A 56480-nucleotide genomic window follows, 5' to 3' on the forward strand; every position below is an offset into this window, starting at 1 on the left:
GCGAGGACGAGCCGATGTGCATGTTGACGACCGTGCCGGTCTCCTGGCAGGCCGCGAAGAACGGGTCCCAGTAACCGGAGTGGATGGAGGGCAGTCCGAGGTGGGTGGGGATCTCGGAGAAGGTCACCGCCCGCACCCCGCGCTCGGCGTTGCGCCGGATCTCCGCGACGGCGAGGTCCACGTCCCACAGCGGGATCAGGCAGAGCGGGATGAGCCGGCCGCCGCTGCCGCCGCACCACTCCTCGACCATCCAGTCGTTGTAGGCACGCACGCAGGCAAGCGCGACCTCCTTGTCGTGGGCCTCGGCGAAGGTCTGTCCGCAAAAGCGGGGGAAGGTCGGGAAGCAGAGGCTGGCCTCGACGTGGTTGAGGTCCATGTCCCGCAGCCGTTCGGCGGGGTCCCAGCAGCCGGGCCGCATCTGCTCCCGGGTGATGCCCTCCAGGGTCATCTCGTCGCGGTCGAAGCCGACGGCGGCGATGTTGCGCTTGTAGGGGAACTTCAGGTCCTCGTAGATCCACCAGTCGGTGGCCGGGCCGTCCGGGTCCATGGTGATCCGGTACTTGCCGCCGATGTAGGCCAGCTCGCCGATCCCTGCGGTCAGCGCTTTGGGACCGCGGTCCCGGTACTTCGCCGGCAGCCAGGTCTCGAAGAGGTGGGCGGGCTCGATCACGTGGTCGTCGACGCTGATGATGCGGGGCAGTTCGGGCATGGTCCCCTCCGCCTGACGTGGTGATGACGGCCATCTCGTCCGATGGCTCATCCGATGGGTCGACCGACGGCCCATCCAATGACTCGTCCGATGCCTCATGAGTCATGGCTCGTGGCCCATGAGTCATGGCTCGTGACCCGTGGCTCGTGGCTCATGAGTCATGGCTCGTGGCCCATGGCTCGGGACTTATCTGATGGTCCGTCAGATCTTCTCCGGTCAGCAGGCTAGTCCCGCACCCCTGGACCGACAAGGCGCACGGCCCTACGCTCTCCGCACTATCTGACGCATCGTCAGCTCAAAGGGGGCCGGGATGCACACCGAAACGGACACCACCGCACACCGACTGGGCACGTCGCGCACGCTCTGGGAGCTGGTCGAGAACCGGGCCGCGCTCACCCCCGACCGCCCGGTGTTCCGCCAGGACGACCGGACGCTGACCTTCGGCGAGCTGCGCACGGGCGCCGAACGGGTGGCGGCGGGCCTGTACGGAATGGGCGTACGGCCCGGCACGGTGGTCGCCTGGCAGCTGCCCACCCGCGTCGAGACCGTCCTGCTGTCCTTCGCACTGGCCCGGCTGGGCGCGGTGCAGTCACCGGTCATCCCCTTCTACCGGGACCGGGAGGTCGGCTTCGCGCTCCGCGAGGCCAAGGCGGAGTTCTTCGCCGTACCGGGCGCCTGGCGCGGCTTCGACCACGCGGAGATGGCGCGGCGGCTGGGCGCGAAGGGGGTCTTCGAGGCGTACGACGCACTGCCCGAGGGCGATCCCGCGCGGCTGCCGCCGCCGCCCGCCGAGGGCACCTCGGTGCGCTGGATCTACTGGACTTCGGGCACCACCTCCACCCCGAAGGGCGTCCTGCACACGGACCGCTCGCTGATCGCGGGCGGCGCCTGCCTCGCCCACGCGCTGCGCCTCACCTCCGGCGACGTGGGCTCGATGGCCTTCCCGTACGCGCACATCGGCGGCCCGGACTACACGGTGATGCTGCTCCTGTACGGCATCCCGGCGGTGCTGTTCGAGCAGTTCGCGCTGCCTGCGGCACTGCCGGACTACCGCAGGCACGGGGTGACGGTGGCGGGCGGCTCGACGGCCTTCTACTCGATGTTCCTCGCCGAGCAGCGCAAACAGCCGGGCGAGAAGATCATCCCGACGCTGCGGCTGCTGGCCGGCGGCGGGGCGCCGAAGCCGCCCGAGGTGTACCACGCCGTGGTCCGCGAGATGGGCGTGCAACTCGCCCACGGCTACGGGATGACCGAGGTGCCGATGATCACCATGGGCGACCCGGAGGACACCGCCGAGAACCTGGCGACGACGGAGGGGCGACCGCCCGAGGGGATGGAGGTGCGGATCGTCGACGGCGAGGTGCGGCTGCGCGGGGAGGCCGTCTGCCGCGGCTACCTGGATCCGGCGCAGACGGCGGAGGTCTTCGACGAGGACGGTTTCCTGCGCACCGGCGACCTCGGGCACGTGACCGGCGGCGGGCATCTGGTGCTCACCGGCCGGCGCAAGGACGTGATCATCCGCAAGGGCGAGAACATCTCGGCGAAGGAGATCGAGGACCTGCTGCACGGGTACCCGGGCGTCGCGGACGCGGCGGTGATCGGACTGCCGGACGCGGAGCGCGGGGAGCGGGTGTGCGCGGTGGTCGAACCTGCCGTACCGCCGCCCGGGGACGGAGAGTTGACCCTGGAGGCGGTGACGGCGTACCTGCGCGCGGCGGGCCTGTCGGTGCACAAGCTGCCGGAACAGCTGGAGGTGGTGGACGCCCTGCCGCGGGGGGCCACGTTGCGGAAGGTGCTCAAGTACCAGCTGCGGGAGCGTTTCGCCGACGGGGGGCGGTGAGCGGGGGCGGGGGTGAGGTTCACCGGCGCATGCCGACGCCTGGACGAGCAACGCACCGAGGGCCCTGGGGGCGGGGCTCGGCGCCGGGCTCCGTCGGGGCTTACCAGCGGATGGTCTGGCCGTCCGGCGTGACCGTGACCTTGAACTCCGCCAGGGCAGGTGTGCCGGCGGCCCGCCAGTGGCCGAGATGTTCCTCGATCGCGTCCCAGAGGGCCATGGGGCCTTCCTGGCGCACCAGCCACCGCCCTCCGTCCTCGTACACGGCAGCCCAGGAGCCTGAGTCGACGTCGATCAGTACGTCCTCAGTGTGTCCGTCACGGTCCATCGTCAGCCGCTGTGCGGTCGGCGCGGCAAGTTGTACAACGAACCGGGCGGTCCAGTCGTGGAGCGCGTCGATGCCGATGACGGCCTCACGCTCCTCGCCTCCGTTCAGGTCAGGAAGGAGACCGAGGGGTGGTGCGGCGTGCGGTCGCGCGAGCATGAAGTTGGTCTGTCCGCCCAGCAACGGGCCGGACGCCGTGCCGTCGTCGTGCACCGTGAGCCGTGCGAGCTCCGATGATCCGAGCCAGCCGCCGACGGTCACCAGGACCAGACCGCCGGGCTTCGTCTGCTCGATCCACGGGACGGGTACGGTTCGGACCCCGCAGGTTGCCACAATCCTGTCGTACGGCTCGCCATCGGGGTGGCCGAGGAGACCATCGCCTGTGACAACGGTGGGGAACATGCCCTGTCGGGCCAGAGCGGTCCGTGCTCGTGCCGCCACGTCCGCGTCGTACTCGATCGAGGTGACGTTGTCCTCGCCGAGTCCTGCGCAGAGCAGGGCAGTCGAGTATCCGGTGCCTGTCCCGATCTCCAGGACTTGCGACTCAGGCTCGACGCGGAGGTCTTCCAGCATGCGCAGCACGAGGGACGGCAGCGTGCTGGAACTGGTCGGTGACCGCATGATCCGACCACGGATGTCCGCAGGCACGATCGTGCCTGCGATCTGGGTGATCAGCGACTCGTCCTGATAGCAGGCTTCGAGCCAGTCGGCGTCGCCTTCGAGGACGGGCGTCCAGGCAGTGGGCCCTGCACCCTCCACTCGGTGGAAGAACCCGCCTCGGAGGAATTCGTGCCGCGGGACCGCCTCGGCGGCACGCTTCCACGGCTCCGCGCGCAGGCTGCCGTTGGCGGTCAGGGTTTCGAGGAGTTGCTTGTGCAGCTGCGCTTGGTCGGTCACGTCTTCCGCTCCAGTAGGTCTGCCAGGGCTGCGCACATGGGCAGTCCCGTCTCGGATTCCAGCCAGTACCACTGACCGGACGGGTTGCACTCCAGGAACCACCATCGCCCGTCGTCGCCGACGCAGAAGTCGAATGCGCCGAAGACGAGTCCGAAGCGGTCCAGGTAGTGGTGAAGGGCCTGCTCGATGCCCGGAGGCAGGTCGACGGGCGTGTAGGCCAACCGGCTGTAATCGGTACGCCAGTCCAGAAGGCCGGAGTCGATCCGGACACAGAAGACGCGGGAACCAATGACCGTCACCCGCACATCGGCCGCCTTGGGCACGAGTTGCTGGAACAGGTGCGTCGTCCCGGCTACCCGTTCGTCGATGTCCTCGGATGCCACCTCGGCGACCTCGACAACGGATGAGACACCGTCGATCAGGTACACAGGGTTCCATAGCGGCTTGTAGATGACCGGGGTGTGCCGCTTGATGAACGCTCTGGCGGCGTGCGGGCTTGAGGTGATGAGGGTGGGGGGCACGTCGAAGCCGGCCTCGACAGCCACGGCCAGGCCGGACGGTTTGAACTCGGCGTCTCCGATGCGGTGCGGGTGGTTGACATAGAGACACCCGGGCAGTGAGGCCAGTAGCCCGCCGAGTCCGTACCGGGCCTGGGTGACGGCAAACCGCGCGTCCTGCTCGTCGAGGTGCGGGAAGGCGAAGCCGGAGGGGCGCCGGTAGTAGAGGGACCGTACGGTGGCAAGGACAGCCGTTCGGGACGGGGTGGAAATATGGCCCTGGATGCCGTGACTGGTGATCTGTGCCTCCACCGACAGTGACGCGGGGAAGTCCCCCGAGTCGAGCCGCACGACCGGGATGTCCCGGTCGTGCAACTCGCGGATCACCACGTCGGCGGTGGGGTCGTGCAGGCTGGTCACGACCAAAACCGGACGTGAACCATTCACTGGTCGCTGTCGCTGCCCTGGTCGCTGTCCGTGTTGCCCTGGCTCTGCCCGTCGGGGCTGGTTCCGGTCGACGGGGTCGTGCCGGTGCTGGTGCCGTGACCGGGCATCTCCATGATCCGGCCGGCGCGATCGCGGAACACGGCGGTCTGGGTTTCCGGATCCAGTGTGACGGTGGCGTACCCAGGCGCCATCGTGGGATAGAAGGCCATGCGGCTCAGACCCCAGGGGATCGGGGTGCTGACTCCCTGCGGGACCGCGGTGCCGGCGGGCATCCGGTCGGAGTGGACGAACATGCTTCTCCCTTGTCCTGATTCTGTAGTCATTCGCGCACGCTCTGCGACAGGCGACAAGGGTTCACCCGCTGCCCGTGGTCCCGCCATGACCTGCGACGTGACCTCTCCGACACTTCCGGGCGGCCAAAGTGGCCTCGGGACAGCTTTGAAGTAGCTTCCGTACGGACTGGATTGCCGCCTCCGGTGCTGGCGGTGTCCCCTGTCGGAGAAGGGATCGATTCGAACGCCGGGCGCGGCGCCGCAGGCTGGGGGCGGAGTGAGGAAAACAGAGCCGAAGACCCTGCTCGCGTTACTGTGCGAGCAGGACAAGCTGACCTACCGCCTGTTCGCGCAGAGGTTCGCCGTAGTCGGCGTGCAGCTCTACGGGGATAGTCCCCACAACCCCACATGCGGTGAGACACAGTTCCGAAGGTGGACAGGCGGGAAGCTGGTGACGCTGCCCGGACCCGCAACCTGCCGGATCCTTGAAACGATCTGGCCTGCGTACACGGCCGATCAGTTGTTCAGCCCACCACCGCAAGGCGATCCCCAGGCACCCGCGAATGACCTGGAAAAGCGAGTTCGAATGACAGCAGAAGATGCCCTTGAGGGCGCCGACTCCACTGCTTCGGCGTCCATCTCCGACAACACGATTGATGAACTACGCGACCAAGTAATGGCGTTGGCAGGGGATTACCACCTGGTGCCACCGGTGCAGGCTTATGAAACGGGGGACAAGCTTCGCCTGCTGATCGAGCGGCAGCGGGACCGGACGCAAGCCCCTGTCCAACAGCAAGAGTTGATGATCTTGAACGGGCAGACGGTTGCCCTACTGTCCGTCGCCGCGTTCGATCTCGGGTACTTCCCAAGCGCCCGCAGCTTCGCACGCACAGCCGCGGTGTTCGGCGAGGCCACCCGGTTCACCCCGCTCCAGGCATACGCCGACGGAACCTTGGCATACATCGCCTACCACACCGGGAACGCTACTGAAGCAGTCACCAAAGCTGCCCGCGGCTTGTCCTACGGGGGGCTCGGCGACGTGGCCCATCGACGCCTGCACGCCGTCAAGGCCCGCGCACACGCCCACCTCGGAGATGTGGTTTCCGCCCAGCAGGCGATCCAGCTATCGACGGAAGTGGTGCAGGGCCGTCGCGACGACCTGCATGACACGGTGGCCGGAGAGTTCGCGTTCTCCCTGGAGCGCCTGGCGATGTCGACCAGTACAACAGCACTGCTCATCGGCGACGCGGGGCAAGCGGAAGCCGACGCCCGGCGTGCCCTGGAACTCGTCGGACAACGGCCGCGACAGGAGCAGTCGACTCACGTGCGGGCCGGCGCAGCAGCCGACCTTGCGTATGCCCGCCTGCTGGCAGAGGACGTTGACGGAGCCGCGGAAGCGATGGCGCCCGTCTGGGTCGTCCCCACGGCCCAGCGGAAGACAGGAATCGTCATGCGGACCGCTCGCATCGGCCGGCACCTGACCCTGCCGGAGTACCACGGCGCGCAAGTCGCCACGACGTTGCGGGAACAGATCGAGGACTACAACCGCGTGTCCCCGCCGTACCGAATCGGCCCCCACGTGGGCATCCTCACGACCGAGGGCTGACTCACAGCGAGGCGAGGATCTTCGCCTCCTTCTCCGGGTCGATCCCGTGCTCCGCCCACCGAGGGTGGGCCACTGGGCGCCCATCGGCCGCCCGCCACATCCACGTGTCGCGGACGGTTTCGACGATCGGCCGGCACCGCAGCCCCGTTTCCGTCGCACGGGTGGAATCGACGGCCCACACCCCGGTGTGTGTGCGCCACAGGGGCAGTTCGGTCCACTGTTTGACGCCCTGCTCCACCAGCGTGTCAGGGTCGGCCCAGACCGGCACTCCGGCGCTGCCCGTCTCCCTCAGGCAGGCTTCCAAGAAGGCGCGGAAGGTGATGCCCTCGGGGTGGGTGACGTTGAAGCCGCCGCCCGCCGGGCCGGCGGCCTGATCGAGGGCGAAGTCCGCGACGTCGCGGACATCGACGGGTTGGATGCGCTGCTCGGCGGGCGCCGGGGCGAGGATACGACCGCCCCGCTGTGCCCGCTCCAGCCACCAGGGCAGCCGGCCGACGTACTCGCCCGGGCCCAGGATCACACCCGGGCGCAGCACCACACCGGCGTCACCGAACACTTCGGTGACGGCGCGCTCCCCACCGGCCTTCTGGAAGCCGTACTTGGTGGGTGAGCCGTCCTCACCGGTGTATCCGTACGTCTCATCAGCGTCCGGCGGGCAGTCGAGCAGCGGCGAGCTGTCGGTGAGCGACCGGTGCGGCCACCCCTGGTAGACGGACACGGTGGAGATGTGCACCCAACGCCGGGCGGCCCGGCGCAGTGCGGTGACGGCTGCCAGGACATCCCGGGGCGGGAGTTCGGAACTCGACGTGTCGATCACGGTGTCCCACGGGCCGTGCCCGGCAAGGCGTTCCAGATCCGCTGGGTTCGTACGGTCTCCACGGATCCGCTCCACACCCTCGGCGTCACGGCCGGAACGACCGCGGTTGAAGGTGGTGACCGCCCACCCCCGCCCCAGCGCACCGTGCGCGATGTGCTTGCCCAAGAACCAGCTTCCGCCCAGGACCAGAATCCTCATGCGAGCGATCCTGCCGCATGATGCGACCGGTCATCGGCGGAGGATGCCGACCGGCTTCGTGAGATCCGGGCGCGGCCCGGACGCCCAGCGCCGGATGACGCCAGGGCTCTTGGCCAGGCCGAGGTGAGGAGACGCGAAGCTGGGTGAGGTGCGGCAAGGCGAGAAACCGGCCCAGCCCTTTCGCCCTACTCCGGCACCGTGAAGTACCGCGCGACCGCCGGAACGATCTCCGCCTCCCCCAGCCTGCCGTCGCCGTCGGTGTCGAGCGCCGCGGCCACCTGTCCGGCGATGTCCTCCCGGACGCCGAGGGCCAGCAGGACGCGCACGATGTCGGCGACCGCGGCCGATCCGTCGCCGACGGGGGCCGTGAGGGCGAGGGCGGCGTGCAGGAAGGGGCGGGCGATCTCGGCGAACCGGTCCGGGTTGTCGCGCAGGCGCTTGACCGCGCCGGACACGAACTCCTGGCGGGTGATGCGCTGGTCGCCGTCCCGGTCCGCTATCCCGGCCATGCCCTGCCAGAACGCCTCCGCACCCGCGTACAGCGCCTGGCCCTTGTCGGAGCGGGCCGGCGTGGCGAACTCGGCGAGCAGTGCCTTGGCCGCGGCGTTGAAGTCCGCCCGGTCGATCCAGCCGTTGCCGTCCTGGTCGAAGGTGGCGAACCGGGCGGCGATCCTGCGCTCGTACTCCGTGCTGACCATGTCTGTTCGGGCCGCCTCACATCACGTCGGGTACCTCTCGCCCGGAGCGTACGACGCCTCGGCCGGCCATGGGGCAGGAAAGCGTCTTTTGTGCCAAGACCGGGGGAATTCCGCAACAACAGGGTCAAGCCGAGAGGGGACCGGCCTCGTCCTCGGTCGCCGAGGCGACGTCGGGGTGGATGTCGAAGAGCCGGCGCACGCCGAGCGCCCCGAGGACCCGGTTGACGTGCGAGCCGTCCTCGGCTCCCCGGGCGGGCAGGATCAGCCGGAGCCGGCCGCGACAGGAACGCATCAGGCGACGGCTGCCTATCAGTACGCCGACACCGCTGGAGTCGCAGAAGAAGACGTCGGAGAGGTCCACCACGAGTTGCCGCTGGCCTTCGGCCACCGCGTCGTGCACGCGTTGGCGAAGCACCGGCGAGGTCACCAGGTCCAGTTCGCCCGACACCCGGAGCACGGCCCAGCCACCGTGCTCGTCCTCGGTCACTTTGAACGCCACCACCACGCCTTTCGCTCGCCGGATCGTCCCGGAACCGTCGAGAAACGGAGGGTTTTACGCCGCTTCCTTGCAGCGCGGCTGCCCAGCGGCCGTTCCCTGAAACACGGCGCCAGAAACAGAAAACGGACAGAACAGGCTTGTTTTAGTCGCCTTCGATCCTGTTCGATCGATTGTGAACCGGGTATGCGACGGTCCATTACCACCTGTGGTCCGCCCGGGGCGAGCAATACGCAAAGGAGCATGCCCGGTCGGACCCGCCGACTACATTCGAGGAGACGGTGGACGCACTCCGGGCAGGGGGAGGGGGCCGCATGGCCAAGAAGGGCACACCGCCCCGCTGGGACCGCAAGATGCAGCAGCGGCTCGCGCGCGGCGAAGCCGCGGCCCTCGGCGAGCTGTACGACCGGTTCGCCTCCCTCGTACACGCCCTCGCCCACCGCGTGCTCGACGACGACGCGGCGGCCGACGGCGTCACCCGCGAGGTCTTCGTCCACGTCTGGGAACACCCCGACACCTACGACCCCAGGCAGGGCCCGCTGCGCTCCTGGATGGCCGAGCTGACCCGCCGCCTCGCCGTGCAGCGGCTGCGCGCCGCCGGGACCGCCGCGCTCGCCGACGGAGCCGGGACGGCCTACGCGGCCGAGGAGGCCGAGGAGCTCGAAGGCAGGGTGCGGCACGCCTCGGTCGCCGCCCGCGCCGACTACATCGTCCACTCGATGCCCGCCCCGCTGCGCACCGCCCTGGACCTGGCCTACTTCCAGCGCCGCGACTACCGGCAGACCGCCGCCGACCTCGGCGTCACCGAGGACGAGGCCCGCCGCCGGCTCCGCCTGGGCCTGCAACTGCTGTCCACCGCGCACGACGCCGGGACGCCCTCGGGATACGGGGGCTCGGCGTGAGCGGAGCGGAGCGGTTCGATGCACAGGACAGGTACGAGGCGAGCCGCCGCACGGGCCCCGGTGACGGGGCCGGCGGCCGGCCGCCGGGGCCGGGCGGTCACGACGACCCGCCGTACGGCACGGGACCCGGAGAAGAACCACCGGACAGCCCGCCGCGCATCCCGCTGCCCCGCGCCTCCGTCGAGGACACCGGACGGTGGCTGCCCGGCCTGCCCGGCCTTGACGACGTGATGCCCGTCCCGCCGGCGCTGCCGCACGGCGTGCTGAGGTCGCTGCTCGGGGCCTGGGCGCTGGCCGCCTGTTCGGCCGCCGAGACGGCCGCGGTGGAGGTGCACCTCGGCGAGTGCGGTGCGTGCGCGGACGAGGCACGGCGGCTGCGCGAGGCGGTCGGCCTGCTGCACCAGCCCGAGAACCTCGACCTGGACCCGGGGCTGCGCACCCGCGTCCTCACGCACTGCCTCGACCGGCGCCCGCCGCGCGTCCCGCTGCCCGAGTGGGCGACGCCGTACGACGCGGAGGCCGCCCGGCTGGACGCGCTGCTCCAGGACTTCGGGGACGCGGAGTGGCACGCGCCGGTGCGGCTGCGCTGGTTCGAGGGCGACGCGGCGACGAGCCGTCGTACCACCGTCGCCGGGGCGATCGCGCATCTGCTGTCGGTGGACGGGCTGGTCGCGGTGGCGCTCGGCCTCGCGGACCCGCTCGCCGAGGACGGCGTGACCGGCACGGGCCCGCGCACCGAGGCGTACTGGCGGACCTCGCGCTTCCCGCTGAGCCGGTCGGTGCGCGCACCGTGGCGTGAGCAGAGCCACAACCTGGTGCGGACGGTGTCCTTCACGGGCGGCAGCGCCGGCCGGCTGCCCGTCTCGTACGGCGACTTCACCCTGCCGCTGCACGACGCGATGCTGGACCGGGCGTTCGAGTGCTGGGTGCACGCGGAGGACATCGCGGAAGCGGTGGACTATCCGTACGCACCGCCCGCGCCGCGTCATCTGAACCGCATGATCGACCTGGCCGCCCGGATGCTGCCGCAGGCGCTGGCCGCCCGCCGCCAGGCGGGACTGTCCGCGAAGGGCGACAGCCCGCACCTGGTCGCGGCCGGCGAGCCGGGCCGCACCCTCCGGCTGGAGATCGAGGGCGACGGCGGCGGCGAGTGGCTGATCCCTCTCGACTCCCCGGGCGCGGTGGGCTCCGCCGAACTGGAGGTGGCCCGGCTCGCCCTGGACGGCGTGGAGTTCTGCCGTCTGGCCGCGGGCCACGTCCCGCCGCAGGAGGCCGCGGCGGGACAGCTCGGGGACCGGGAGGCGATCAGGGACGTCCTCTTCGCCACGGCGGGACTGAGCCGGATGTAGCCAGCCCGCGGGTGGGGGCGGGGTCGGGGTCGTTGCGTGGGGCCGGCCGGGGTTCGCAGGCGGCGGTGGGCGGGCCGGGGCGTGGGCAGCGGGCAACGCACGGACCCATTTACGGCGGTGCGGCTGCGCGACGTGGCCGCGTGGGCGCTGCCCGGACCGATCCCGCTACGCGAACACCACCGTGCGCCGCCCGTTGAGCAGAATCCGGCGCTCCGCATGCCACTGCACGGCCCGCGCCAGCGCCTGGCACTCCACGTCCCGTCCGATCGCGACCAGTTGGTCCGGAGTGACGTCGTGCCGCACCCGCTCCACCTCCTGCTCGATGATCGGGCCCTCGTCGAGGTCGGCCGTCACATAGTGCGCCGTGGCGCCGATCAGCTTCACGCCGCGGGCGTGCGCCTGGTGGTACGGCTTCGCGCCCTTGAAGCTCGGCAGGAAGGAGTGGTGGATGTTGATGATCCGGCCGCTGAGCTGCTTGCACAGTTCGTCCGAGAGGACCTGCATGTAGCGGGCGAGGACGACCAGCTCGACCTGCTGCTCGCGGACGATCTCCAGCAGCTGTTCCTCGGCCTGCGGCCTGGTGTCCTTCGTCACCGGGAGGTGGTGGAAGGGGATGTGGTACGACTCCACCAGCTCGGCGAAATCCCGGTGGTTGGAGACGACCGCCGCGATCTCCACCGGCAGCGCACCGGTCCGGGCGCGGAACAGCAGGTCGTTGAGGCAGTGGCCGAACTTGCTGACCATCAGGACGATGCGCATCTTCTCGTCCGCGCGGTTGATCTGCCAGTCCATCTGGAAGGAGTCGCCGACCGCCGCGAAGCTCGCCCGCAGCTTGTCCACGGTGACCGGCGCCTCCGCCGAGAAGTGGACCCGCATGAAGAACAGACCCGTGTCGTGGTCGCCGAACTGCTGACTGTCCTCGATGTTGCACCCGGTCATGAACAGATAGCTCGACACAGCGTGCACGATGCCCTTCTTGTCAGGGCACGAGAGCGTCAGCACATACTGGTCGGCCAGGGCCGCGGCTCGGGTGGGCTGGTCGTTCATGCGGAACAGCGTCCCATATCCGCCTCGGCATGCGGGGCACCGTCCGCTAGGCGGTCCGCGTGATGATGTGCAGCACCTCAAGGCTCCGCGGCGGCGTGTCGGGGTCGTCGCCGTCGCTCACCGACATCCGGACGTGGGCGTCCCGGGCCGCCCGCACCGCCTCCGGCCAGGCCTGGTTCTCCAGGTACGCGGCGACCGGTGCGTCCGGGCCGACCTGGTGCATGATCCGCAGCACCCGCAGGACGGCGGTGTCGACGAGCGCCGCCTCCTGGGAGTCCCGGAAGATCGTGCCGACGTACTTCTCCGCGGACCAGTTGTCCAGCCAGGTGTCCTCCACCAGCCGGTACACGGCGTCGGTCACGTCCCCGTACCCGTCGACGCCGACCAGCCAGACGTCCCGCTGGAACGCCGGGTCGGAGAGCATGTGCAGCGCGGAACGCACGTTGCTGCGCCAGCGCCACCACGGCATGTCATTGAGTGGCATGCCGCCCATGGTGGAGGAGCGACGGCCGCGACGGGAAGAGTTCTCCGAACCTTGCACGGTCACCGATCGTACGTTCTTCACCGACGGCGCCCCACCGGCCCCCCGCAATTCACCTCTAAGTCACCCCTGGTTGACCGTGAGGCATGCACGGGTTAGCCGCGCGGGTGAATCGTCCGTGTACATGACCGGCAGGCGACGTTTCCGCATGACCTCCCACCGCCCACGCACCCGCCCTGCCCGAGCCTCCGTGCTGTCAGCGGGTGCGCTCGTGGCCTGTGCCGCACTCGCCGCCGGATGCGGGGTCATTCCCGGAACGGGCGGTTCCGCGGATGACACGATCAAGGTGATGACCTGGGCACCGCAGGGCACCGACGCCGCCGACATGGACGGCATGCCGGCCATGGCCGAGGCGTACGCCCGCTGGCTCAACGCCGGCGGCAGCCTCGGCGACCGCAAACTGAAGATACTGACCTGCAACGACGGCAATGACGGCGTGGGCGCGGCGAAGTGCGCCCGGCGCGCGGTGGACGAACACGTGGTGGCGGTCGTCGGCTCGTACAGCGAGTTCGGCGACTCGTACTTCGCACCGCTGGAGAGCGCCGGCATCCCGTACATAGGCGGCTACGGCGTGACGACCGAGGAGTTCACCAGCGCGCTGTCCTACCCGGTCAACGGCGGCCAGGCCAGCCTGCTGGCCGGCCTCGGGAAGGCGCTCGCCGGCAACTGCGGTCCCGTCGCCCTGATCCGCCCCGACAGCATCGCCGGCGACCAACTGCCCGCCCTGCTCAACTCGGGGCTCGGCGCGGGCGGGCACGCCAAGGCGCGCGACCAACTGGCCCCCGAGGACGTCAGCGAGTACAGCGTCCAGGCCGACCAGGCGCTCCGGGAGGCGACGTCCGAGGCCCCGGCGGAGGGCTGTGTGGTGCCGGCGCTCGGCGGCTCCACCGCGACCTTCATGGACTCCTTCCGACGCACCCGCGAGAACTATCCGCGGGTGCACACCGCGACCGTGCTCGGCAGCGTCGACCAGAGCGTGATCAACGCGTCGGGCGGCGCGAGCGGGCCGTACGAGGGCTCGTACATCACCGGCTGGTACCCGGTGTCCACCGACAAGCGCTGGGCCCCGATGAAAGAGGTGGTCGACAAGAACGCCTTCGGCGACAACCGCATCGACGCCGCGGACGCCGGAGCGCAGACCACGTGGATCGCGTACACCGTGCTGCGGGCCGTCCTGCAGAAGATCGGCGGCGGCGAGGTGAGTGCCGACAGCGTGCGGGCCACCCTGGACTCCGGCATCAAGATCGCCACGGGCGGGCTCACCCCGACCCTGAGTTGGCCCGTCCGTGGCCAGGGCAAGCTCGCCGCCGTCGGTCTGCCCCGGCTGGTCAACGCGGACGTGACCCTTCAGACCGTGCGCGGCGGACAGCTGATGGCGGCCAGGGGCGGGGGCCTCACGGACGTCACCCACACGCTCCAGAACGCGGACCTCGGCTGAGCCTGGACCGGCGGGATCGGCTCGGCTGAGCCCCGGTCGGGTCCACCGAATCCGGGCCGGCCGGGTCAGCCCGCAGGCGCCCGCCCGGTCCGGTCGCGCCGGGCCCGTCGTTCCGGGCCCGGCGCCCGGGCTCACAGCTGGGTCGTCTGGCGCGCGGTCAGGTCGTACTTCTTGGCGATCGCGTTCCACAGCCGCGCCGCCTTGTTCTTCTCGGTGCTCGCGGTGCCGCTGTCCCGGTCGGCCGCCTGGGCCTGGGGGGTGATGCGGGCCTGGCCCTTCTTGCAGCCGTTCTTCTTGGCCGCCTGGTCGGCCCAGGCCGCGTAGTGGTTGTCGGCCGACGCCGACGCCTGCCACGCCTTGGTGAGGGCGGTGGTCAGCTCGGCGTTGCGGGGCAGTTGGTCCACGGCCAGCTGCGACAGGCGGGAGACCAGATCGCTGCGCTGTTTGGCCGCCGCCCGCAGGGCCGCCGCGGCCCCGCCCTGGTTCCGGCAGGCCTTCAGGTCGGCGACCGCCTTGATCACCGAGGCGCGGCTGCCGCCGCTGTCGGCGAGCAGCTTGTCCAGGGCCACGGCCTGCGGCCGGGCCGGATCGTCGGCCGCGGACGGCGACGCGCTGTCCGCGGGGGCCGAGGCGGCGACGTTCTTGTTGTGGTCGCCCTTGTCTCCGCCGTCCCCGCCGCCGCTGAGCAGCGCACCGGCGCCGATACCGAGGACGACGATGCCGACGCCCGCGGCCGCGATGACCGGCACCCGCGAGCCGCTGCGGCGTCCGCCGCGCCCGCCGCCGCCGTCCTGCGCGCCGCGCCGTCCGCCGCCCCCGCCCGGGCCCTGCGGGGTGTACGCGGGCGGCTGGCCGGGATAGGCGTTCTGCGGCTGCTGGAAGGGCGGCATCTGCTGGGTGGGCGGGGCCGCCGCGGGGCCGCCCGGGGCACTGCGGAAAAGGTTGTCGAACTCGGCGGGCGGCTGCCGGTCCCCGCCCTGGTCGCCGCCGTACGGCGCGGTCACCGGGGCGATGTACTGCGTGGCCTCGGCGTCCGAGCCGGGCTGCGGCTGCGCCGCCTGCCCCAGGAAGCGGGTGTCCGCCCCCGACGCCTCGGGCGGCAGCGGGCCGGGAGCCACCGGCGGTATGTACTGGGTGGCGCCCTCGTCCGCGGGAGCCGCGGGCGGGATGTACTGGGTGGCGGCGTGCTCCGCGGACGCGGCCGGCGCGATGTACTGGGTGGCGGGCTGGTCCCCGGGAGCGGGCGACGGGATGTACTGGGTGGCCTGCTCCGCGGCCGGAGGGAGCGGAGCGGCGTACGGCTGTTGCTGGGCGCCGCCGCCTCCGTACGACAGCTGCGTGGCGTCGCCGCCCTGGCCGTACGCCTGGTGCGCCGCGTCGGGCGTGCCGGAGCCGTAGGCCGCCATCGGGTCCTGCGGGGCCACACCGCCGTGCGACGGTGTCGCGGAGCCCTCCGGGGGCAGCGCGCCGGGGCCGTGCTGCACCTGGGGAGTCCACGGGGCGGGCTGGTTGGTGGTGCCCCACTCCAGCGCGGGAGCCTGAGGCCAGCCCTGGCCGGGCTCGGGGGCCGCCGCCGACTGCTCCGGGCCCCAGGGCTGCCCCCATGCCTGACCGCCGGGCGGGGCGGCCGACTGGGGGCCGCTCGGCTGCGGTCCGGACGGCTGCCCGGGGCCGGACGGCTGCGGGCGGGTCGGCTGGGGGGCTGATCCGCCCGTCATACCCGGCAGCAGCGGCTCGCCACCGTCGGAGGGCAGCACGATGCCTTCGCGCGCGGGCTCGCCCTGTCCACTCTGCGTCACCGGGACTCCTACGAATGGGGGACCTTCGGAATCGTCGGCTCACGCTACCGGGTCCCCCGAGCCGGGTGCCACGCAGCTCAGGGCGCGATCATCATCCCTGCGCCGGCGGTAACGGAACCGCCCCGTGAGGCGCTGTTATTGGTCCCCTCCCCGCGGCAACACGTCGATTTGCCGTGCGTTCACGCTCCGTCCTCCTCCATGTCCATCCGCGTCACGGACTGCTGTCTCACGCGGCCTGCTGCAGGTCGAGCCGCGCCCCGAACTCCCGCACCACCGGCTCGTCCCGGTACGGTTCCAGCCGCTGCTGGAAGTCCTCCAGGTACTCGGCGCCGCGGTTGGAGCGGAGGGTTTCCAGTAGTTCCACCGCTTTCAGACCGGTGTGGCAGCCCTGTTCGACCTCGCGCTGCTGCACCTGCGCTGTGGCGAGAAGCACATAACCGATGGCCCGCCTGCGCACCCGTCCCGCGGGGTGCCCGGCCAGCGACTGCTGCGCGTACCGCGCCGCCGCCTCGGACTGCCCGAGGTCGCGGTGGCAGTGCGCCAACTCGTCCGCCAGATACGCCTCGTCGAAGTGCGCGATCCACGCCGGGTCGTCCCCGGAGTCCGCGTCCGCCGACTCCATCGCCGTGGCCGCCCGCCCGGACGCCGTCTGCGCCGCCCGTACGTCGCCCAGCAGGGCGTGTCCGCGCGCCTCGGCCGCGTGGAACATCGCCTCCGCGCGCGGGGTGACCCGGCCCCGGGCCCCTTCCTGCGCGGCACGCGCCAACTGTGCGATCTCGCGCGGGTTTCCGAGCTGGGCGGCCAGGTGGCTCATGGACGAGGCGAGCACATAGCCGCCGTACCCGCGGTCGCCCGCCGCCTGGGCCAGCCTGAGCGACTGGATGTAGTAGCGCTGGGCGAGCCCGGGTTGGCCGGTGTCGACGGCCATGTACCCGGCCAGCTCGGTCAGTCGGGCCACCGCGGCGAACAGATCGCGGCCGACGGCCTCCCGGTAGGAGCCGGCCAGCAGCCCGGAGACGACGCTGTTGAGGTAGTGCACGACCACCGGGCGGACATGCCCGCTGCCGTATTGATGGTCGAGGTCCACCAGTGCCTGGGTCATCGCGAGCACGGCCGCCACGTCCGACTGCCCCACCCGCGGGCCCGCCTGGCGCGCGACCTGGCCGTCCGGCGCCGAGATCAGCCAGTCCCGGCTCGGCTCCACCAGCGCGGACGCGGCGACCGACGAACCGGACAGGAAGTCCCTGCGGCCCACGTCACTGCGCCACAGCTCGCAGACCTGCTCGATGGCCCCCAGCACCGTCGGCGAGAACTGGAGCCCGACGCCCGAGGCGAGGTTCTTGCCGTTGGCCATCCCGATCTCGTCGATGGTGACCGTGCGGCCCAGCTTGCGGCCCAGTGCCTCGGCGATGATGGCAGGCGCCCGGCCCCGCGGCTGCTGACCGCGCAGCCAACGGGCCACGGACGTCTTGTCGTAGCGCAGGTCGAGGCCGTGCTCGGCGCCGCACATGTTGACCCGGCGGGCGAGCCCGGCGTTCGAGCACCCCGCCTCCTGGATGAGCGCCTGCAGCCGTTCGTTCGGCTGCCGCGCGACGAGTGGCCTTGCGGCCATGGCGTACCCCCTGCCAACCCCTGAAGCGAAAAGATCCGGCCCTGAAGATCAATGCCCCGCTTCGTACCGAAAATGCGAGACATGCGAGGATTGCCGGAGTAAAAGCTGATCCCAACCCCCAACGGTGGCTACCCAAGCCATGACGGGCTTCCTCCCGCGCGCCCCCGGACATGCATCCATGCGCCCCAATTGCGGAACCGATGCTCCTCCCCCGCGCGCGGTCCTGTCATCGCACTGGCCGTAACCCGAGGTGGGCGCGGGAGTTGAGTGGGGCGTGGAAGAGACGATCGCTGGACCCGAAGCCGCCCAGATTCCGAAGCAGCGCGGGGAATCGCTGCTGGAGAACGCCGTTCGCTACGCCGAGGAGCGCCACTGGGACGTGGTACCCGGCACCTGGCTGGAAGCGGCCGACGGGGAGCAGCACTGCTCCTGCGGCGACGCCGTGTGCGCCGCCCCCGGCGCACACCCGGGGCGCGCGGACTGGGCGACCCTGGCGACCGGGAGCGCGACCGTCGTCCGCCGGATGTGGCAGAGGCAGCCGACGGCGTCCATCCTGCTGCCGACGGGCCGTACCTTCGACGCGTTGTCCGTACCGGAGTCGGCCGGGTTCCTGGCGCTGGCCCGGATGGAGCGGATGAAGCTGACGCTCGGGCCGGTGACGCGCACCCCCGACCGGCGCATGAACTTCTTCGTCCTGCCGGGTGCTTCCCTGAAGCTCGCGGAACTGGTCCGTAACCTGGGCTGGTCCCTGGGGTCGCTCGATCTCGTCGCGCTCGGCGAGGGGGCGTACGTGGCCGCGCCGCCCACGCGGTTCGGGCCGCAGGGGGCCGTGCAGTGGGCCTGCCGGCCGACCGCCGCCAACCGGTGGCTGCCGGACGTGGAGGAGTTGATCTCGCCGATGGCGTATGCGTGCGGGAGGGATCGGTAGGGACGGCCGGCGGGTCGGCCGTCGAATGCGGCCGATGGGGGTGGCCGCCGGGGGTGGCCAACGGTCTGCGGTGGTGGGGCGGGTACGGGTGCGGGACGGTCGGGGGTGTTCGCGCTGTTCCTCGCGCCCCTTCGGGGGCGGGACGTGCACCGTAGGGTTCTCGTATGACGGAGCAAACGGGAGTGGGCGGCGCGGCCGTGTCGGTGCGAGGGCTCTGGAAGCGGTTCGGGCAGCAGGTCGCTGTCGCCGGGATCGATCTGGAGTTGCCGGCGGGGAAGTTCATCGGGCTCGTGGGGCCCAACGGAGCCGGCAAGACCACCACCCTCTCCATGGTGACCGGGCTGCTCCGGCCCGATCAGGGGACCGTCGAGGTGGTCGGCCACGACGTGTGGCGGGACCCGGTGGCCGTCAAGGCCCGGATCGGTGTACTGCCGGAGGGGCTGCGGCTGTTCGAGCGGCTGTCGGGACGTGAACTGCTCGGATACACCGGACGGCTGCGGGGGCTGCCCGGGGCCGAGGTCGACAAGCGGGCCACCCAGCTGCTGGACGTACTCGATCTCGCCGGTGCCCAGCACAAGCTGGTCGTCGACTACTCCACCGGCATGCGCAAGAAGATCGGGCTGGCCGCGGCCCTCCTGCACAATCCCGAAGTCCCTCTTCCTCGACGAGCCGTTCGAGGGCGTCGACCCGGTGTCCGCGCACACCATCCGGGGCGTCCTGGAGCGGTACACGGGCTCCGGCGCCACCGTCGTCTTCTCCTCCCATGTCATGGAACTCGTCGAGTCGCTGTGCGACTGGGTGGCCGTGCTGGCGGCGGGCCGCATCCGCGCGACCGGTCCGCTGCCCGAAGTGCGCGGCGCGCACACCACCCTCCAGGGGGCCTTCCTGGAACTGGTCGGCGCGCAGGGCCGGGACGCCGGCCCCGACCTGGACTGGCTGGGCGGCGGGGCCCGATGACGGACGTCACCGCCACCGTCGTACGACTGAAGCTGTCCCTGCTGCGGGGCGGGCTCAGGCAGTCCGGCGGACGGCGGGCCGCGTTCGTCGCCTCGGCCGTCGTCGCGCTGCTGTTCGCCGCGCTGCAACTGCTCGGCCTGATCGCGCTGCGCGGGAACGCCCACGCCGACGCCGTCGCCCTGCTGGCGACGGCCGTGCTGGCACTGGGCTGGGCCGTGCTGCCGCTGTTCTTCCCGAGCGGCGACGAGACGCTGGACCCGACCCGGCTGGTGCTGCTGCCGCTGCGCCCGCGCCCGCTGGTACGGGCCCTGCTGGCGGCCTCGCTGGTCGGCATCGGCCCGGCGTTCACACTGCTTCTGCTGGTCGGCTGCACCCTGTCGGTCGCCCACGGCGTCGCGGCCCACGTCACCGCGGTCCTCGCGACCGTCCTCGGGGTGCTGGTCTGCGTGGCCCTCGCCCGGGCCGTGGCCGCCGCCAACGTACGGCTGCTGACCAGCCGCAAGGGCCGCGACCTCGCGGTGCTCAGCGGGCTGGTCGTCGCGGTCGGCGCGCAACTGGTCAACTTCGGCGCGCAGCGGCTCGGCTCGGCCGGGCTCGGCCGGCTGGCCCCGGCCGCCGACGTGCTGCGCTGGGTGCCGCCGGCCTCCGCGGTGGGCGCGGTGCACGCGGTGAGCGAGGGGGCGTACGGCAGGGCCGCCGCCCAACTGCTGCTGACCGCGGCGGCGCTGGCGCTGCTGCTCGCCGTGTGGGCGCGCAGCCTGACCCGGCTGATGACCGCACCCGACGGCTCCACCCTCCAGGCCGCCGACAGCGGCGCCCGCACGCGCACCTCCACCGGCCTCGGCCGGCTGCTGCCGACGGGCCGCACCGGTACGGTCATGGAACGCTCCCTGCGCTACGTCTGGCGCGACCCCAAGACCAAGGCCGCGTGGGTGACTTCGCTGGCCATCGGGCTGATCGTGCCGGTGTTCAACGCGTTGCAGGGCACGGGGACGGTCTACTTCGCGTGCTTCGCCGCCGGGATGCTCGGCATCCAGATGTACAACCAGTTCGGGCAGGACACGTCGGCGTTCTGGATGGTGGCGATGACCATCTCGTCCGCCCGGGACGCGTACGTCGAACTGCGCGGGCGGGCGCTGGCGCTGCTGGTGATCACCCTGCCGTACGCCGTCCTGGTGACCGTCCTGACGACGGCCCTGCTGGGCGACTGGCATCGGCTGCCCGAGACGCTGGGCCTGTCCTTCGCCCTGCTCGGCGCGATGCTGGCGACCGGCGCGTGGACCTCGGCCCGCTTCCCGTACTCCGTCCCGCAGGAGGGCTACAAGAACGTGGCGCCCGGGCAGGGCGCCCTGGCCGGGATCGCGATCTTCGGCGGCATGGTCTCGGCGGCCCTGCTGTGCGCGCCCGTCATCGCGCTCGCCATCGCGCTGAACGTGAGCGCGGGCGGCGACGCCTGGACCTGGCTGCTGCTGCCGGTCGGCGCCGCCTACGGCGCGGGCATCACCGTGCTGGGTCTGCGGCTGGCGGCACCGCGGACGGCGGCGTACCTGCCGGAGATACTGGCGGCGGTCAGCAAGGGGTGACGAGGGGAGGAGGGGGAGGAGGGGTACGAGAGCGGGCAGGGGGCGCGAGGCTTCGCCGGGCGGGAGGGCCCGCCGCCGGCGCGCACCTCCACCCGTACCCGCACCCGCCCCGCCCTCACGGGGTGAGGACCGTGTCCAGGAACGGTTCGATCACCGTGCGCCAGGCGGCCGGCTGGTCGTAGTGGACCAGGTGGCCGGCGTCGGCGACCTCCGCGTACTGGCCGCGGGGCAGGACCCGGACCATCTCCTGGGCCTCGGCGCGGCCCAGTTCGCCGTCGAGGCCGCGGACGACCAGGGCGGGGCAGCCGACGAGGGCCAGTTCCTCCCAGTGGGCGTCGTGCACCCAGTTCTCGCGGGACTTCAGCATCCGTTCGGGGTCGAAGACGGGCCGCCAGCCGTCCGGGGACTCGTGCATGATCTCGGCGTAGAACTCACCGCGGGCCGGACTCGGGCGGTCCACCCAGGGGTCGTCCTCGCCGAACCACTTGCGGACGTCGGCGAGGGTGGCGAACGGTACCGGCCAGGACTTGAACCAGTCGGCCCACTCCCGCTGCGAGGCCCCGCCGAGGGCGGAGGCCCGCATGTCGCAGATGATCAGGGCGCGCACCAGGTCGGGACGCTTGGCGGCGAGCTGCCAGGCGGTCAGCGCGCCCATGGCGTGGCCGATGATCACGGCCGGGGCGAGGCCGAGCTGTTCGACGGCCGCCTCGGCGTCCTCGACGTAGGCGTCACGGGTGTGCGCGGCCGGCGGGGGCTTCTCGCTCTGGCCGTGGCCGCGCTGGTCCAGCGCGACGGCGCGATGGCGCTCGGAGATCCAGCGGGCGGTGGCCGCCCAGTGCGAGCCCCGGCCCATCAGACCGTGCAGTAACAACACCCCGGGCCCGGTTTCCGGGTCCGTCTTGGGAGGGTCTGCGAACTCCCAGGCGGCCAGCCCCACACCGCCCGCTCCCCTCACGTCGATACGCCGTGCCATGCGCCGGCACCCCCCTAGCTCCGCTCGGACCGTACCGCTGTGTCCTGCCGTCGTACCGCTGCGTTGCGCAGATGCTGCCGTACTGTGCCGTAGTTTGCCGTAAATATTGCCCTAGATTATCGAACAGTTTTTCGAAACTGCTGCCTCTGCGGGCAACACCCCTCATTCGAGTGACCCCCACCGAGGAATGATCGTCGCCACCGAGGGGAGTTGTTACGCGGGAGGCGGACCGCTCGGGGAAAACGGTCCGCGGGGGATGACCCTGGGAGCTCGGGGCTCCGGGTCAGCACAGGGGAGGACAGGCCCCGGCGCCGCAAGGTGCCGGGGCCCTCCCCCTGTCTGCGGCACATCCTCCCCCGCCCCCTCCGGTCATATGCCTCTCGCGACAGCCTTGCACGAGATACGGCCGAGCGCTGCCATTCGGAGCGCCGAATCCAGGATTTCGGCGCCACTCGGTCCGGTGCCCCAACCGGCGCTCTGGCCACGGGAGTTGACGCCGGACCGGGTGCTGCACGGAGGTCGCGTGCTCCGGCGTCCGACGAGCCGCACGCGGTGCCCGGCCGCCCGCCTCGGCGCCCGGCTGCATGCTTCGACGCCCGGCTTCGCGCCTCCGCACCCCGCTTTACGCCTCAGCTCAACGCTTGGCCACGAACACATGGGAGGCGGTGTCCGCCTCCAGCTCGGCCGCCTCGCCGCTGCTGCCCACCAGCACGCCGCCCGCCGACTCGGTCACGCTCACCACCGAACCGGGCTGCACGCCCGCCCGGCGCAGCGTGTACATCAGCTGCGCATCGGTCTGGATCGGCTCGCCGATACGGCGCACCACGACCGTCTTGCCGTCCGCGCCCGGGTCGAGGTCCGCCAGCGACACCATGCCCTCGTCGAGGAACGGGTCGGCCCCGTCCTTCTCGCCCAGTTCCTCCAGGCCCGGGATGGGGTTGCCGTACGGCGACTCGGTCGGGTGGCGCAGCAGCTCCAGGACACGCCGCTCCACCGCCTCGCTCATCACGTGCTCCCAGCGGCACGCCTCGGCGTGCACCTGCTCCCACTCCAGGCCGATCACGTCGACCAGCAGACACTCCGCGAGCCGGTGCTTGCGCATCACGCGCGTGGCCAGCCGGCGGCCCTCGTCGGTCAGCTCCAGGTGCCGGTCGGTCGCCACCGAGACCAGGCCGTCGCGCTCCATCCGGGCGACGGTCTGGCTCACCGTCGGCCCGCTCTGGTCCAGCCGCTCGGCGATTCGGGCGCGCATGGGGACCACACCTTCCTCCTCCAGTTCGAGGATGGTGCGGAGGTACATCTCCGTGGTGTCGATCAGTCCGGACATATGTGCCCCTCGATTACCTCTGCCGGAAGCTCACCGCTCTCCGGCATGCGCTGGCCCTGGCCTCAATTCTGACGCATACCACCGACAACCGTCCCGCACCGCTGAAACGGCAGGGTTACCAGCACGTGTGTGCGGCGCGTCGGCAGCCGACCCCCTCCGTGCGGGACGGCGCCCGGGCCGTATTGACAGAGCGCTGGTCCAGACCGCACGGTGATCCGCGACACAGACGCTGCGACGACGCTGCGAAAGGGCACCGCATGAGCGACGGCACTCCGGCCGACCAGTTCTTCGACGCCGCCATCGGCCTGCTGCACCGGGTCCGTGAGGAGGAGTCCGCGGCCATCGCGGCGGCCGGGACGCTCCTCGCCGACACCGTCGAGGCCGGCGGCCGGCTGTTCGCCTTCGGCGCCGGGCACTCCTCCCTCGCCGCCCAGGACGTCGTCTACCGGGCCGGCGGTCTCGCCCTGATGAACCTGCTTCCGGTGCCCGGTGCCGTCGGCGTGGACGTCGTCCCGGCGACCCTCGGCTCCGCCCTGGAACGCGTCGACGGGCTGGCGAGCGCCGTCCTGGACACCTCGCCCGTCCGGGCCGGCGACGTCCTCGTGATCATCTCCCTGTCGGGTCGCAACGCCCTCCCGGTGGAGATGGCGATGGCCGCGCGCGGCCGGGGGGTCAGGGTCATCGGCGTGACGTCGGTGGCGTACGCCGCGCAGACCTCGTCCCGGCACGGCTCCGGCACGTATCTGCGGGACCACTGCGACATCGTCCTCGACTCGAAGATCGCGGTCGGCGACGCGGAACTCACCCTCGACACCATCCCGGCCCCCTTCGCCCCCGCCTCCACGGTCGTCACCACCGCACTCCTCCAGGCGGTCATGGCCACGACCGCGCAGACCCTCGCCGCCCGGGGCGTCGAGCCGCCGCTGCTGCGCTCCGGGAACGTCGACGGCGGACACGACTGGAACACCCGGATCATGGACGAGTACCGGGACCGGATCTTCTACCGGCGCTGACCCTCCGCCACGCGCACGGCTCCCCGCGCCCCTGCGCTCACGGCTCCCCCGTGCCTGGGCGGGCGCGGGCCGCGCGCTCAGCGGTCCGGTGCCGTCGCCGCCGCCAGGTCCAGGGCCGCCGCGATGCGGGCCGCCACGTCCTCCGCGTACGTCGCGTCGAAGCGTTCGAAGGCGCTGCGCGCGGCCCCGCGCAGGAACGTCACGACGCCCAGCGTGCGCCCCCGGCTGCGCAGCACCGCGCACAGCGCGTGCACGCTGTCCCCGGGCCACTGCCGCTCCAGCGCCCAGTCCCGGGCCCGCTCGGCGGACATGCCGCCGGCGTCGGCCCGCACCGTCCCGGACCGCTCGACGCACTGCAACGCCGGATGCCCGATCTCGTACCGCAGGGGCAGTCCGGCCGCGCCGGTGAGCAGGCTCGGTCCCGGCGCCCCGGAGGGGGTCGCGGCGATCCGCACCAGCCGCACGGCCGGCCGCCCGCCGCCGTCGGCCGGCGGCGGGCCCGCCACCCGGTCGATCAGCGCGTGGTCGGCGAACCCGGCCAGCGCGAAATCGAGGTGGACGGTGGCCGCCTCCGCCGGGTTCTCGCACTCGGCCGCGGCGCGGGCCGCCCGGTGCAGCTGGTTGGTACGGAAGCGCAGCAGCGACGCCTCCTGCTCGCTCTGCTTGGCCTCCGTCACGTCCCAGAACATCCAGCCGACGCCGAGCGGCACCGGCTCCTCGGCGAGCGGCGAGGCGAGCCGCAGGAAGCCGCTGCGCCAGCACCGCCGCTTCTCGCCCTCCGGGGTCCGCACGGCCACCCACATCTCGGCCGGCGCGGGCGGTGCGCCTTCGGCCAGCACGTGGGTGAGGGCGCTCTCCAGTTCCTCCACGCCCTGGGCGAGCAGTTCGCCGAGGGGCCGGCCGAGCACGGACGTGCGGCCTATGCCCAGGGCGCGGGCCGCGTACGCGTTGACCACCGCGGGCCGCAGATCGGCGTCGATGAGCACGACGCCCCACGCCGCGTCCTCGAACAGCGCCTCGCTCAGCGCGATGGACCGCTCCAGGTCCATCTGCGCGTGCACCTCGCTGAAGGCGCAGTACACACCGGCCGGCTTGCCGTCCGGGCCGCGCACCGCCGCGGACTGGGTCCGCACCAGGACCCGGCCGCCGTCCTTCGTGACCAGCGCGAACTCGTGCACCTGCCGTCCGGGGGCGTGCATCGCCGAGAGCAGCCGGCCCTCGACCTCCTCGGCGTCGGCGCTGCGCACCGCCCAGCCCGCGAACCCGTGCCGCCCCACGGCCTCGGCGGCGGTCCAGCCGAGGATCCGCTCCGCCTCGCGGTTCCAGTGGGTGAGGACGCCGTCCGCGTCGAAAGCGCACAGGGCCGCGTCCATGCCGTCCAGCAGCGCGGCGAGGAGATCGGAGCCGCCGGCGTCCTCCGGGCCGCACGTGCCCGCGCCGCCGCCCCGCTCGGGCTCGTCCGGCCCCAGCTCGTCGGTGGTCCCACTACGCCGGGAAGCACTCACCTGGACCCCCTGCAGGCTGCGTCCGCGAATACGGCGCGAAGGTTCGCTCTCTCCCCTCCATTCAACTCGAACGTGACGCAGCACACACTTGGTTCCCACAATCTTGCAGGAATCGTTGTACGCACGCCCGCCGACGCGAACGCACCCTCCGTGCGCCGGCGGCCCGTCCCGGCTCCCCGGGCGGATCCGGCCGCCACCGGAAAAACCCCTTGAGCGCGCACCGCCCGCTTCTTAGGGTGGCTCTCACGTGAGAAAGGAGGTGATCGGGTACATGAGTGAAACCCGGACGCGCGAGGTGGCTGCGGGCTGACGGCCTGCCACCACACCGAGTGCGGTGCCGGACCGGCGTGTGCGACCACACACGCAGCCCGGCCCAATCCCAAGCAGTCACCCGACCCGCGGGCTCGCCGGTACGTCCGGCCGGCTTCTCCGTCTCACGGCGGAGGACCCGAGCCCGCGGGTCGTCTGCATGTGCGGGCGGGGTCCGCCGGGGTGACCGCGGTCAGGGGCTGAGGCGTTCCAGGCGCCAGCCGCCGTCCTCCTCGACGGCGTAGCGCAGCCGGTCGTGCAGGCGGTTCTCCCGGCCCTGCCAGAACTCGACCGTGCGCGGGGTGACGCGGAAGCCGCCCCAGTGCGGCGGCACCGGTACCTGTTCGCCCTCGGGGTAGCGGGCCGCGAGTTCGGCGTAGGACGCCTCCAGACCGGCTCGGGAGGGGATCACCGTGGACTGGGCGGAGGCCCAGGCGCCGAGCTGGGAGCCGTGCGGGCGGGTGCGGAAGTAGGCGGCGGTCTCGTCGCGGCCGGTGCGGTGCGCGGTGCCCGTGACGATGACCTGGCGGGCCAGCGGGTGCCAGGGAAAGAGCAGGGACACCTGCGGGTTCCCGGCCAGTTCGCGGCCCTTGCGGGAGTCGTAGTTGGTGTAGAAGACGAAGCCCTGGTCGTCGTACTGCTTCAGCAGGACCGTGCGGGAGCTGGGGCGGCCCTCGGCGTCCACCGTGGAGACGACCATCGCGTTGGGTTCGTAGACCGTCCCGTGCGCGGCGGCCAGCGCGGCGTGCTCGAACCAGCGGGCGAACTGCTCCATCGGGTGGGCGGCCAGGTCGCTCTCGTCGATGCCCTCCACGCGGTAGTGCTTGCGCATGGCGGCGGGGTCGAGGATGGGGTCGCGGTCGGTCACGCGGTCATCTTGCCGTATGCGTGTACAGGCGCGGGGGGCACTCGGTTGCCGCACGGAATGTGGCACGGAGTGCCGTACAACTCCCCTGCGGTGGCACCCGGCGCTATGGTGCTGATGCCCCACCGGTTGGGTGAGCGTGGGCCGATCGGGGCATCACCGGGGTGACCGCCGGACCGCGAGTCCTGAGAGCGACCGTGGAACCGTGGTAGTACCCGCGTCCGCCATGCGTCCGCACACACCACGAGGAGCCGCCTCATGTCCGATTTCGTACCCGGGCTCGAAGGAGTCGTCGCGTTCGAGACGGAGATCGCCGAACCGGACAAGGAAGGCGGTGCCCTGCGGTACCGGGGTGTCGACATCGAGGAGCTGGTCGGGCACGTCTCCTTCGGGAACGTGTGGGGGCTGCTCGTCGACGGCGCCTTCAACCCCGGTCTGCCGCCCGCCGAGCCGTTCCCGATCCCGGTGCACTCCGGTGACGTCCGGGTCGACGTGCAGTCGGCGCTGGCCATGCTGGCCCCGGTGTGGGGGCTGGAACCGCTCCTGGACATCGACGCGGCGCAGGCCCGCGACGACCTGGCCCGGGCCGCCGTGATGGCCCTGTCCTACGTCGCCCAGTCGGCGCGCGGGCAGGGGCTGCCGATGGTGCCGCAGCGGGAGATCGACAAGGCGTCCACGATCGTCGAACGGTTCATGATCCGCTGGCGGGGCGAGCCGGACCCGAAGCACGTAGCGGCCGTCGACGCGTACTGGACCTCGGCCGCCGAGCACGGCATGAACGCCTCCACCTTCACCGCCCGGGTCATCGCCTCCACCGGCGCGGACGTGGCCGCCGCGCTGTCCGGCGCGGTGGGCGCCATGTCGGGTCCGCTGCACGGCGGCGCCCCCTCCCGGGTCCTCGGGATGATCGAGGAGATCGAGCGGACCGGCGACGCGGAGACGTACGTCAGGCAGGCCCTGGACCGCGGTGAGCGGCTGATGGGCTTCGGGCACCGGGTGTACCGGGCCGAGGACCCACGCGCGCGCGTGCTGCGGCGCACGGCCCGCGAGCTGGGCGCACCGCGCTACGAGATCGCGGAGGCGCTGGAGAAGGCGGCCCTGGAGGAGCTGCACAACCGGCGTCCGGACCGGGTCCTCGCCACGAACGTCGAGTTCTGGGCGGCGATCATGCTGGACTTCGCCCAGGTTCCCGCGTCCATGTTCACGTCGATGTTCAGCTGTGCGCGGACCGCGGGCTGGTCGGCGCACATCCTGGAGCAGAAACGCACGGGACGGCTGGTGCGCCCGTCCGCCCGCTATGTGGGCCCGGGGTCGCGCAGCGTGCAGGACGTCGAGGGGTACGGGGACATCTCGCGCTGAGGGCGGGGCGGGGTCCTCTCGTGTGACGTCGGCCTTCACGACCTGGTCGTGGTCTTGGCGGCCGACGTCGTCGTAGGGGGTGGCTGCGGATGTCGAGGCAGGGTCCTCACGCGAAAAAGGCCCCGCCCCCTACCCTGTCAGTGCGACCCGTACAGAGATTGGGGCGAGACCGTGCCGTCTGACGCTACCCCGAACCCTTACGCCGACGCCGTCGCGTTCGGCCAGCGGATGCAGATCTACCGCCAGCGCCGTGGCATGAGCCGGCCCGTCCTCGCCGGCTTCCTCGACAAGTCCCACTCGTGGGTGAAGCAGGTCGAGACCGGCGTCATCCAGCCCCCGAAACTGCCCATGATCCTCCGCATCGCCGAACTGCTCCGCGTGCGGGACCTGGCCGACCTGACCGGGGACCAGTCCATGCACGTGGACCTGTTCATCGGGCCCGGGCATCCCCGGCTCGCCGCCGTGAAGTCCGCCGTCGACGCCTTCCCGTTCGCCTCCGACCGGCAGGCGCCGAGCACGCTGCACCTGCGGCACCGCCTCGACCGGGCGTGGAACGCCCGGCACTCGGCGCCCAACCACCGCGAGGTCGTCGGCGAGTTACTGCCCGCCCTGATCCGCGATGCGCAACTGGCGACGCGGCAGGCGGACTCGGCGGCCGACCGGCAGGCAGCACAGGCCGTCCTCTCCGAGGTCTACTCGCTGTCGCAGTTCTTCGTCGCCTACCAGCCCGACAGTGCCTTGCTGTGGCGCATCGCCGAGCGCGGCATGGTCGCCGCCCAGGAGTCGGAAGACCCCCACGCGATCGGCGTCGCCGCGTGGCTGACCGCGCAGGCGCACCGCGACAGCGGACCCGCCCACTTCGACGCCGCAGACGCCGTGACCACGGAAGCGCTCCGCTTCCTTGAGCCCCGGCTGGCAGACTCCGAGGACAAGGTGCTGGCGATCGCCGGGGCCTTGCAGTTCGAGGCCGGGTACACGGCCGCGCGACGCGGCGAGAACGGCACCGCGTGGGGCTGGTGGGACAAAGCAGAGAAGACCGCGCGGAAGCTGCCCGCGGACTACTACCACCCGATCACCAGCTTCTCGCAGGCGATCATGGGCGCCCACGCCGTCACCGTCGCCGTCGAGCTGCACCAGGGCGGCGAGTCCGTCCGGCAGGCGGCGCGCGCGGACAAGACGGTCATCAGGTCCCGGCCGCGGCGCGCTCGGCACCGCATCGAGGAAGCCCGCGCCTACCAGTTGGACGGACAGCCGGACACGGCGCTGGCGACGCTGGACAAAGCGCACGAGGCCGCGCCGGAGACCGTCAAGTACAACGGATATGCGAGGCGGATCGTCCTGGAGGAGACCGAGGCGCGGCAGCCGGAGCGGCGGCGGCGTGCGTCTGATCTGGCGGTGAAGCTGGGGCTGTTGGCTGCCTGACTGTAGGGGGCAGGATTCCTGCCCCCGATGGTGCTCGGTCGCTTCTACGGTCATGGGTGTGCAACGCATCACCGTGATCGTGGAGGCGTGACCATGTCGAGCGAGACCGTAGGCGTGCCGCCGACCGAGGTACTGGACGTCCTGGCGCTGCCCGCCCTGGACGGCCTCGCCGACGGCAAGGTGCGTGGTGCCGAGTGCCTGTGGTGCCCCACGTCGTTGACCGGGGACACCGCTGTCGACTTCGGCCGGCAGCGCTCCCCCTTGGACGGCTCGCCGGCGGTTTCCGGGGTGACCTGGTTCCCCCGTGCCTGCCGCTCCTGCGTAGCCGACCGCGCGCACCGCGGCCTGTTCGCGCACGCGCCCGTGTGCAGCCTGTGCCGGACACGGGAAACGGCCGCCGACTGCATCGTCGGCCGCGGCCTGTACCGGCTGGTGAGGGACTGCCGACGATGACCCCGGACAGCATCCCGGCCCGCGCGATGCCCGGGCTCGGCTACATGACCATCCGGGTCTACCAGGTGGACCACCACGGGAAGATCACCCGCGACGGCCGAACAGTCGTCGTCCCACCCGCCGCGGAACTGCCACCGCTCACGGACGGCTACCCGCCCTGCCGGTGCCCTCGCCACCGAGGAGGCACCCCGTGAGGATCTGCCGCCGCTGCGACCGGCCCATCACCGGCCCGGCCGACGATGTGTCCCCACTGCGCCCGACCGGCGCCGGCCCGACCGTGTACACCCACCCCGGCGGCCGGTGCCCGACACCACCCCGGACCCGACCGGGCCGCACGGAAGGGAGTCGGCGCCAGAACCCTGCTCGGCCGTCCGGATGACGTTCGCCGGGGCCGGTACCGGTCTGCGGGACCGTTGCCGTCCCAGCGCCAGTGCCGGCGGGCGGCGTTACCGGCCGGGCAGCGATGCGCGGTCGCGCCTCAGGTCCGCGTCCTCGGGCAGAGACTTAAACTCGGTCCGCGGGAGGCTCAGCCCACACCGTCCAGGGTCTCCTCCAGCAGCGCCGCCCACTGGGCGACCACGCGTCGGCGGCGGGCCGTGTCGTCGGTGAGGAGGTTGGCCAGGCCCAGGCCGCGGGCCATGTCCAGCAGGCCCTGCACGGTCTCCCGGACGCCGGGGCGGGACTCGTCGGCGCCGAGCAGTTCGACCGCTATCCGGTGGGTCTCCCGGCCGACGCGGGCCTCCAGTTCGGTCACCCGGGGCCGTAGCTGCTCCTCGTCGCAGGCGGCCACCCACAGGTGCAGGGCGGCGCGGAAGAGGGGTCCCGTGTAGAGGTCGACGAGGGCGGCGACGACCGCCGGGCGGGCCGCGGCGCCCTCCGGGAACAGGGTGCGCAGGGCGGCCGAGCGCTGTTCGGCGACGTATTCGACGGCCGCCGTGAACAGGTCCTCGCGGGTGCGGAAGTGGTGCTGTGCCGCGCCCCGGGAGACGCCCGCGCGTTCGGCGACGACGGTGACCGTGGAGCCCGCCCAGCCGTGTTCCGCGAGGCAGGCCACGGCGGCCTCCAGGAGCCGCTGCCGGGTGGCCCGGCTGCGGTCCTGCTTGGGCAGGCGGTCCTCTGCGGTCACAGCACCCATGCGGCATCCCGTCGGTCGAGGAGGGCCGTCATCCCCTCCCGGGCCTGGGCGGAGACGAACAGCCGGGCCGAGAGCGCGGTCAAGTCGGCTGCTTCCCGGTCGAATGTCTCCAGAACCTTAGCCGTGAGCAGGCGCTTCGTCTCCGCCAGGCCCTGCGGCGAGGATCGGCGCAGGCCGTCCAGGACGGGGGCGAGCGCCGCGTCGACGTCGTCACCGGCGAGGGTCAGCAGGCCGATGCGGGCCGCTTCGGCGGCGTCGAACCGTTCGCCGGTGAGGTAGTAGCGGGCGAGGGCGCGCGGGTCGGCGCGCGGGATCACCGGCAGCGAGATGACGGCGGGCGCCACCCCGATCCGTACCTCGGTGAACGCGAACGTGGCTTCGGTGCCGGCCGCCGCGATGTCGCAGGCCGCGAGCAGGCCGAGGCCGCCCGCACGGACGTGCCCGGTGACCCGGGCGACCACGGGCCGGTCCAGTTCGACGATCTGCCGGAGCAGGCCGACGACGGCGTCCGGGTGCGGCGGGTTGCGCAGGTCGGCGCCGGCGCAGAAGGTGCCGCCGGTGTGGGTGAGGACGACGGCCCGTACGTCGTCGTCCGCGCCGCATTCGGCCAGCGCGTCCGCGAGGTCGCCGACCAGGGCGGCGGACAGGGCATTGCGGGTGTCGGCCGAGTCCAGGCTGAGGATTTCCACGCCACGCGCGCGCGTACGTCCGATCAGTGTCACGACCGCTCCCCCGGTTCCCGCAGTTCGCGGCGGAGGGACTTCTCGGAGACGGACCGGGGCACTTCCGCGACGAAGGTGATCTGCCGTATCCGTTCGTAGGGGGCGACGCGTTCGGCGGCGTGGCTCATGGCCTCTCCTTCGGTCGGCCCCGCGGTGCCGGGCCGGCGGACGACGAAGGCGTGCGGGACCTCGTTGCCGTCCTGGTCGTGGACGCCGAGCATCGGGCCCCCTCTCCCCTGACCTGAGGTGTGGCTTTTCAGAGGGTGGCAGCAGGCGCGGAAACAATCAAGCGTGCCTGCATGGTTCGCGCTCCACTGGCCGGCCCAGGGGCCGGGCTCCCCACACGGGATGGAACTCTGATCCGCCATGAGTACGATCCGCCATGTCCGACGATCAGGGGCCGGAACTTTTCGCGCATTGGCGTGGCCTCGACCTCGCCAAGCGACTGCAAGTGCTTGAGGAGATCGGCTTTCTGGCCGAGGAACTGGTCGCGGACGCGCGCGAACGAATCGGCCGGGTACTTCTCGGGGTCCATCGCGTTTGCAGCCACAAGGCGGTCGAGGGCGGCCTCGATCCTGGCTGTCTCGGCTTCCGTGCGCGCTCGTTCCTCGACCAGCCGTGCACGGGGGTCCGGCGCGGTGGCCGGCGCGGTGCGCTGCTCGGGCAGGGACGGCGCGGTGTCGATTTCCTCGGCGACGTCATCGGCGAGCCACTTTCACACCTCGGCCTCGACTTCGTCGCGACGCACGTACACGCCCGGTTCGCAGGCGGACTTGCCCTTGTACTTGCGGTTGAAGCAACTCAGTCGCGACGAGCGAGACGTCGGGGTGCCGTTCGTGGCGTTCCTCTTGCAGCCGGACGCCATTGGATGCCGTCGGGTCGAGTACGCGTCTGGGATGCCAGATATATCCGAATCGGGGGCCATACGTCGTCGTGATCGTGGAGGACCCGAGTATTGCGGCAAGGGTGCCAAGAACGGCGGTGGCGGCCGACGGGATGTAAAGGCGTCGGGCGAGTGGGGCACTCACCGATGTTTCCGTTCGACGGGCCGTCAGGACGGCTGCCAGGAAACTCGCACACCACGCGACCCGGCCCACGCCGGGAAATTTCAGCGAGAGACGCCTGAACAGAGATGCAGAACTACCGTCCAGGTGTGCTCGGGCGAGCGTGGGGAGCGATGTACGCGGGAGGCGGGGACTGCGGCATGCCGGAGCGGGGAGCGTTAGACAGCTGGGACCCGCGCTCAATATCGGCCGCAGGGTGTGTCGCCATCTGCGATCGGGCTGCGCGGGCGGCGAGAACACCAGCAGCAACGCCTGACATACCTGACGCCGCGCCCAACACAATCGCACCGGTATTGTGCCGCATAAGTAGGGCAGCACCGCCAGAGACGGCAGAGGCAACCGCGCTCATCGCAGCGGCCGAAAAATCACGTTCCCCGATATTCGAAGCCTGTTCCGGCATTTCATCTCTTTCATCGGTAGCGGGTGCGCTGGGTTTCGCTTTGACGCGGCGATTTCTGGAGTACCTGTTCGTGCTCTACAACGCTTGAGACAAGCGTTTGGTTCAGTCGATCTCCCACCCAGTCCTGCGAGCAGCAGACCGAGTGGGGGGCGCACCGTGCGACACCGCGCCCCTGCCAACTTTCTGCGTTCGAGCAGGCCCGCGGACCCGTCCCCGATTACACATCCGCCGCGGACATCGCCGCCGGCCGCGTCCCGGCCGGCGTCACCCTGTGACTGCCCAAGGCTGTTGGGCATAGGCGCTGGATACGCCGTGCAGCTCCTCGCCGGCTGAACGCCCCCGGTACAACCCCACCACCGCGGGCTGTACCGGCGGCGTTTCGTCCTGCCCCGACCGTCTGTCGCTTGCCTCGCTGTCACGCTGCTCCAGCGGCGTACCGTGGCAACGTGGCAAACGAAGACCTAGGGCGGACTCTCCGACGTCTGCGCCGGTTGGCCTCCCTGACGCAAGAGGAACTGGCTGAGCGCTCAGGCGTGTCGGTCGACGTGATTCGTCAGCTCGAACAACGCCGGAAGCACTCAGCGCGCCTGCCCACGCTGCATGCGCTGGCGAACGGTCTTGGGGTAGAGCTGACGACGCTCCTGGGGACCCTCCTGCACTCTCCTCGACAGGAGAGAACGACGGCCCGCGCTTCGTGGCGGTGCGGCATGCCATTATGCCGACATTCTGGGGGCCGGAGCCGGAGCCGCCAGGACCTGACTTTTCGCTGACCGTCCTGCGAGAGCAGATCGCGGACGGCTGGACGCAGTACCACTCTGCCGAGTTCGACACGGTGATGAAGGCACTGCCCGACATGATCTCGGATGCACGCACGGCCGCGGCTTCGACCAACGCCGATGACAAGGGCGCCGGTTTCGCAGCACTGGGAAAAGTACTTCAGCTGGCCGGTCACGTTGCCGTGCGGATGGGGAAAACAGATCTTGCACTGATCAGTCTGGAACGGGCCATAGACGCTGCGAGGCAGTCCGCCGACCCCCTGCTACACCCCATGATCGTCAACTCCGTTGCCTGGACCTACCAGCGGCAAGGGGCATGGCCGACTGCGAAGGAGTCGACATGCCGCACCGTACCGTCGGCCGCCCTACGGGGTGATCAGATGAGCAGCCCGGTTCAGGAGATCCCCACCGAGGTCCTTGAGGCCCTGGCGCTGCCCGACCTGGACGGCCTCGCCGACGACAAGGTGCGGGGTGCCGAGTGCCTTTGGTGCGCGCGCCCGGCTCCGCAGCCCGTGGGCGCCGAACCGGGCGGGCGGCTGCCCTCACCCCAGAAGGCAGCCAACCGACCAAGGAGGGAATCGTGTCCATCGCGCTCGACAGTCCCACCGCACCCAGCTCCACCCGAGACCCGCAAGAGCTGCTGAACGCGGTCATGCCGCACATCACCGAACTGACCGTCAACATCTTCGACAGCCGCATGAGCATCTGGGACCGCGAGGTCGCACTGCTCCTGCGCGACCACACCATGGTCCGCGACATGGCCGAACGAATCCTCGGCAACGCCGTCATGTACGTCATGGGCTCCATCGAAAACCCTGACGTGCACCTCGGCGTCGGCAAACTCGTCGACATCGGCGTCCACCAGCTCATCCTCGACACATCCGTCTGGTGGGGCATCTGCCGCCTCTACAACGGCGGCCGGTTCAAACACCACGCACCCTTCATCGATCGCCGCGGCGACGGCCTGTGCCTGCGTACCGGCGAATTCCTGAAGACACAGGGCTGGCCGGTCGACGAGGAACTGTGGGCCATCGACGGCGCGGACTGCTCCCCGTGCGACGACAAGGTCCCCGACAGCCACTGACCCCGCTACAGTCGCCCCCGCCCTCACAGCACCCGAGGGCGGGGGCCCCGCATCCCACCGATCAGAGGAACCCGCTGTGCCCGTACCGCACGACATCGCCGCCGAGACCGAACTGTGGAACACCTTCGCCGAGTCCGCCTTCAAGGACGACGCCGAGCCCTCGTTCTGCTGGACCCAGTACGCCGGCCACGGCCCCGGCCCCGAGTTGCTGGGCGCCCCGGAATCCGTGCTGGAGATCGGTTGCGGCACCGGCCGCGCCTTGGCCCATCTCGCCCGGTTGGGCGTCAGGACAACCGGCGTCGACCTGTCGCCGCGCATGGTGCAGCGCGCAGGCGAGAAGTGGGCACCGCTCGGCGTGCGCATCGAACAGGGGGAGGTCCTCGACTGGCTGACCGCCGACGAAGCCCGCTACGACTCCGTGTACTCGATCTTCGGCGCGGCCTGGTTCACCGACCCCTCCCGCCTGTTCCCCCTCGTCCGCGAGCACCTGGTGCCGGGGGGCACGTTCGTGTTCTCCCAGCCGCCGGCCATCCCCGGCGCCTACGGCCCGCAGGGCATGTACAAGGGCGGCTTCGCGGGCAAGGCCATGTTCACCTACCGCTACAGCTACAAGCCCGCAGTGTGGGAACGGCACCTCGTCCGGGCCGGCTTCGCCTCCGCTCAGGCGACAGTGGCAGACGCGCCGAAGGCCGGCCACATCGGCACTCTCATCGTCCGGGCCCGCGCTTGACACCATGCGGCCCCGCCCGCCTGCACTCGGAGCCGCCCTACCTCCAAGGCGGACTGGGGTCCTGATGGATCCCCCGCAGATGGCCCCTAATAAGACTTGGGCAGCCCCAGGCTCTGGTGGGAGACGTAGTTGAGGATCATCTCCCGGCTCACCGGGGCGATACGGGCCACCCGCGCGGCCGTTATCAGCGAGGCGAGGCCGAACTCCCGGGTGAGGCCGTTGCCGCCGAGGGTGTGCACGGCCTGGTCGACTGCCTTCACGCAGGCTTCTCCGGCGGCGTACTTGGCCATGTTGGCGGCCTCGCCGGCGCCGGCGTCGTCCCCCGCGTCGTAGAGGTGGGCGGCCTTCTGCATCATCAGCCGGGCCAGTTCGAGGTCGATGTGGGCCTGCGCGAGGGGGTGTGCGACGGCCTGGTGGGCGCCGATGGGAGCCTGCCAGACGGTGCGGTCCCGGGCGTACTCGACCGCCCTCGCCAGCGCGTAGCGGCCCATGCCGATCGCGAACGCGGCCGTCATGATGCGTTCCGGATTGAGCCCGGCGAAGAGTTGGAGCAGGCCCGCGTCCTCGTCGCCCACAAACGCGTCGACGGGTAGCCGTACGTCGTCCAGGGTGAGTTCGAACTGCTTCTCGGCGGCGTTGATCTCCATGTCGATGGGCCGCCGGGTGAAGCCCTCGGCCTCGCGCGGGACGATGAACAGGCAGGGCTTGAGGCGTCCGGTGCGGGCGTCCTCGGTGCGGCCGACGATCAGCACCGCGTCGGCGATGTCCACGCCGGAGATGAACACCTTGCGGCCGGTCAGCAGCCAGTCGCCGGTGCCGGGGTCGCGGCGGGCGGTGGTGGTGATGCGGTGCGAGTTGGAACCGGCGTCGGGCTCGGTGATGCCGAAGGCCATGGTGCGGGTGCCGTCGGCGAGGCCGGGCAGCCAGGCGCGTTTCTGCTCCTCGGTGCCGAAGCGGGCGATGACCGTGCCGCAGATCGCGGGCGAGACGACCAGCATCAGCAGCGGACAGCCCGCGGCACCCAACTCTTCTAGGACGATGGAAAGTTCGGCGATGCCGCCGCCCCCGCCGCCGTGCTCCTCGGGGAGGTTGACGCCGAGGTAGCCGAGTTCGCCCGCTTCGGCCCACAGTTCCGCGGGGTGGCGGCCCTCGGCGACGGTGCGGGTGAGGTAGTCACGGCCGTAGCGTTGCCCGAGGGCGGCCACCGCGGCTCGTAGTGCCTTGTGCTCGTCGGACTCGATGAGGGTGGTCATGGGTTCCTCCGCGTACGGCTGGTGTGTGGTTGCTCGCGCTGTGCCCCGGCTGCCCGGTCCGCTCGCGCTGTTCCCCTGTTCCTCTGTTCCTCTGTTCCCCTGTTCCTCTGTTCCCCGCCGGCCCTAGGAGGGTTCGACCACCGCTAGCACCGTGCCCGGCTCCACCTGCTGTCCGGGTGTGACGTGCAGCGCGGTGAGGGTGCCGGTGACGGGTGCCGAGATCTGGTGCTGCATCTTCATCGCCTCCAGCCAGATCAGGGGCCGGCCCGCCGCCACCGGGGCGCCCTCGGCCAGGTCCTCGGCGACGCGTACGACCGTGCCGGGCATCGGGGCCAGCAGGGAACCGGGGGCGAGCTGGGCCGTCGGGTCCGGGAAGCGGGGCAGCGCGGTGAGGACGGTGGCGCCCACGTGGACCCGGTCGCCGTAGCGGGCGACCTCGAAGCGCCGCCGTACGCCGTCGGCTTCGAGTACGACCAGACGCGCGTCGGCGTGCACGACCCGTACGCCGTCGGCCGTGAGCCCTTCGCGGGTGTGCCGGTAGTGGACCTCGTGCTCCTCGCCCGCCATCAGGTAGCGCTTGGTCTGCGGCTGGAAGGGGACATTGCGGAAGCCGCCGAAGCGGGAGCGGCCGTGCGCGTCGGCGAGCGCGGCGGCCAGCGGGGCGTACGGGTCGGGGGCGGGCTCGGTCAGTGCGGTGAGGTGGCGGTCGTAGAAGCCGGTGTCCATCCGGGCCGCGCCGAACTCCGGGTGCCGCAGGGACCGTACGAGCAGGTCGCGGTTGGTGACCGGGCCGTGCACGGCCGTCCGCTCCAGCGCGCCGGACAGTTTGCGGAGGGCCTCCGCGCGGGTGGGCGCATGGGCGACGACCTTCGCGAGCATCGGGTCGTAGTGGACGCCGATCTCGTCGCCGTCGGTGTAGCCGGTGTCCAGGCGGACGCCGTCCGGTACGGCGAGGCGGTGCAGGGTGCCGGTCTGCGGGGCCCAGTCGCGGGCCGGGTCCTCGGCGTACAGGCGGGCCTCGACCGCATGGCCACGCGCGCGTGGCGGCACGTCCGCCAGGGCGTGGCCCTCGGCGACGCGGATCTGCTCGGCCACCAGGTCGATGCCGAACACGGCCTCGGTGACGGGGTGTTCGACCTGGAGGCGGGTGTTCATCTCCAGGAAGTGGGCCCTGCCGTCGGCGACCAGGAACTCGACGGTGCCCGCGCCCACGTACGACACGGAGCGGGCGGCGCGCTCGGCGAGCGCGTACAGCTCGTCGGTGAGCGCGGCCTTAAGGCCGGGCGCGGGGGCCTCCTCGACGACCTTCTGGTGGCGGCGCTGGAGGGAGCAGTCGCGGGTGCCGAGCGTCCACACCGTGCCGTGCGTGTCGGCGAGGACCTGCACCTCGACGTGGCGGCCGTGCTCGACGTAGGGCTCCACGAACACCTCACCGTCCCCGAAGGCGCTCTCCGCTTCGGCCCGCGCGCCCGCCAGCGCGTCGTCGAGCCGGTCCAGGGCGCGGACGATCCGCATGCCGCGTCCGCCGCCGCCCGCCGCCGCCTTGACCAGGACCGGCAGGTCGGCCTCGGTGACCTCGTCGAGCGGCGCGAGCCCCATCAGCGCCTTGGCGCGGGTCTTGGACGCCATCGCCTCGATCGCCTCCGGCGGCGGCCCGATCCAGACCAGGCCCGCGTCCAGGACGGCGCGCGCGAAGGCGGGGTTCTCGGACAGGAAGCCGTAGCCGGGGTGCACGGCGTCCGCGCCGGCCGCCACGGCCGCCTGCACGATCAGGTCGGTCCGCAGATAGGTCTCGGCGGGCGTCGCGCCCGGCAGCCGTACGGCGGTGTCGGCCACGCGCGCGTGCAGCGCGTTCTCGTCGGCGTCCGAGTGCACGGCGATGGTCCGGATGCCCAGGTCGCGGCTGGTGCGGAAGATCCGGCAGGCGATCTCGCCCCGGTTGGCCACAAGGACAGAGGTGATCATTTTCGGGTCCCTCACATCCGGAAGACGCCGAAGCCGCCCCGCGCGCCTTCGTAGGGTGCGGTGCGGACGGCGGACAGGCACAGGCCGAGGACGGTGCGGGTGTCGCGCGGGTCGATGACACCGTCGTCGTACAGCCGCCCCGACAGGAACATCGGCAGTGACTCGGACTCGATCTGCTGCTCCACCATGGCGCGCAGCCCGGCGTCGGCGTCCTCGTCGTAGGGCTGTCCCTTCGCGGCGGCCGACTGCCGGGCCACGATCGAGAGCACCCCGGCGAGCTGCTGCGGGCCCATGACGGCCGACTTGGCGCTGGGCCAGGCGAACAGGAACCGCGGGTCGTAGGCGCGCCCGCACATGCCGTAGTGCCCGGCGCCGTAGGAGGCGCCCAGCAGGACCGACAGATGCGGTACGCGGCTGTTGCTGACCGCGTTGATCATCATCGCGCCGTGTTTGATGATGCCGCCCTGCTCGTACTCCCTGCCGACCATGTAGCCGGTGGTGTTGTGCAGGAACAGCAGCGGGATGTCGCGCTGGTTGGCGAGCTGGATGAACTGGGCGGCCTTCTGCGACTCCTGGCTGAACAGCACGCCCTGCGCGTTGGCGAGGATGCCCACCGGGTAGCCGTGCAGCTCGGCCCAGCCGGTCGCCAGGCTCGTCCCGTACAGCGGTTTGAACTCGTCGAAGTCGGAGCCGTCGACGATCCGGGCGATCACCTCGCGCGGGTCGAAGGGGGTCTTCAGGTCGCCCGGGACGATGCCGAGCAGGTCCTCCGGGTCGTACTTGGGCGGCGCGGCCGGCCCCGGATCGTCGTACGCCTTGCGGTGGCCCAGGCGGGCCACCACGCGCCGGGCCTGCCGCAGCGCGTCCCGTTCGTCCACCGCGAAGTAGTCGGCGAGGCCCGACACGCGCGCGTGCATCTCGGCGCCGCCCAGGGACTCGTCGTCGCTCTCCTCCCCGGTGGCCATCTTCACCAGCGGCGGCCCGCCGAGGAACACCTTCGCCCGTTCCTTGACCATGATCACGTGGTCGGACATGCCGGGGATGTAGGCGCCGCCCGCCGTCGAGTTGCCGAAGACGACCGCGACCGTCGGGATCCCGGCCGCCGACAGCCGGGTGAGGTCCCGGAAGATCGCGCCCCCGGGGATGAAGATCTCCTTCTGCGAGGGCAGATCGGCGCCGCCCGACTCCACCAGGCTGATGCAGGGCAGCCGGTTGGCCAGCGCGATGTCGTTGGCGCGCAGCGCCTTCTTCAGGCTCCAGGGGTTGCTGGTGCCGCCGCGCACGGTCGGGTCGTTGGCGGTGATCAGGCATTCGACGCCCTCGACCACGCCGATCCCGGTGACCAGGGAGGCACCGACGGCGTAGTCGCTGCCCCAGGCGGCCAGCGGGGACAGCTCCAGGAACGGGGTGTCCGGGTCGAGGAGAAGTTCGATGCGTTCGCGGGCGAGCAGCTTGCCGCGCTTCCGGTGCCGCTCGACGTACTTCGGGCCGCCGCCCGCGAGGGCCTTCGCGTGTTCCGCGTCCAGCTCGGCGAGCTTGGCGAGCATGGCCTCGCGGTTCGCCCGGTGGTCGGCGCCGGCCGGGTCGACCGCGGAGGAAAGGACCGTCACAGCAGGGCCTCCGGGATGTCCAGGTGTCGGGATCGCAGCCACTCGCCGAGGGCCTTGGCCTGCGGGTCGAAACGGTGCTGGGCGGCGACGCCCGCGCCGAGAACGCCCTCGACGGTGAAGTTGAGGGCGCGCAGGTGGGGCAGGACGTGCCGGACGACGGTCAGCGGCCGGCTCTCGGGCATCAGCTCCCGGAACCTGTCGGCCGTCAGCTCGTGCGCGAGCCACCGCCAGGCGTCGTCCGTACGGACCCACACGCCCACGTTGGCGTCCCCGCCCTTGTCGCCGCTGCGGGCCCCGGCGACCCGTCCCAGCGGCGCCCGGCGGACCGGCCCGGCGGGCAGCGGGACCGGCAGCTCCGGTTCCGGTACGGCGGTGAGTACCCGGGTCTGCCCGGCCCCCGGCACCGGGATCCGCCGCCCGTCGTCGAGGACCGCCACCTGTTCGACGGCGCCCTGGGGCACGTACGCGGCCTCGAAGACCCCGTAGGGGGCGCCCTTGCCCGGGGGTGCCAGCACGTGGAAACCGGGGTAACTGGCCAGGGCCAGTTCGACGGCGGCACCGGTCAGCGCCCGGCCGACGACGTCCTGGTCGCGATCCTTGACGACCAGGCGCAGCACGGCGCTCGCGGTCTCCTCCGTGTCCGCGTCCGGCCGGTCGGTGCGCACCAGGTCCCAGCGCACCTCGGCGGGCTCCGACCCGGCGAGCGCGTCGGCCAGTTGCCCGCGCACCAGCGCCGCCTTGGCCTCGATGTCCAGCCCGGTGAGGACGAAGGAGACCTCGTTGCGGAAGCCGCCGAGCCGGTTGAGGCCGACCTTCAGGGTGGGCGGCGGCGCCTCCCCTCTCACGCCCTCGATCCGCACCCGGTCGGGGCCGTCCTGGCCGAGCCGGACCGTGTCGAGCCGGGCGGTGACGTCGGGGCCCGCGTACCGGGCGCCGGCCGTCTCGTACAGCAGCTGTGCCGTGACCGTGCCGGCGTCCACGAACCCGCCGGTGCCGGGGTGCTTGGTGACGACGGCCGTGCCGTCCTCGTGGATCTCGGCGAGCGGGAAGCCCGGGCGCCGCACGTCGCCCTCGGTGAAGAAGGCGTAGTTCCCGCCGGTGGCCTGCGCCCCGCACTCCAGCACGTGCCCGGCGACCACGGCACCGGCCAGCCGGTCGTACTGCCCCCGCGTCCAGCCGAAGTGCGCGGCGGCCGGGCCGGTGACCAGCGCCGCATCGGTCACCCGCCCGGTGACCACGAGGTCGGCACCGGCCCGCAGGCACTCCGCGATGCCGAAGCCGCCCAGGTAGGCATGGGCGGCGAGGGTGCCCTCCGGCCGGACGAACCCGGCGATCCGGGCCCCGGTGAGGTCGTCGCCCTCCACATGGGCGACCCGCACCGGTATGCCCAGCCGGTCCGCCAGCTTCCGTACGGCGTCGGCGAGGCCGGCGGGGTTGAGCCCCCCGGCATTGGTCACGATCTTCACGGACCGCTCCTGCGCGAGCCCGAGACACTCCTCCAACTGGCGCAGAAAGGTGCGGGCATACCCGGCGCCCGGGTCCTTCAGCCGGTCCCGGCCCAGGATCAGCATGGTCAGTTCGGCGAGATAGTCCCCGGTCAGGACATCCAGGTCACCGCCGGTGAGCATCTCCCGCATGGCGTCGAACCGGTCGCCGTAGAAACCGGAGGCGTTGCCTATGCGCAGCACGCGGCCGGTCACGACCGGGCCTCCGGGCCGTCCGCAGGCCCGTCCCCCCGGCCGCCGTTGCCGCCCTTGCCCCGGTCGCCCCCGGGCTCCCGTCCGGCGCCGGGCGGGCCCGCGAACGCCTGCGCGATGTCCAGCCAGTGGTCGGCGTCCGGCCCCTCGGCGCGCACCGCGAGGTCCGCCCGGTGGACCCGCTGGGTCACCAGCAGACAGAAGTCGACGGCGGGGCCGGTGACGCGCTGGGCCGCGTCCTTAGGACCGTACGCCCACGCCTCGCCGGACGGACCGACCACCTCCACCCGGAACTCCTCGGCGGGAACGGGCAGTCCGTGCACGCCGAACGCGAAGTCGCGGGCCCGCACGCCGATGCGGACCACGTGCTTCAGCCGGTCCGTGGGGGTACGGACCACCCCCAGGGCGTCGGCCACGTCCTGGCCGTGCGCCCAGGTCTCCATGATCCGGCCGGTGGCCACGCCGGCCGCCGACATGGGCGGCCCGAACCAGGGGAAACGCGCACCGGCGGGCGCGGCCCGCAGCGCCCGGTCGAGCGCGGCCCGCACCCGGCGCCACTGCGAGAGCAGTTCCTCGGGGGACAGTCGGGCCCCCTCCTGCGCCGCCTCGTCGACGAAGGTCTCCGCAGCGGCGAGCGCCTTCTCCGCCACCGACCGGAACGCGTCCGCGTCGGTGACCGCGAGCAGCGCCGAACGGTCGGTCCAGGTGAGGTGGGCGATCTGGTGCGCGACGGTCCAGCCGGGCGCGGGCGTCGCGAGCGCCCAGCCGTTCGGCTCCAACTCGGCCACCAGCCGGTCCAGTTCGGCACTCTCGGCGCGCAGGTCGTCGAAGACGGGGGTGGGGTCGGCCATGGGGAGGAGCATGGCAGCGGCCCCAGAAACAATCAAGCACGCTTGCATGAATAGTTTTCCACAAGCGTCGCGCCCGTGAGCGGTCGTCCCACTACTCTCGGTGATGGAGGTGGTTGGTGTGCGAAGCCGTGAACTGGACCCCAGTGCATCGCCGTTGGACTACTACGGCTACGAGCTGCGCCGCGCGCGGGAGGCGGCCGGCCTGACGCTGGCGCAGCTGGGCTCGATCGTGTTCTGCACGGGATCGCTGATCGGCCAGATCGAGACGGCCATGAAGGTGCCGCAACGGGAGTTCTCCGAACGGGTGGACGCGGCACTGGGGACGGACGGATTGTTCTCCCGGCTGGTGGGGCTGGTGCTGCGGAGCCAGTTGCCGAGTTGGTTCCAGCCTTATGCGGAGATGGAGGCGAAGGCGGCGTACATCTCGTCATTCCAGGCCCAGTTGGTGGACGGCCTGCTTCAGACAGAGCCCTACGCGCGCGTGGTGCTGGGCACGAGAGATGAAGCAGGGCTGGACGCGAGAGTGGCGGCACGAATGGAGCGGCAGCGCGTTCTGGAACGGGAGCAGCCACCGGCGGTCTGGGTGGTCCTCAGCGAAGCGGTCCTCCATCAGGAGGTCGGCGGCAGAGAGGTCATGCGGGGGCAACTCGCGCACCTGCTGGACCTGCAGAAGTACACGTGGCTGGACATCCAGGTGCTGCCATTCAAGGCTAGGGCGCACACAGGACTGACGGGCTCGTTCTGCCTTCTGCGCTTCGAGAAAGACGCCGACATCGTCTACACCGAGGACTTCGTCCAGGGCCATATGACGGCCAATCCGGAAGCTCTCAAAGAAGGTTCGGTCCGTTACGATCACCTACAGGCGGCTGCCCACCCTGTCGACGACTCGGCAGCCCTCATCGCCCGTGTGATGGAGGAACGGTATGGGAATGACCCTGAACCTGACGGGCACGGAATGGCGTAAGTCGTCGTACAGCGGCGACACCGGCGGCCAGTGCGTCGAAGTCGCCGATCTCACCCCCCGCATAGCCGTCCGCGACTCCAAGCATCCCGGTGGTCCGCAGGTGGTCTTCTCCGCCGGTGCCTGGGGGGAATTCCTCGCGCACGCCGCCGGGTGACGCGCGGGGCGGCCCGTTCGGAGGGTCGCCGACCCTGTTTGCCTCCCGCGCCGGGTGCGTCGCGGTCTCAGACGGTCAGACGGCGGAGGGTCGCGAAGGCGCCGGCCAGCAGGACGGCCACGGCGACGGCGATGACGCCGGTGACCCCGGCGGCGGTGAGGGTGGTGAGGAAGCGGCCGATGCCGCCCCAGCCGTGCACCCAGGTCGCGATGACCGCGGCGAGCGCCAGCACGCCGAGCTGTGCCGCGCCGAAGAACGCGGTGCCGGGTATCCCGGCGCGGCGGTGGACCAGGCCGTACCACATCCCGTAGACGAACAGGAGGACGAACACCGTCGTCGCGGTGAGCCACGACTGGTACCAGGGGCCGTCCAGGAGGAAGGGCATGCGGAAGTAGGCCATGTCGATGCCCCATCCGCCCGTCGCGCGTTCGAGGATCTGGCCGACTGCGACGACGAGCCCGAAGCACACGGACAGGGTCAGGGCCAGCGACGTGACGCCGAGGAAGTAGGCGCGTCGGCTGACTCCGAGGGTGAGGGCGAAGGGCAGTGCGCGGGCGACGGACTGCGCGCCCACGACGGCGATGACGAGGAAGACCGCGGTCAGTCCGCCGACCCAGCGGTGGTCGGTGTGGCCCGCCGGTGTGAGTCGCAGGACCACCACGTCGAGCAGGAAGCCGAAGGCCGCCCACGCCCAGGGCAGCACGAGGTAGGTGACCCGGTCGAGGAGCAGGTAGCGGACGACGGTGGCGATCGGGGTGGGGCGCATCAGGATGCTCTCCCTGTCGTGAGGCCGGCCTGGTCGTGGTTCTCGGCCGCGTGCACCGCGAGTTGCTGCAGAGTGACGCCCTCCAGGCGCAGGCGCAGGTGGCCGGCGAGTTCGCGGTCGCGTTCGTCGAGGCGGCCGGCCATCACCACGGTGGTGTGCGCGCCCAGGGTGCGCCGGTTCAGCGTCGTACGGCCCGCGACGAACCGCTCCACACCGTCGGCCGGGCCGGTGACGATCATGGCGGCGCCGCGCAGGTCGTCGGCGGGCGCGTCGAGGACCAGTCGGCCGCGGTCGAGGACCAGGACGCGGTCGAGGAGTTCGGCGGCCTCGTCGATGAGGTGGGTCGAGAGCACGATGCACCGCGGGTGGGCGGTGTAGTCGGCCAGCAGCTGGTCGTAGAAGAACGTGCGGGCGACGGCGTCCAGGCCGGCGTACGGCTCGTCGAACAGGGTGAGTTCGGCGCGGGCGGCCAGCCCGATGATGATGCCGAGTGCGGTGCGCATGCCGCGCGACAGCTTCTTGACCGGCCGGTTCGGCGGCAGTTCGTACGCGTCCAGCAGCGTGCCGGCCAGGTCGGCGTCCCAGTTCGGGTAGAGCAGTGACGCTGCCGTGATCGCGTGCCGGACCCGCAGGTCGGGGTACGTCTGGTCCTCCCGTACGAGGATCATCCGGCGCAGTACCGGCCCGTTCTCCAGCGGCCCGGCCCCGAAGACGTGCACCCGCCCGGAGGTGGCGAACTCCTGCCCCGCCAGGATGCGCAGCAGCGTGGTCTTCCCGGCGCCGTTGCGGCCCAGCAGTCCGGTGATGCACGGTGTGCCGATCTCGAAGGTGACATCGGTCAGCGCCTGATGGTCGCGGTAGCGGCGCCCGACCCCGGCCGCCGATATCGCCGACGTCATGCCCCGCCTCCCGTCGTCACCTCGGCCGAGGCCAGTTCCTCGCGGACCAGGCCGAGCAGTTCGTCCAGCCCGATGCCGAGCCGTGCCGCCTCGACCACCAGCGGCCGTACGTAGCGGTCGGCGAAGCGGCGCCGCCGGGCCTGCACCAACCGGTCCCGCGCGCCCTGCGCGACGAACATGCCGACGCCCCGCCGCTTCTCCACCAGGCCCTCGTCCGAGAGCACGGTGAGGCTGCGCGCCGCCGTGGCCGGGTTGACCCGGTAGAAGGCCGCGAGTTCGTTGCTGGACGCGACCCTCTCGCCCTCGCCCACGGTGCCGTCGGCGATCTGGTTCGCCAGCTCGGCGGCGATCTGGGCGAAGATCGGCCCGCCGTCATCCAGGAGTGACATCCTGCCTCCCTTGCTCAACTGGTTCCCTACTCTACTAATGAACCAAGGACGCGGTACGGCCGTCTGTCCGCCGTCGTACCGGGCATGCTGCCCCTCAGAGCCGCTCTCCTTCAGGCAACGTGAGAGCAGCAGCGGGCGGGGCCGGGGCGGCTGTCGGAAGGCATGGTCATGCCGCAGGACATCGCGTTCCACCTGCCCTTCGCACCGGACGTCAGCCCGGACGCGGACGACGCCCGGCGGCGCAGTCTCGACTGGTGCGCACGCCAGGGCCTGGTGGCCCATCCCGTCAACCGGCGGCGGTTCCTGCGCTGGGACATCGCCGGTCTCATGGCGGCCTGGATCCCGCGTGCCACCGGGGAACGGCTGGATCTGGCGGTGGACGCGGTCGTCGTGGCCACCTTCCTGGACGACCAGTTCGACGGTCCGCTGGCCGCCGAGCCGCGCCGGGTCGCGGCGGCCTGCCGCACCTTCACCGACGTGATCGCCTCGGACGGCGCCGCACCGGCCGGCGCGGGTCCGTTGGCCGGCGCGTTCGCGCAGGTGTGGCGCCGCCTGGCCCACCGAGCCTCGTCCGACTGGCTGGCGGCCACCGGGCAGCACTGGCAGTGGTACCTCAACGCCTACGCCGAGGAGGCCGGCAACCGCGCGCACCGTCACGTCCCGACCCGGGCCGAGCACTTCGCGCTGCGCCGCAGGTCCGGCTTCGTCTACGCCATGCTCGACCTGAGCCAGAAGGCATACGGCTTCGAACTGCCGCCCCGTCGCTACGCGGACCCGACGGTGCGCCGCATGCTCGACATCACCGCCGACGTCGTGGACACCCTCAACGACGTCCATTCCGTCGAGAAGGAGGAGTCCCGCGGCGACCTGCACAATCTGGTCCTGGTCATCGAGCACGAACTCGGCTGCGGCCGCGACACCGCGATCGCCGAGATCCAGCGGATGATCCACGGCTGGTGCGCGGAGTTCGTCGCGCTGGAGGACAGGCTCGGGGAGCGGGCGGTCGGAAAGGACCCTGTGAGCGAGGGCACGGCTGGGGAGGGCAGGCCCGGGCAGGGCGGCCTCGGGGAGGACTTCGCCGGGCAGGACGTCCCGGGGCAGGACGTACTCGCGGACGGTCCGCCCCGGCCCGACGCCGCGGTCGTCGCGCGGCTCACCGACTGCATGCGCAGCGCGATGAGCGGCTATCTGCACTGGAGCCAGGTCTGCCTGCGCTACTCGCATCTGGTGCCGCCGGGCGAGCCCGCACTCGTCACCGACCTGCTCACCCGGAACTGATCATGGTCGCCCGGCTGCTGTCCTCCCGGTCCCGACCCGCGCGCCGCCGGGCCCTCGTCGTCGGCGCGGGAATCGCCGGGCTGCTGGCCGCCCGGGTGCTGGCGGACGGCTTCTCCGAGGTCGAGATCGTCGAACAGGACGCGCTGCCGGCCCGGCCCGGACAGCGTCCCGGCGTGCCGCAGGGCCACCACGTGCACGGCCTCACCGCCCGGGGCGCCCAGGTGATGGAGCGCTTCTTCCCCGGACTGCACGACGACCTGACCCAGGCCAGCGCCCCCGGCGGGGACTTCGGGCAGATCGTGGCGTTCCGGTTCCCGACGTGCTGGTCGCCGCGGGCCACGACCGGAATCCCGCTCCAGACCTTCAGCCGTCCCCTGCTCGAAGCCCATCTGCGCGAGCGGGTGCTGAGCCTGCGCAACGTCCGGGTCCGTTCCGGCGTACGGGTCACCGGCCTGACCGGCGGGCCCGGCCGGGTGACCGGGGTGCGCGCCCGCGACACCGGCACGGTCCTCGCCGCCGACCTGGTGGTGGACGCGAGCGGACGCGCCTCCCGGCTGCCCGGCTGGCTGACCGGACTGGGCCTGCCCGCCGTCGCGTCGACGGTCATCGACGCGCACGTCGGCTACGCCTCACGGCTGTACGCCGCGCCCGACCCGCTCACTCCGCCCTGGGCCGCCGCCATGGAACTCGTCCAGGCTCCGTACGTCCGCCGCGGGTTCATGGCCACCCGGGTCGAGGACGGCCGGCTCCTGGTCACCCTGCAAGGCGCGAGCGACGACCACCCGCCGCACGACCCCGACGGTTTCACCGCGTTCGCCCGGAGCCTGCGCACTCCGCTGGCCGACCTGCTCGCCCACCTCACACCACTGACCGCCGTACGCCGCTACGCCCACTGCGCCAACCGGCGCACCCACTACCACCGGCTGCCCCGCTGGCCCGACGGGCTGATCGCCCTCGGCGACTCCGTCTGCGCCTTCAACCCGCTCTACGGGCAGGGGATGGGCGTCGCCGCCATGGAGGCGGAACTCCTGCACACCATGCTCGCCCGCCTGCCCGCCGGACCCGGCCACGGCTTCACCCGGTCCTACCAGCAGCGGGTGGCCGAGCTGACCCGGCGCCCCTGGATCATGTCCACGGTGCAGGACCGCGGCTGGCACCTCGGCCCCGCCGCCGACCGTTCCACCCGGGTCACCAACGCCGTGCTGACCACCGTGCAACGGACCATGTCCACCGACCCGGAGGTGTTCCGGCGGTTCCTCGCCGCGATGCACATGACACAAAGCGCCGCGGTACTGCTGCACCCGCGAGCGGTACGCGCCCTCGCCGTCACCGCACTGCGCCCGGGGCCCGCCCCGGACGACGCCCGCCTGTGGTGGGGCCGCCCGGCCCCTCGGCGACCGGACTGACCGGGCGGCGGCCCACCGACGGTGTCCGGCCGGTCAGGACGTCGGCCGCTGCGGTTCCGCTGCCAGCTCGCGCGCCGGTTCCGGCATCGCCACCGGTTCCGGCATCGCCACCGGTTCCGGCTTCACCGCCGGCTCCTGTTCCCGCGCGGTCCTCGCCTGCGGCTTCGGCTTCGGCTTCCTCCGGCCCACCTGGGTGCGCACCGCGCCCACGCTGGCCGCGATGACCAGGGCGATGGCCAGGGTCTCGGTGACCGACAGGGCCTGGCCGAGGATCAGGAAGCCCGCGGCGGCGGCGAGGGCCGGTTCCAGGCTCATGAGGATGGCGAAGGTGGAGGCGGGCAGGCGGCGCAGGGCGACCAGTTCGAGGGTGTAGGGCAGTACGGAGGAGAGCACCGCCACCGCCGAACCCAGCGCGACGGTGGTCGGGTTCAACAGTTTCGTGCCCGCGTCGGCGATCCCCAGCGGCAGGATCAGCAGGGCCGCCACCGCGACGGCCAGCGCCACCCCGTCGGCCTGCGGGAAGCGGCGGCCGGTGCGGACGCTGAAGACGATGTACGCCGCCCACATCGCCCCCGCGCCGAGCGCGAAGCCGACGCCCGCCAGGTCGAGGTCACCGAAGCCCCCGCCGCCCAGCAGGAAGACCCCGCCGAGGGCCAGGCCCGCCCAGACGGTGTTGACCGCCCGGCGGGAGGCCAGCACCGACAGCGCCAGCGGGCCCAGTACCTCCAGGGTGACCGCGGGGCCCAGCGCGATGCGGTCCAGGGCCTGGTAGAACAGGCCGTTCATGCCGCCCATCGCGACACCGAAGACGATCACCGTGCCCCAGTCGGTGCGCGAGTAACCGCGCAGCCGGGGCCGGCACACCACGAGCAGGACGACGGCCGCCGCGAGCAGCCGCAGCGTCACCACGCCGAGGGCTCCGGCCCGGGGCATGAGGGTCACGGCGAGCGCTCCGCCGAACTGGACCGAGACCCCGCCGGCCAGCACGAGGCCGATCGGCCCGAGCGAACCGAACCGGCCCCCCGCGGTCTGCTGCGCGGAGACGGCGGAGGTCTGAGAGGCGGAGTCGGAGGGGGTCACGGGCGGTCCAGTTGCTCGGTCGGTGGGTGTGGATGTGGCTGTTCATCACGATGTATTACCAGGTCCAGGGTAAGAGACCCCGACAGGAGTGTGAACCTCGTATGCCACTGTCCTGGACGCGACGGAATCGCAAGCGGCCTCAGCGCACCCCTTTGTTCCGCTCGTCCGGCCGCTGGTCCGGATGCTCGTCCGCCGTTCGTCGGCCCCGCCCGTCCCGCCCTGGGTCCCGCCGCCCGTCCCGCGGGCCGAACAGCTCCAGCACTTCGACGTCCGTGGCCCGCGCGTACAGGAAATAGTCGGCCCAGTCGGCGATGTCCGGGTAGGCGCACTCCGCGACGAGGCGGTCGGCGGCGGCCACGTCGGGCTCGGCGAGGACGGCCTCCAGCGCGGGGAGCACACCGTGGATGTCCGAGAGCACGGCGACCCGGTCGTACGCCATCCGCTCGTCCTGCCCCGCCCGCTCCTCCCGCTCATCCGACCCTGCCATCGCCATCCCCTTCCCCATCCTCATCCGGCCCCAATGCCTGTGCCAGCACCTCCGCCAGGTGCCGCCCCCGCACCCCGGCCAACTGCTCCAGCTGCGTACGGCAGGAGAAACCGTCCGCCAGGACCACCGTCCCCGCCGCGGACGCCCGTACGGCGGGCAGGAGCTGGTCCTCCGCGCAGGCCACCGACACCTCGTGGTGGCCCTTCTCGAAGCCGAAGTTGCCCGCGAGGCCGCAGCAGCCGCCGCTCAGGTCACCGGTCAGGCCCGCGGCCTCGCGCAGGCGCCGGTCGGCCGCGTCACCGAGGACCGCGTGCTGATGGCAGTGGGTCTGTCCGGCCACGGGCCGGTCCACGGCGGGCGGGGTCCAGTCGGGCGCGTACCGCTGCAGGGCCTCGGCGAAGGTGACGACCGCCGCGGCCAGGCGGGCCGCGCGCGGATCGTCGTGGAGCAGTTCGGGCAGGTCGGAGCGGAGCGCGGCGGCGCAGCTCGGCTCCAGGACGACGACGGGCACCGAGGCCCGCAGCACCGGTTCCATCAGGTCGAGGGTGCGGCGCAGCACCGCGCGGGCCCGGTCGAGCTGGCCGGTGGAGACGTAGGTGAGCCCGCAGCAGACCTTGCCCCGGCCACGCAGGACGGCGAGCGGGTTCAGCGTGGCCGACCTGCCGCCGCCCACCGGGGGCGCCGCCAGGTGCAGGGTCGGCGGCAGGGCCACGCGCAGCCCGGCGGCCTCCAGCACGCGTACGGCCGCCCGGCCCACCGACGGCGAGAAGTGCTCGGTGAAGGTGTCCGGCCACAGCACGACGAGGTCGCCGCCGTCGGCCGGGACCGGTTTCCGCCGCCGCCACCAGTGGCTGAACGTCCGGCCGGCCAGCCGCGGCACGTCCCGCTCGGGCGCGAGCCCGGCCGCCCGCCCCGCGAGCCGCGCGAGCGGCCGTACGGCGGCGAGCGCGTTGACCACGGACGCCGTGCGGGTCCTGGCGGCCCAGCGCAGCCACTGCGGCAGCCGGCCCAGCACGTAGTGGGCCGCCGGGCGCCGCCGGCCCGCGTAGTGGTGGTGCAGGAACTCCGCCTTGTACGTGGCCATGTCGACCTCGACCGGGCAGTCGGAGCGGCAGCCCTTGCAGGACAGGCACAGGTCCAGCGCGTCCCGGACCTCGGTCGAACGCCAGCCGTCCGTCACCACTCCGCCGGCTTCCCCGGCCAGCATCTCGTGCAGCAGCCGGGCCCGCCCGCGCGTGGAGTGCGCCTCCTCGCCGGTCGCCCGGAAGGAGGGGCACATGACGGAGGCGCCGGCCGCCGTCGTCGTACGGCACTTGGCGACGCCGACGCAGCGGCGGACCGCCGCCGAGAAGTCACCGCCGTCGTCCGGGTAGCCGAAGGCGACCGGGACGGGTTCGCGGGGCAGGACGGCGAAGCGGAGGTTCGTGTCGAGCGGGGCCGGGCGGACCAGCATGCCGGGGTTGAGCAGGCCGTCCGGGTCCCACACGTCCTTGGCCCGCTCGAACAGGCCGACCAGCCGCGTCCCGTACATCTTCGGCAGCAGTTCGGCCCGCGCCTGGCCGTCGCCGTGCTCCCCGGACAGCGAACCGCCGTACGCCACCACCAGCTCGGCGACCTCCTCGGAGAAGCGCCGGAAGCGGCCGATGCCGACCTCGGTGAGCAGGTCGAAGTCGATGCGGACGTGGATGCAGCCGTCGCCGAAATGCCCGTACGGCGTGCCGCGCAGGCCGTGAGCGGCCAGCAGCGCGCGGAAGTCCCGCAGGTACGCGCCGAGCCGGGCGGGCGGCACCGCGCAGTCCTCCCAGCCCGGCCAGGCCTCCGCGCCCTCCCGCGTCCGGGTGGCCGTACCGCTGGCGTCCTCCCGCACCCGCCACAGGGCCCGCTGCTCGCCCGGTCCGGTCACCACGAGCGCGTCGACGACGTCGGCGGCGCGGACGATCGCCTCCGCACGCGCGCGTGCCCCGGCCGCCGTCTCCCCGCCGGTCTCCACGAACAGCCAGGCCCCGCCCCGGGGCAGCCCGGCCGTCGCCGGCACCAGGTCGGCCGCCATGCCCTCGACGGTCAGCGGACGGTGCGGGAGCAGGCCCGCGGCGGCGTCGGCGGCGGCGCTCTCGTCGGGGTAGCCGAGCACGGCCAGGGCCCGCGCGGGCGGGTCCTCGACGAGGCGTACGACGGCCTGGGTGAGCACGCTCAGCGTCCCCTCCGAGCCGCAGAGGAAACGGGCCACGTCGGCGCCGCGCTCGGGGAGCAGGGCGTCCAGCGCGTACCCGGAGATACGGCGCGGGAGTTCGGGGAAACCGGTGCGCAGCAGCGCCAGTTCGCCCGCGACCAGGTCGCGCAGTCCCGCCGGGGCGCCCGCCCAGCCGGGTCCCGGCCGCAGCCGCTCGCCGCGCGCGGTGACGACGTCCAGTTCCCGGACGTTGTCCGCCGTGGTGCCCCAGGCCACCGAGTGCGCGCCGCAGGAGTTGTTGCCGATCATCCCGCCGAGCGTGCACCGGCCGTGGGTGGACGGGTCGGGACCGAACCGCAGCCCGTGCGGGACGGCGGCCTCCTGGAGCCGGTCCAGGACCAGGCCGGGCTGTACGACGGCGGTGCGGGCGCCGGGATCGATCTCCAGCACCCGGTTCATGTGCCGGGTGAAGTCCAGCACGACGCCGGTACCGGTCGCCTGCCCCGCGATCGACGTACCCCCGCCGCGCGCCACCACCGGCACCCCGCGCGCCCGGCACACGCCGAGGACCGCCGCGACGTCGTCGGCGTCCCGGGGCGCCACCACTCCGAGCGGGACCCGCCGGTAGTTGGACGCGTCCATGGTCGTCAGCGCCCGGGCGGTGACATCGAAGGCCACCTCGCCCCGGACGGCCCCGCGCAGTTCCGCCGCCAGGTCCCGCACCGGCTCCGCCGCACGATCCTCCGTCGCCTCCGTCATGCGTCCAGCAAAGCAGGCGGGCGGCGGTCGGCGGTCGGTACAGCAGCCTTCGGGGCGTCGCCGCACGCTGCCCGGCCGCCCCGCCCCGGGGCCCTGGCACGACCATCGGGCGGCCCGTGGGACCGCCGCCCGGCGGGCCTCGACGCCTCCGTCCATGGACGGAGATGTCAGCACCTGGTGGACAAAAACGTCAGCGCGGAGCGCCCCGTCACCCGAAACGCCGTCTCAGCCGACGGACGTGGTTTCGCCGGGATTTCCCCGAACCGCTAATCTCACGTCGTGGCTGAGATCCAGATTCCTGCTGACATCAAGCCCGCGGACGGCCGTTTCGGCGCGGGTCCCTCCAAGGTCCGGGTGGAGGCGCTGGACGCGCTCGCCGCGACCGGCACGTCCCTGCTGGGCACTTCCCACCGCCAGGCCCCGGTGAAGAACCTGGTCGGCAAAGTACGCGAAGGCATCGGCGCCCTTTTCTCGCTCCCCGACGGCTACGAGGTCGTCCTCGGCAACGGCGGGTCCACCGCGTTCTGGGACATCGCCACCCACGGCCTGATCGAGAACAAGTCGCAGCACCTCTCGTTCGGCGAGTTCTCGTCCAAGTTCGCCAAGGCGTCCAAGCTGGCGCCGTGGCTGGCCGAGCCCACGGTCATCGCCTCCGACCCCGGCACCCACCCGGAGCCGCAGGCCGAGGCGGGCGTGGACGTCTACGCCTTCACGCACAACGAGACCTCGACCGGTGTCGCCATGCCGATCAAGCGGGTGGCGGGCGCCGACGAGGGCGCGCTGGTGCTGGTGGACGCGACGAGCGGGGCCGGCGGCCTGCCCGTCGACATCGCCGAGACCGACGTCTACTACTTCGCCCCGCAGAAGTCCTTCGCCTCCGACGGCGGCCTGTGGATCGGCGTCTTCTCCCCGGCCGCGATCGAGCGCGCCGAACGCGTCCACGCCTCCGGCCGCCACGTCCCGGAGTTCTTCTCGCTCCCCACGGCGATCGACAACTCCCGCAAGAACCAGACGTACAACACCCCGGCGCTGGCCACCCTCTTCCTGCTGAACCAGCAGTTGGAGTGGCTGAACGGCCAGGGCGGCCTCGTCTGGTCCACGGCCCGCACCAAGGACTCCTCGACCCGCCTGTACTCCTGGGCGGAGGAGGCCAAGTACGCCACTCCGTTCGTCTCCGACCCGGCCAAGCGCTCCCAGGTCATCGGCACGATCGACTTCGCCGAGGAGATCGACGCGGCGGCCGTCGCCAAGGTGCTGCGCGCGGGCGGCATCGTCGACACCGAGCCGTACCGCAAGCTCGGCCGCAACCAGCTGCGCGTCGCGATGTTCCCGGCGGTCGAACCGGCGGACGTCGAGGCGCTCACGAAGTGCGTCGACTACGTGATCGAGAAGCTCTGACTGTCTACGCGTACGGCAGTCGCGCAGGACGGTCACGCATGGCGGTCGCGTACGACAGCCACGCATGACAGTCGCGTACGGCAGTCGTGTACGGCAGTCGTATGCAACGTCGAAGGGTGCCCGGTGAGTGCCGGGCACCCTTCTTCATCAGGTGACGTACGTCAACCGCGCTCGATCCCCGTGGTGTCGAGCAGCAGGCCGCTGTTCCCGTCCTCGGTCCGGACGAGGATCGAATCGCCGCGCTGTTCCAAGGCCAGGTACCAGACCCCTGGCATCAGCTTCGCGACGATCCGCCCGCTGCCGTCCTCGCTGCGCACCGGACGCGGCACCGGAACGGCGAACCAGAACGGGTCGTACGGCGACTCGGGCCGGGTCCCGCCGCCCACCGCGCTCAGGGCGCTCCACAGGTTCCGCAACGCGCGCTCCTGACCGGTCTCCACCGGGTCGGCCCCGTTTTCGTCCGCGAGTCCCTTCCGGTCCGAGACTCCCTGCTGCGTCGTCGACTGCCCGGTGTCCGACTGCCGGGTGTCCGTGCCGATCTGCACACCGCTGGTGTCGAGCAGCAACCCCCGGGTGCCGTCGCTGTCGGCCGCCGTCCAGGCGTCACCGCGCCGCCCCAGTGCCAAGTACCAGACTCCGGGCTGCAGTTCGGACAGCGGCTCCAGCGAGCCGTCCTCGCCGAACAGCGGGCGCGGCACCGGAACGGCGAACCACTTCGGCTGGAAGGCCGGGTCGGGGGAGGCGGCGATCGCCTTGGCGAGGCGGCCCACGGTCTGCAGCATCCGCTCCAACCGGGTCTCGGCCGCGCGGCGCAGTTCCTCCGCCTCCCGGCGCAGTTCCTCCGCCTCCCGGCGCAGCCGCTCCTCCCGTTCCTCCATCTCCGCGAGCCGCTCGGCGGCCTCCTGCTGACGGGCCGCCTCGTCCGGCGTCGTGCCGTCCGCCGTCTCCGGGTCCGCCCCGCCTCCCGAGCCCGGCGCGGATCGATTCCGCGCAATCGCGATCAAGCCGCCGGTGTTGCGGCTGCGCTGTTGGGGAAGCGGCCGGGAGCGGGCGGCGAGCCGCCGGTGGACCTGCCGGTACAACGTGTCCATGTCCACCGGATCGGGCCCCTGAGCGATGCCGTCCCGCAGCACCCCGATCAGCTCGCCCGTGAACGCGGTGTACGTCTCTCCCGGCGGCGAGAGCGCGGGCCGGGTCTCGGCCGAGGCCGTGAGCAGGCAGGTGCCCTCGACCGCCGCCTGGTCGGCGATGTGCGCGCTGGC

General features: G+C 72.0%; 48 protein-coding genes and 4 pseudogenes (2 of these 52 cut by a window edge). 22 read left to right on the forward strand and 30 right to left on the reverse strand.

Annotation, left to right across the window (positions count from 1 at the left end; genetic code table 11):
* Positions 1 to 709 carry the 5' portion of an amidohydrolase family protein gene (locus ACFYPJ_RS17210; protein ID WP_389017098.1) on the reverse strand. The gene continues 491 nt to the left of window position 1, outside the view, so the window shows 709 of its 1200 coding nt (coding positions 1–709); it begins with the start codon at positions 707 to 709; its stop codon lies off the left edge, out of view.
* A gap of 310 nt (positions 710 to 1019) precedes the next feature.
* Between ACFYPJ_RS17210 and ACFYPJ_RS17215 the strand changes: the two genes are divergently transcribed.
* A complete protein-coding gene (locus tag ACFYPJ_RS17215) occupies positions 1020 to 2549 on the forward strand; it encodes a class I adenylate-forming enzyme family protein (protein ID WP_389017101.1) in 1530 nt (509 codons plus the stop codon).
* 100 nt (positions 2550 to 2649) lie between these two features.
* On the opposite strand, the gene tgmC is transcribed toward ACFYPJ_RS17215, so the two are convergent.
* The 3 genes from tgmC to tgmA are packed head-to-tail and all read right to left on the reverse strand — an operon-like array spanning position 2650 to position 5005.
* A complete protein-coding gene (gene tgmC / locus ACFYPJ_RS17220; protein WP_389017104.1) occupies positions 2650 to 3768 on the reverse strand; it encodes an ATP-grasp peptide maturase system methyltransferase in 1119 nt (372 codons plus the stop codon).
* Positions 3765 to 4712 carry an ATP-grasp ribosomal peptide maturase gene (gene tgmB, locus ACFYPJ_RS17225; RefSeq protein ID WP_389017107.1) on the reverse strand — a complete coding sequence of 316 codons (948 nt, stop codon included), beginning with the start codon at positions 4710 to 4712 and terminating at the stop codon, positions 3765 to 3767. Before tgmB ends, tgmC begins: the two co-directional genes overlap by 4 nt.
* Positions 4709 to 5005 carry a putative ATP-grasp-modified RiPP gene (gene tgmA, locus ACFYPJ_RS17230; RefSeq protein WP_389017110.1) on the reverse strand — a complete coding sequence of 99 codons (297 nt, stop codon included), beginning with the start codon at positions 5003 to 5005 and terminating at the stop codon, positions 4709 to 4711. The genes tgmB and tgmA overlap by 4 nt, the downstream gene beginning before the upstream one ends.
* Before the next feature lie 256 nt (positions 5006 to 5261).
* On the opposite strand from tgmA, the gene ACFYPJ_RS17235 reads away from it, so the two are divergent.
* A complete protein-coding gene (locus ACFYPJ_RS17235) occupies positions 5262 to 6590 on the forward strand; it encodes a DNA-binding protein (protein WP_389017113.1) in 1329 nt (442 codons plus the stop codon).
* Between the two features lies 1 nt (position 6591).
* Here ACFYPJ_RS17235 and ACFYPJ_RS17240 read toward each other — a convergent pair whose 3' ends face one another.
* From ACFYPJ_RS17240 to ACFYPJ_RS17250, 3 genes are all read right to left on the reverse strand, one after another.
* Positions 6592 to 7605 carry an NAD-dependent epimerase/dehydratase family protein gene (locus ACFYPJ_RS17240; RefSeq protein ID WP_389017116.1) on the reverse strand — a complete coding sequence of 338 codons (1014 nt, stop codon included), beginning with the start codon at positions 7603 to 7605 and terminating at the stop codon, positions 6592 to 6594.
* Between the two features lie 185 nt (positions 7606 to 7790).
* On the reverse strand, positions 7791 to 8303 hold the full coding sequence (locus ACFYPJ_RS17245; protein WP_389017119.1) for an EF-hand domain-containing protein: 513 nt from the start codon (positions 8301 to 8303) through the stop codon (positions 7791 to 7793).
* A gap of 124 nt (positions 8304 to 8427) precedes the next feature.
* A complete protein-coding gene (locus tag ACFYPJ_RS17250) occupies positions 8428 to 8808 on the reverse strand; it encodes an STAS domain-containing protein (protein ID WP_389017122.1) in 381 nt (126 codons plus the stop codon).
* A 305-nt stretch (positions 8809 to 9113) separates the two neighbouring features.
* Between ACFYPJ_RS17250 and ACFYPJ_RS17255 the strand changes: the two genes are divergently transcribed.
* Together ACFYPJ_RS17255 and ACFYPJ_RS17260 are read left to right on the forward strand one after the other, a co-directional pair.
* Positions 9114 to 9701 (forward strand): sigma-70 family RNA polymerase sigma factor, encoded by a 588-nt coding sequence (locus ACFYPJ_RS17255; RefSeq protein WP_389017125.1) that lies wholly within the window; start codon positions 9114 to 9116, stop codon positions 9699 to 9701.
* Positions 9698 to 11050 carry a zf-HC2 domain-containing protein gene (locus ACFYPJ_RS17260; protein WP_389017128.1) on the forward strand — a complete coding sequence of 451 codons (1353 nt, stop codon included), beginning with the start codon at positions 9698 to 9700 and terminating at the stop codon, positions 11048 to 11050. Before ACFYPJ_RS17255 ends, ACFYPJ_RS17260 begins: the two co-directional genes overlap by 4 nt.
* 165 nt (positions 11051 to 11215) lie before the next feature.
* Here the strand turns inward: ACFYPJ_RS17260 and purU are convergent, their stop codons facing one another.
* Both purU and ACFYPJ_RS17270 read right to left on the reverse strand, forming a co-directional pair.
* Positions 11216 to 12097 (reverse strand): formyltetrahydrofolate deformylase, encoded by an 882-nt coding sequence (purU, locus tag ACFYPJ_RS17265; RefSeq protein WP_389017131.1) that lies wholly within the window; start codon positions 12095 to 12097, stop codon positions 11216 to 11218.
* A 46-nt stretch (positions 12098 to 12143) separates the two neighbouring features.
* On the reverse strand, positions 12144 to 12644 hold the full coding sequence (locus ACFYPJ_RS17270; RefSeq protein ID WP_389017134.1) for a hypothetical protein: 501 nt from the start codon (positions 12642 to 12644) through the stop codon (positions 12144 to 12146).
* A 118-nt stretch (positions 12645 to 12762) separates the two neighbouring features.
* On the opposite strand from ACFYPJ_RS17270, the gene ACFYPJ_RS17275 reads away from it, so the two are divergent.
* Positions 12763 to 14076 (forward strand): ABC transporter substrate-binding protein, encoded by a 1314-nt coding sequence (locus tag ACFYPJ_RS17275; protein WP_389017137.1) that lies wholly within the window; start codon positions 12763 to 12765, stop codon positions 14074 to 14076.
* A gap of 131 nt (positions 14077 to 14207) precedes the next feature.
* Here the strand turns inward: ACFYPJ_RS17275 and ACFYPJ_RS17280 are convergent, their stop codons facing one another.
* Both ACFYPJ_RS17280 and ACFYPJ_RS17285 read right to left on the reverse strand, forming a co-directional pair.
* Positions 14208 to 15875, reverse strand: coding sequence for a hypothetical protein (locus ACFYPJ_RS17280; RefSeq protein ID WP_389017139.1), 1668 nt, complete (start codon positions 15873 to 15875; stop codon positions 14208 to 14210).
* Between the two features lie 226 nt (positions 15876 to 16101).
* Positions 16102 to 17487 (reverse strand): transcriptional regulator, encoded by a 1386-nt coding sequence (locus ACFYPJ_RS17285; protein ID WP_389017142.1) that lies wholly within the window; start codon positions 17485 to 17487, stop codon positions 16102 to 16104.
* A 274-nt stretch (positions 17488 to 17761) separates the two neighbouring features.
* On the opposite strand from ACFYPJ_RS17285, the gene ACFYPJ_RS17290 reads away from it, so the two are divergent.
* The 3 genes and pseudogenes from ACFYPJ_RS17290 to ACFYPJ_RS17300 all read left to right on the forward strand — a co-directional run bounded on the left by ACFYPJ_RS17290 (position 17762) and on the right by ACFYPJ_RS17300 (position 20955).
* A complete protein-coding gene (locus ACFYPJ_RS17290; RefSeq protein ID WP_389017145.1) occupies positions 17762 to 18415 on the forward strand; it encodes a bifunctional DNA primase/polymerase in 654 nt (217 codons plus the stop codon).
* Positions 18416 to 18579: 164 nt separating this feature from the next.
* Positions 18580 to 19372: pseudogene (locus ACFYPJ_RS17295) on the forward strand (ABC transporter ATP-binding protein).
* Positions 19369 to 20955 (forward strand): transporter, encoded by a 1587-nt coding sequence (locus tag ACFYPJ_RS17300; protein WP_389017148.1) that lies wholly within the window; start codon positions 19369 to 19371, stop codon positions 20953 to 20955. Before ACFYPJ_RS17295 ends, ACFYPJ_RS17300 begins: the two are co-directional and overlap by 4 nt.
* A gap of 115 nt (positions 20956 to 21070) precedes the next feature.
* On the opposite strand, the gene ACFYPJ_RS17305 is transcribed toward ACFYPJ_RS17300, so the two are convergent.
* Positions 21071 to 21928, reverse strand: coding sequence for an alpha/beta fold hydrolase (locus tag ACFYPJ_RS17305; RefSeq protein WP_389017151.1), 858 nt, complete (start codon positions 21926 to 21928; stop codon positions 21071 to 21073).
* A 634-nt stretch (positions 21929 to 22562) separates the two neighbouring features.
* Positions 22563 to 23255, reverse strand: coding sequence for a metal-dependent transcriptional regulator (locus tag ACFYPJ_RS17310; RefSeq protein WP_376534690.1), 693 nt, complete (start codon positions 23253 to 23255; stop codon positions 22563 to 22565).
* Between the two features lie 257 nt (positions 23256 to 23512).
* Between ACFYPJ_RS17310 and ACFYPJ_RS17315 the strand changes: the two genes are divergently transcribed.
* The gene (locus tag ACFYPJ_RS17315; RefSeq protein ID WP_389017154.1) at positions 23513 to 24268 is read left to right on the forward strand and encodes an SIS domain-containing protein; all 756 of its coding nucleotides are present in this window, start codon (positions 23513 to 23515) and stop codon (positions 24266 to 24268) included.
* Positions 24269 to 24345: 77 nt separating this feature from the next.
* Here the strand turns inward: ACFYPJ_RS17315 and ACFYPJ_RS17320 are convergent, their stop codons facing one another.
* On the reverse strand, positions 24346 to 25773 hold the full coding sequence (locus ACFYPJ_RS17320; protein ID WP_389017157.1) for a PAS domain-containing protein: 1428 nt from the start codon (positions 25771 to 25773) through the stop codon (positions 24346 to 24348).
* A 502-nt stretch (positions 25774 to 26275) separates the two neighbouring features.
* Positions 26276 to 26950: a pyridoxamine 5'-phosphate oxidase gene (gene pdxH / locus ACFYPJ_RS17325; protein ID WP_389017160.1), complete on the reverse strand. Its 675-nt coding sequence runs from the start codon at positions 26948 to 26950 to the stop codon at positions 26276 to 26278.
* Positions 26951 to 27205: 255 nt separating this feature from the next.
* Between pdxH and ACFYPJ_RS17330 the strand changes: the two genes are divergently transcribed.
* From ACFYPJ_RS17330 to ACFYPJ_RS17345, 4 genes are all read left to right on the forward strand, one after another.
* Positions 27206 to 28306 carry a citrate synthase 2 gene (locus ACFYPJ_RS17330; RefSeq protein ID WP_389017163.1) on the forward strand — a complete coding sequence of 367 codons (1101 nt, stop codon included), beginning with the start codon at positions 27206 to 27208 and terminating at the stop codon, positions 28304 to 28306.
* A 171-nt stretch (positions 28307 to 28477) separates the two neighbouring features.
* Complete coding sequence (locus ACFYPJ_RS17335; RefSeq protein ID WP_389017166.1) at positions 28478 to 29728, forward strand: helix-turn-helix domain-containing protein; 1251 nt, start codon at positions 28478 to 28480, stop codon at positions 29726 to 29728.
* Between the two features lie 93 nt (positions 29729 to 29821).
* Positions 29822 to 30181, forward strand: a complete 360-nt coding sequence (locus tag ACFYPJ_RS17340; RefSeq protein WP_389017169.1) for a hypothetical protein — start codon at positions 29822 to 29824, stop codon at positions 30179 to 30181.
* Positions 30178 to 30375 (forward strand): hypothetical protein, encoded by a 198-nt coding sequence (locus ACFYPJ_RS17345; protein WP_389017172.1) that lies wholly within the window; start codon positions 30178 to 30180, stop codon positions 30373 to 30375. The genes ACFYPJ_RS17340 and ACFYPJ_RS17345 overlap by 4 nt, the downstream gene beginning before the upstream one ends.
* 332 nt (positions 30376 to 30707) lie before the next feature.
* Here ACFYPJ_RS17345 and ACFYPJ_RS17350 read toward each other — a convergent pair whose 3' ends face one another.
* From ACFYPJ_RS17350 to ACFYPJ_RS17360, 3 genes and pseudogenes are all read right to left on the reverse strand, one after another.
* On the reverse strand, positions 30708 to 31316 hold the full coding sequence (locus ACFYPJ_RS17350) for a TetR/AcrR family transcriptional regulator (RefSeq protein WP_389017175.1): 609 nt from the start codon (positions 31314 to 31316) through the stop codon (positions 30708 to 30710).
* Positions 31304 to 32038 carry an enoyl-CoA hydratase family protein gene (locus tag ACFYPJ_RS17355; protein WP_389017178.1) on the reverse strand — a complete coding sequence of 245 codons (735 nt, stop codon included), beginning with the start codon at positions 32036 to 32038 and terminating at the stop codon, positions 31304 to 31306. Before ACFYPJ_RS17355 ends, ACFYPJ_RS17350 begins: the two co-directional genes overlap by 13 nt.
* Positions 32035 to 32259, reverse strand: a pseudogene (locus ACFYPJ_RS17360) (4-coumarate--CoA ligase family protein); the annotation flags it as partial. The gene ACFYPJ_RS17355 and the pseudogene ACFYPJ_RS17360, both read right to left, overlap by 4 nt.
* 161 nt (positions 32260 to 32420) lie before the next feature.
* On the opposite strand from ACFYPJ_RS17360, the gene ACFYPJ_RS17365 reads away from it, so the two are divergent.
* The 4 genes and pseudogenes from ACFYPJ_RS17365 to ACFYPJ_RS17380 all read left to right on the forward strand — a co-directional run bounded on the left by ACFYPJ_RS17365 (position 32421) and on the right by ACFYPJ_RS17380 (position 36092).
* Positions 32421 to 32975: a hypothetical protein gene (locus tag ACFYPJ_RS17365; protein ID WP_389017181.1), complete on the forward strand. Its 555-nt coding sequence runs from the start codon at positions 32421 to 32423 to the stop codon at positions 32973 to 32975.
* Between the two features lie 973 nt (positions 32976 to 33948).
* Positions 33949 to 34592 (forward strand): annotated as a pseudogene (locus ACFYPJ_RS17370) (helix-turn-helix domain-containing protein); the annotation flags it as partial.
* A gap of 266 nt (positions 34593 to 34858) precedes the next feature.
* Positions 34859 to 35362 (forward strand): hypothetical protein, encoded by a 504-nt coding sequence (locus ACFYPJ_RS17375; RefSeq protein ID WP_389017184.1) that lies wholly within the window; start codon positions 34859 to 34861, stop codon positions 35360 to 35362.
* A 76-nt stretch (positions 35363 to 35438) separates the two neighbouring features.
* The gene (locus ACFYPJ_RS17380; RefSeq protein ID WP_389017187.1) at positions 35439 to 36092 is read left to right on the forward strand and encodes a class I SAM-dependent methyltransferase; all 654 of its coding nucleotides are present in this window, start codon (positions 35439 to 35441) and stop codon (positions 36090 to 36092) included.
* A gap of 86 nt (positions 36093 to 36178) precedes the next feature.
* Here the strand turns inward: ACFYPJ_RS17380 and ACFYPJ_RS17385 are convergent, their stop codons facing one another.
* From ACFYPJ_RS17385 to ACFYPJ_RS17405, 5 genes are all read right to left on the reverse strand, one after another.
* Entirely contained in the window at positions 36179 to 37345 is a 1167-nt protein-coding gene (locus ACFYPJ_RS17385) for an acyl-CoA dehydrogenase family protein (RefSeq protein WP_389017190.1), read from the reverse strand.
* A gap of 123 nt (positions 37346 to 37468) precedes the next feature.
* Positions 37469 to 39310 carry a biotin carboxylase N-terminal domain-containing protein gene (locus ACFYPJ_RS17390; RefSeq protein WP_389017193.1) on the reverse strand — a complete coding sequence of 614 codons (1842 nt, stop codon included), beginning with the start codon at positions 39308 to 39310 and terminating at the stop codon, positions 37469 to 37471.
* A gap of 11 nt (positions 39311 to 39321) precedes the next feature.
* Positions 39322 to 40920 (reverse strand): acyl-CoA carboxylase subunit beta, encoded by a 1599-nt coding sequence (locus tag ACFYPJ_RS17395; protein WP_389017196.1) that lies wholly within the window; start codon positions 40918 to 40920, stop codon positions 39322 to 39324.
* Positions 40917 to 42620, reverse strand: coding sequence for an acyclic terpene utilization AtuA family protein (locus tag ACFYPJ_RS17400; RefSeq protein WP_389017199.1), 1704 nt, complete (start codon positions 42618 to 42620; stop codon positions 40917 to 40919). Before ACFYPJ_RS17400 ends, ACFYPJ_RS17395 begins: the two co-directional genes overlap by 4 nt.
* Complete coding sequence (locus ACFYPJ_RS17405; protein WP_389017202.1) at positions 42617 to 43468, reverse strand: TIGR03084 family metal-binding protein; 852 nt, start codon at positions 43466 to 43468, stop codon at positions 42617 to 42619. Before ACFYPJ_RS17405 ends, ACFYPJ_RS17400 begins: the two co-directional genes overlap by 4 nt.
* 103 nt (positions 43469 to 43571) lie before the next feature.
* Here ACFYPJ_RS17405 and ACFYPJ_RS17410 point away from each other — a divergent pair, with 103 nt between their 5' ends.
* Entirely contained in the window at positions 43572 to 44432 is an 861-nt protein-coding gene (locus ACFYPJ_RS17410) for a Scr1 family TA system antitoxin-like transcriptional regulator (protein WP_389017576.1), read from the forward strand.
* Complete coding sequence (locus ACFYPJ_RS17415; RefSeq protein ID WP_389017205.1) at positions 44398 to 44586, forward strand: DUF397 domain-containing protein; 189 nt, start codon at positions 44398 to 44400, stop codon at positions 44584 to 44586. Before ACFYPJ_RS17410 ends, ACFYPJ_RS17415 begins: the two co-directional genes overlap by 35 nt.
* A 67-nt stretch (positions 44587 to 44653) precedes the next feature.
* Here ACFYPJ_RS17415 and ACFYPJ_RS17420 read toward each other — a convergent pair whose 3' ends face one another.
* From ACFYPJ_RS17420 to ACFYPJ_RS17430, 3 genes are read right to left on the reverse strand one after another with little or no spacing between them, the layout of a single operon-like run.
* Positions 44654 to 45352, reverse strand: coding sequence for a hypothetical protein (locus tag ACFYPJ_RS17420; RefSeq protein ID WP_389017208.1), 699 nt, complete (start codon positions 45350 to 45352; stop codon positions 44654 to 44656).
* The gene (locus tag ACFYPJ_RS17425) at positions 45352 to 46251 is read right to left on the reverse strand and encodes an ATP-binding cassette domain-containing protein (protein ID WP_389017211.1); all 900 of its coding nucleotides are present in this window, start codon (positions 46249 to 46251) and stop codon (positions 45352 to 45354) included. Before ACFYPJ_RS17425 ends, ACFYPJ_RS17420 begins: the two co-directional genes overlap by 1 nt.
* Complete coding sequence (locus ACFYPJ_RS17430; protein WP_389017214.1) at positions 46248 to 46640, reverse strand: GntR family transcriptional regulator; 393 nt, start codon at positions 46638 to 46640, stop codon at positions 46248 to 46250. Before ACFYPJ_RS17430 ends, ACFYPJ_RS17425 begins: the two co-directional genes overlap by 4 nt.
* A 168-nt stretch (positions 46641 to 46808) precedes the next feature.
* On the opposite strand from ACFYPJ_RS17430, the gene ACFYPJ_RS17435 reads away from it, so the two are divergent.
* Both ACFYPJ_RS17435 and ACFYPJ_RS17440 read left to right on the forward strand, forming a co-directional pair.
* Entirely contained in the window at positions 46809 to 47918 is a 1110-nt protein-coding gene (locus tag ACFYPJ_RS17435) for a hypothetical protein (RefSeq protein WP_389017217.1), read from the forward strand.
* Positions 47919 to 47920: 2 nt separating this feature from the next.
* On the forward strand, positions 47921 to 49324 hold the full coding sequence (locus tag ACFYPJ_RS17440; protein WP_389017220.1) for an FAD-dependent oxidoreductase: 1404 nt from the start codon (positions 47921 to 47923) through the stop codon (positions 49322 to 49324).
* Positions 49325 to 49357: 33 nt separating this feature from the next.
* Here the strand turns inward: ACFYPJ_RS17440 and ACFYPJ_RS17445 are convergent, their stop codons facing one another.
* The 3 genes and pseudogenes from ACFYPJ_RS17445 to ACFYPJ_RS17455 form a co-directional block, all read right to left on the reverse strand.
* Entirely contained in the window at positions 49358 to 50404 is a 1047-nt protein-coding gene (locus tag ACFYPJ_RS17445) for an EamA family transporter (RefSeq protein WP_389017223.1), read from the reverse strand.
* 334 nt (positions 50405 to 50738) lie between these two features.
* A pseudogene (locus ACFYPJ_RS17450) lies at positions 50739 to 50843 on the reverse strand (metallophosphoesterase); the annotation flags it as partial.
* A gap of 31 nt (positions 50844 to 50874) precedes the next feature.
* A complete protein-coding gene (locus ACFYPJ_RS17455; RefSeq protein WP_389017226.1) occupies positions 50875 to 53820 on the reverse strand; it encodes an FAD-binding and (Fe-S)-binding domain-containing protein in 2946 nt (981 codons plus the stop codon).
* Positions 53821 to 54099: 279 nt separating this feature from the next.
* Between ACFYPJ_RS17455 and serC the strand changes: the two genes are divergently transcribed.
* Complete coding sequence (gene serC, locus ACFYPJ_RS17460; protein WP_389017229.1) at positions 54100 to 55218, forward strand: phosphoserine transaminase; 1119 nt, start codon at positions 54100 to 54102, stop codon at positions 55216 to 55218.
* Between the two features lie 161 nt (positions 55219 to 55379).
* Here the strand turns inward: serC and ACFYPJ_RS17465 are convergent, their stop codons facing one another.
* Positions 55380 to 56480, reverse strand: the 3' portion of a protein-coding gene (locus ACFYPJ_RS17465; protein WP_389017232.1) for a caspase domain-containing protein. Its footprint extends 450 nt past the window's final position; the window shows 1101 of its 1551 coding nt (coding positions 451–1551); its start codon lies off the right edge, out of view; it ends in the stop codon at positions 55380 to 55382.

This window comes from Streptomyces sp. NPDC006012 (genome assembly GCF_042871185.1).
Lineage (GTDB): Bacteria > Actinomycetota > Actinomycetes > Streptomycetales > Streptomycetaceae > Streptomyces.

Coding starts and splice junctions, on each gene's coding strand:
- ACFYPJ_RS17215 (WP_389017101.1), top strand. CDS start 1,020: ATGCACACCGAAACGGACACCACCGCACACCGACTGGGCACGTCGCGC.
- tgmA (WP_389017110.1), bottom strand. CDS start 5,005: ATGTTCGTCCACTCCGACCGGATGCCCGCCGGCACCGCGGTCCCGCAG.
- ACFYPJ_RS17240 (WP_389017116.1), bottom strand. CDS start 7,605: ATGAGGATTCTGGTCCTGGGCGGAAGCTGGTTCTTGGGCAAGCACATC.
- ACFYPJ_RS17245 (WP_389017119.1), bottom strand. CDS start 8,303: ATGGTCAGCACGGAGTACGAGCGCAGGATCGCCGCCCGGTTCGCCACC.
- ACFYPJ_RS17255 (WP_389017125.1), top strand. CDS start 9,114: ATGGCCAAGAAGGGCACACCGCCCCGCTGGGACCGCAAGATGCAGCAG.
- purU (WP_389017131.1), bottom strand. CDS start 12,097: ATGAACGACCAGCCCACCCGAGCCGCGGCCCTGGCCGACCAGTATGTG.
- ACFYPJ_RS17275 (WP_389017137.1), top strand. CDS start 12,763: ATGACCGGCAGGCGACGTTTCCGCATGACCTCCCACCGCCCACGCACC.
- ACFYPJ_RS17285 (WP_389017142.1), bottom strand. CDS start 17,487: ATGGCCGCAAGGCCACTCGTCGCGCGGCAGCCGAACGAACGGCTGCAG.
- ACFYPJ_RS17300 (WP_389017148.1), top strand. CDS start 19,369: ATGACGGACGTCACCGCCACCGTCGTACGACTGAAGCTGTCCCTGCTG.
- ACFYPJ_RS17305 (WP_389017151.1), bottom strand. CDS start 21,928: ATGGCACGGCGTATCGACGTGAGGGGAGCGGGCGGTGTGGGGCTGGCC.
- ACFYPJ_RS17310 (WP_376534690.1), bottom strand. CDS start 23,255: ATGTCCGGACTGATCGACACCACGGAGATGTACCTCCGCACCATCCTC.
- ACFYPJ_RS17315 (WP_389017154.1), top strand. CDS start 23,513: ATGAGCGACGGCACTCCGGCCGACCAGTTCTTCGACGCCGCCATCGGC.
- ACFYPJ_RS17330 (WP_389017163.1), top strand. CDS start 27,206: ATGTCCGATTTCGTACCCGGGCTCGAAGGAGTCGTCGCGTTCGAGACG.
- ACFYPJ_RS17340 (WP_389017169.1), top strand. CDS start 29,822: ATGTCGAGCGAGACCGTAGGCGTGCCGCCGACCGAGGTACTGGACGTC.
- ACFYPJ_RS17345 (WP_389017172.1), top strand. CDS start 30,178: ATGACCCCGGACAGCATCCCGGCCCGCGCGATGCCCGGGCTCGGCTAC.
- ACFYPJ_RS17350 (WP_389017175.1), bottom strand. CDS start 31,316: ATGGGTGCTGTGACCGCAGAGGACCGCCTGCCCAAGCAGGACCGCAGC.
- ACFYPJ_RS17365 (WP_389017181.1), top strand. CDS start 32,421: ATGTCCGACGATCAGGGGCCGGAACTTTTCGCGCATTGGCGTGGCCTC.
- ACFYPJ_RS17385 (WP_389017190.1), bottom strand. CDS start 37,345: ATGACCACCCTCATCGAGTCCGACGAGCACAAGGCACTACGAGCCGCG.
- ACFYPJ_RS17390 (WP_389017193.1), bottom strand. CDS start 39,310: ATGATCACCTCTGTCCTTGTGGCCAACCGGGGCGAGATCGCCTGCCGG.
- ACFYPJ_RS17405 (WP_389017202.1), bottom strand. CDS start 43,468: ATGGCCGACCCCACCCCCGTCTTCGACGACCTGCGCGCCGAGAGTGCC.
- ACFYPJ_RS17410 (WP_389017576.1), top strand. CDS start 43,572: ATGGAGGTGGTTGGTGTGCGAAGCCGTGAACTGGACCCCAGTGCATCG.
- ACFYPJ_RS17415 (WP_389017205.1), top strand. CDS start 44,398: ATGACCCTGAACCTGACGGGCACGGAATGGCGTAAGTCGTCGTACAGC.
- ACFYPJ_RS17420 (WP_389017208.1), bottom strand. CDS start 45,352: ATGCGCCCCACCCCGATCGCCACCGTCGTCCGCTACCTGCTCCTCGAC.
- ACFYPJ_RS17425 (WP_389017211.1), bottom strand. CDS start 46,251: ATGACGTCGGCGATATCGGCGGCCGGGGTCGGGCGCCGCTACCGCGAC.
- ACFYPJ_RS17430 (WP_389017214.1), bottom strand. CDS start 46,640: ATGTCACTCCTGGATGACGGCGGGCCGATCTTCGCCCAGATCGCCGCC.
- ACFYPJ_RS17435 (WP_389017217.1), top strand. CDS start 46,809: ATGCCGCAGGACATCGCGTTCCACCTGCCCTTCGCACCGGACGTCAGC.
- ACFYPJ_RS17440 (WP_389017220.1), top strand. CDS start 47,921: ATGGTCGCCCGGCTGCTGTCCTCCCGGTCCCGACCCGCGCGCCGCCGG.
- ACFYPJ_RS17455 (WP_389017226.1), bottom strand. CDS start 53,820: ATGACGGAGGCGACGGAGGATCGTGCGGCGGAGCCGGTGCGGGACCTG.